Raw genomic sequence first — 56693 nt, 5'->3', positions numbered from 1 at the left:
CGGCGGTGGCGGTTCGACGACGGGTGGTGCCGGTTGCGAGAACTCGATGGTCATCGGCGGAATCTGCGGCGGCACGACAGGCAATACCGTGGTCGGTTGCTGAATGATCCAGAAGATCACCGCGCCGTGTGCCAACAACGCGAGCACCCCGAGCAAGACGCCTTCACGGCGGCTTAACACGTCTTTGGGTGCTCGCTGCAACCGCAGTCGCTCCAACGGCACTCGAGGTGCCCGGCCGAGGTCGACCAGCGCGCCAACCGGCGCCTGGCTCCATAGCGCCTCCGGCACCTCGGCAGTGGTTTGGACTTTGCCCATTACTGACTCCAGTTATGAAAAAGGCTGTACAGAGCAAAAGAGCAATTACTGTGCCCAACCTTTCCAAACGGGCCTGGTGGCTGTCGGCTTTGGGGGAGGAGGCCTCGGTGGTGTTCATTACTCGATGGGGAGCTGCCATTCACGCAGCAACGTTGCTGTCCGACTGCTGCTGTAGCAGCAAGCAGGCTCAGTGTTTAGCGGCCTCCAGGCTGGCGCTGCGCGGCGATTGAGCGAGTACGCCGATCTTTTCCAGACGGGCGCGCACAATGTTGCGACTGATGCCCAAGACTCTCCCGGTCTGCAATTGATTGCCATGGCAAAACCGATACGCCTCACGAAACACCGTTTCTTCGATGTGCTCGTAAAGGTTTGGCAGGTTCTGTTCGAACAGTTTGGCCAGTGCTTCTTCCAGGCTCGCAGGCGACTGGGCGGTAGCAACGGCCAATGGCGAACCGTTCGTGCGAGCGCCGTGGTTGCGCATGTCCACAAGGTGCAAGTCTTCCGGTTGCACACGCTTGTTCAGGCACACGAGCAACGCGTGATGAATGGAGTTTTCCAGCTCGCGGATGTTTCCCGGCCAACTGTGCTCGAGCAGCTTGCGTTCGCATTCCGGGCTCAATGTGGCGCGGTTGTAGCCAAGTCGCTGGCAATGTTCTTCAAGGAAAAATTCTGCCAGGGGAAGGATGTCGCCCGGCCGTTCACGCAGTGCCGGCAGGCGAATCGTTGCGACGTGCAGACGGTAGAACAAGTCCTCGCGAAAGTTGCCGGCGACCACCGCATCGGCCAGGTTGACGTTGGTGGCGGACACCAGACGCACATTGATCGGGATCGGCGTGCGCGAGCCCAGGCGCACCACTTCGCGCTCCTGCAGCACTCGCAGAAGCTTGACTTGCATGTTCAGCGGCAAGTCGCCTATTTCATCGAGAAACAGCGTGCCGCCCTTGGCGGCTTCGAACCATCCGGCCTTGCTGGTGGTGGCGCCGGTGAAAGCGCCTTTCTCGTGACCGAACAATTCGCTTTCCACCAGTGTCTCGGCAAACGCTCCGCAGTTGACCGCGACGAAGGGTTCGTTACGACGATGACTGAGATTGTGAATGTGCCGCGCGACCAGTTCTTTGCCGGTGCCGGTTTCGCCCATGATCAGCGCGTTGGCATCGCTGGGCGCCAGGCGCTCGATGCGATTGAGCAGTTCCAGTGAACGAGGGTCCTTGAACACCAGTACGGTGGCCCGGACCGATTTGGTCAGTTCGCGAGCATGGGGATGTGTAATCAGTGCCATGGTGCTATTCCTGTAGCTAAGACCGCCGAAGAATCATGCACGATATTCATTTAGATTAAAAAATTCTTAATTCGAATTTAGTTATTCGTTTAAGGAATATTGATTTGCTGGATTTCGGTGGCTGTAAAACACCGGGATGCAAGGGGCCGTAACGGCTCAAACCCGCCCTTGAAGGCCCGCTGGCAATCACCGCGGGAGCGACGAAACCACGCGCTAATGACACCTACACGTGCGTAACCTCGACGTGATCGCTGCCGACCAGCTCGGTCAGCAGCTCGTCCTTGAGCTTCTGCAAGCGCGGCGAATGGCGTTCGCGAGGGTGGGGCAGGTTGACGTGGATTTCGTGTTTGATGCGCCCCGGACGAGCGTCCATGACGATCACCCGATCGCCGAGGTACAGCGCTTCTTCGACGTCGTGAGTGACCATGATCATCGTGCTGCGTTGCTGCACCCACAGGCGTTGCAGCTCGCGTTGCAGGTGGACGCGAGTCAGCGCGTCGAGGGCGCCAAACGGTTCGTCGAGCAAGAGGATTTTCGGTTTGTTGATCAACGCGCGGGCAATTGCTGCACGCTGTGCCATGCCACCGGACAACTGATGCGGGTAGGCATTTTCAAACCCTTGCAAATTGACCAGCTGAATGTGTTCAGCCACCAATCGGGTTTTCTCCTTTTTCGTCAGGGGGTGGTTTTTCAGGGCCACCGCGATGTTTTGCTCGACGGTTTTCCACGGGAACAAGCGGTGGTCCTGGAACACGATGCCGCGTTCCAGGCTGGTGGAGTCGATACGTTTTCCATCGAGCAGGATGTCGCCGCTGTACTGGGCTTCAAGGCCGACAATCAAACGCAGCAAGGAAGATTTTCCGCAGCCGCTGGCACCGACGATGCTGACGAATTCACCGGGTTTGACCGACAGGTTGATGTCCTGGAGCACCGTTAACGGTTTGCCTTCGATGGCGTACTGCTTGCCCAGGCCGCGTATGTCCAGGGAACCCGGCAGGTGGGTGGTCTGATCCAGCCAATGTTGCTTGAGTGATGCGTTCATGATTGATCCAGCCTTTAACGAGTGTCGCGCCAGCGCAGCAGGTGCTGGCTCAAGCGCGTGAACAATTGGTTCATTGCGTAGCCGAGCAGGCCGATGCAGAGCACGCCGATGACCACGACTTCCATGCGTGAGCCCGCCTCGGCATTCATCATCAGGTTGCCCAGCCCCGCGCCAGTCGAGAGAAACAACTCGACACCGACGGAACTCACCCAGGCGAATGCCAGGGCATGCAGCGCACCGTTGGCGATGGAGGGCAGGGCGCTCGGCAGTAGCACCTGGGTCAGTTGCTGAACCGGTCCAAATTCGAAAACCCGGCCGACTTCCCGGTATCGCGGTTCGATATGGCTGAAGCCTTCAAAGGTGTTGAGCGTCATGGGGTAGAACGCGGCGAGGCTGACGATCAGTATCTTGGCTCCCTCACCACTGCCGAACCACAGGGCGATCAGCGGGATCAGTCCCAGGATCGGCACTTGTCGCATCATGTGGTAAAGCGGCCCGATGACCCGCTCGACCACGGTCGACATCGCCATGGATGCACCAACGGCAATGCCCAGCGTGACCCCCAGCAGTAACCCGATGCAGGTACGTTGCAGGCTGGCCAGCGTGCTGATCAGCAACGCACCGCTGTCGATCAACTCCACCAGGCCTTGGCCGATCACTTCCAGGGGTACAAACGCATAAGCCTGCGCGGTGCCCTGGCGCGAGGCGATTTCCCACAGGCCGATCAGTACCATCGGCAGCAACAAGCCACGACCTCTACGCAGCAGGTGAACCAGTGAATTCATGTGATTCTCCTAACGGGTTTTCCAGCGGAACAGGCGTTTTTCCAGCAGGCGAAAGCCATGGTCGAGGACGAAGCCGATCAGCCCGATCACGACCACGCCGACCATCACGATGTCGATGCGCATCAACTGTCGCGCCATCTCGATCATCTGCCCCAGGCCGCTGTTGGCCGCCAGCAGTTCGGCGGCCACAAGGACCATCCAGGCCCGGCTCAGGCCGATGCGAACTCCCGTGAGAATCGGCGGTGCGGCGGCCGGAAAAGCAATGTCGAAGATCAGATGCCGCAGCGGTAATCGGTAAATTCGCCCGACCTCAAAGTAGTTGCGCGGGATCGCCTTGATCCCTTCGCTGGTAGCCAGTGCGACCGGGAAAAACACCGCTTTGGTGACGATCAGGATCTTGAACGTCTCTTCCACGCCGAAGGCCAGGATGAACATGGGGATCAAGGCAATAGACGGGATCTGGCGCAGGGTGTGAAACAACGGCGAGCAATACACCTCGACCGTTTTCGACAGGGCCAGGGCGATCCCGAACAGCAATCCGCCGCTGGCGCCGAGTGCGAAACCCAGGCCCAGGCGACTCAGGCTGAAGCGGGTGTGCTCAAGCAGTTCGCCACTGTCCAGCAGGTCGTTGAAGGTGTCCCAGACCACTGCCGGTGGCACCAGCAACTGCTCGGAGTAGAGGCCGGATTGCGCGACCAGCGCCCAGGCCAGCAGCACCAGGAGCGGCGAAACAAACCAGCTGAGCCGATTGGGCCGGAGCCGTCGAATGAACACGCGGGGCTGAGCCGCGACACTGATCAGGCTGCTCATCAGATGGCCAGCCTGGTTTTACCCAGCACCGACTCCAGCGGCCGGGGATCAACCCAATCGCGTACGTTGAAGGCATGGTCGATGAAATGATGCCGATGGAGGAAACGGGTCAGGTCCTGCAGGGCCAGCAGGGACCTTTCCTCGAGGCGGGTGACCAGTCTGCGGTGCGCGTCTTCGCCGTAGGCAGCGGCGACGAAATATTCGCTGGTATTGAGTTCGCGGGCGAGGAAGCGTCGGGTTTCGTCGGCGTGGCTCCAGGCCCACTGTTCGGCCCGCAACACGGTTTCGACGATCAACGCCGCTGCATCGAAATGCTCGTCGAGCATGTGCTGATCCACCGTCAGGGTACGCGGAGTACCGATGTTGCTGCGAATCATCGGGTCCGGGTGCGATCCGGTATCGATCACCACCTGAAGCCCGAACTCTTCAGCCAGTAGTACTCCATGTGCGCCCTTGGCGAAGACCGCATCGATGTCGCCGCGCAACAGGCCGATCAACTCATTGTTGCGCCGTCGATTCTTCAAGGCTATTTGTGCGCCGAACACATGCTGGATCGGTTCGTCGCTGTGAGTACCGCCGTAGGGATAATCCACCAGTTCGACGTCAGCGATACCCAACCCCTCGAGTTGCAGGGCGTTTTCCAGGGAGCGCAGTGCCTGGGCGCGACCAAAATCGATCTGCACGTTGGCCCATTTTGGGATGCCGAAACGCCGGTTGCGCAGATCACGGGTGCTTTTGATCCCGCTTTCCGGGGTGGTCAGGATCAACTGGACTTCGTCGCTCCAGGACAGACCCAGCACGCGGGTGCTCTTGCCGCTGGCTTTGGCCCAGATCGCCGGGGTATTTCCGCCATGACGGACCGAGTTGTCCAGGTGGTGGTCGAAATGCGCCTCGCGCACTTCCCGATCGGAGGATTCGCGCAAGCCTTGAATATTGGTGCCGTAAGGGCGAAATGCTTCGGCAAGACGGCCGGATTCGACAGCGATACCCAGCCCGGTGGGGACCGGGCTATGGGTGTACCAGAGTGTATCGAGAGGTTTTGTCATGCAGGCAGTCCAGACAGGTCATGGCGCTGAAAATCGGAACGGGCAGGGGCCACAGCCGGCTGCCCGAGGCAATGTGTCAACCGGTGCGGGTAGCCACCAGACTGCGCAGCGTTTCCTGAGGACGCGGGTCGATCCAGTCGGCGACGGAGAACGACGCCGGGATGAAGTTCCAGCGATGCAGGAAATCGGTGAAGTCCTGCACGCCGTTGATCGAGCGCTCATCGAGGTTGGTCCGCAGTCGCTGGTGCGCGTCTGTGCCATACGCCGCAGTTACCCAGAACTCGCTGCTGTTGGTTTCATGGGCCAGGAAGCGCCGGGTGTCCTGTGGGTGCGTCCAGGCCCACTCTTCGGCGCGCACCACCGACGACAGAATCGCCACGGCCGTGTCGAAGTGCTGATCCAGCAAATGGCTGTCGACGCTGAGCGTGCGTGGGGTGCCGTTGTTCGAGCGGATCAACGGGTCCGGGTGCGAGCCGGTGTCGATCACGGTGTGCAGGCCAAACTGGTGGGCCAGTTGGGCGGCGTGTGCGCCCTTGAGGAAAATGGCATCGACTTCGCCGCGCAGCAGGCCCACCAGCTCGGCGTTCTGGCCACCATTGCGACGCCCGCCGAAGTTGGCCACGCCGTTGACGACCTGGGTGGCCTCATCGCTGAACGTGCCGCCGTGGACGTAATCCACCAGCTCGACATCCTTGACCTCGAGACCTTCGAGTTTGAGCGCGTTTTCCAGGCCGCGCAGCGCTTGTGCGCGGGTGAAGTCGATTTGCGCATTGACCCAGTGCGGCAGGCCGAACTTGCGTCCCTTGAGGTCCTTGACGGTTTTGATGTCGCTGCCGGGCAGGGTCAGGATCAGCTGGATTTCATCGGCCCATGACAAGCCGATGACCCGTGTGTCGCGACCGCTGGACTTGGCCCAAATGGCGGGGATGTTGCCGCCGTGGCGAACCGAGTTCTGCAGGGTGTGATCAAAGTGGGATTCGCGCACGGCTTGTTCGCTGGACTCACGCAACGACTGGATGCGGGTGCCTTGCTGTTCAAGGGCTTCTTCCAGCCAACCCTTTTGAACGGCGATGCCGAGGCCGGTCGGCACTGGGCAGCGGGTGTACCAGAGTGTTTCGAGGGGATGGGACATTGTGCTTACTCCATAGGTTACGGCAGGTCTTCACGGATGCGGTTGATCACCGATTGCAAAGGGCAATTGCAACGGGCATGCCACGCCGTGACTCGATGGCAAAGCCCCGTGCTTAAGGGGCTTTGCCGGGATGGTTGCGAGTGCTGTCAGGATCCGTTGCTGCTGCAGCAGCAATGGATCAGCAAGGTCGTTGGATGATCAGCAACCCAAAGCGGCATCAGGCGCTCGCAGGCTGTGGCGTGGCGGGCGTGTGTTCGTTGTGTTCGTAGGTGCGATACAACGCGGCGTAGGCCCCGCCCTGATGGAGCAGCGCGGCATGGTTGCCCAACTCGATCAGTTGGCCGTTGCGCACGACGCCAATCCGGTCGGCGTCGCGAATGGTCGCGAGTCGATGGGCAATGATGATGGCCGTGCGTCCTTCACACAGGCGCCGCAAGGCTTTCTGGATGCGTCGTTCGGTATGGATGTCGACAGCCGAGGTGGCCTCGTCGAGGACCAGTACGGCCGGGTCGGCGAGGAACGCACGGGTCAGGCACACCAATTGTCGTTGTCCATGGCTGAGGTGGGCACCCAGTGCACCGACTTCGGTGTGCCAGGCCAGCGGCAGTCGCTCCAGCACTTCGTCGGCGCCCAGTGCCTGTGCCGCCGCGATCAGTTGTTCATCGCTGGCGTCCGGGCGGACCAGTCGCAGGTTGTCGAGGATCGTGCCGCTGAACAGCACATTGTCCTGGAGCACGACGCCTACGTTGCGGCGCAGTTGCTTTTGCGTCAGCTGCCTGATGTCGATGCCGTCGAGTGTCACCGCACCGTGCTGCACTTCATAAAATCGCGTGAGCAGTTGCACCAGGGTGCTCTTGCCATGTCCGGAAGGGCCGACCAGCGCCAGCACTTCACCAGCGGGGATACGCAGGACAAAATCCTCGATCACGGCTTTTGCGCCCGGCTGATAAGCAAACGTCACGTGCTCGAAGTTAACCGCGCCGCGGGCTTTTTCGAGGGGGACCGGGGTGTCGCTGTCGAGGATTTCCGGTTGGGTATCGAGCAGCAGGAAAATCCGCTGGGCCGATGCCGAGCCAGTGGCATAGCGCTCGAGCAGATCGGACAGTTCCTGCAAGGGGCCGAGGAACAGCATCACGTAGAACAGGCTTTCGGCGACTTGCCCGACTGTCAGTTGATGTTGAGCCAGGCCATACGCTCCCAGCATCAACAACATTGCCATGCCAACCGCCGCGAGCAGCCCGGTAAAGGGCGCGAACCAACCGGACCGCAGGTTGCCGCCAATCAAGGCGTCGTTGAAGTCTTCCAGCAAACGTCGATATCGCAAGCGGTTCGGGTCCTGCTGTACGCATTGCTGAATCATGCGTGCTCCGGCCACGGTTTCCACCAGGTGCGCGGTGAAGCGGCTGCGGTTTTCCGCAACCCTGGCCCATGTGCGTTGCGAGATCCTCTTGAAGCTCCAGGTCGCCACGCACAACAACGGCACGATGCCCGCCAGACCGAGGAAAAACACCGGTGAGATCAGCCACAACATGATCGACGCGACGCTGCAACGCAGCAAAGCGCCGAGCAGTTCCGGCGGGCCCTGGATCAGCAGCGCTTCGAGACTGTCGACGTCACGGTCCGCGCGGGAAATGATCCGGCCGGCCTTGGTCCGGTCGAAGTAACCGATGCTCAGCGCCTGTACGTGGCTGAACACTCGCACCCGCAGGTCGTTGAGCACGCGAATGGCCGCGCCACCGGCAATGTATTGCGAGAGGCCGGCCAGCAGGAAACGTGCACCCCAGGTGGCAGCGAGCCCCACGCCCAGCAGGCTGACCAGCGTCAAATCGAGCAGCCATGCATCGCCTTGGCGGACCAGACCGCGGTCGAGCAATTCGCGGACAAACCAGGGACGCAGGAACACGGCGACCACCAGCAGCAACTCAAGCCCGATCACTGCCAGAATGCGTGAGCGCACCGGGCCGAGCAGTGGCAACAGTCGACTGAACATGCTGCGATCCAGCCCCTTTTTGGCCAGTGCCTCCTCAATCTCGATATCGCTGAGTGCTTTACCGGGCAATGGATTAGTCATGTTCGACCCCCAATAGGTCACGGTAGAAAGCGTTGCGTTGGACCAGCTCGGCGTGTGTGCCGCTGTCGGCAATGTGCCCGTCTGCCAGTACCAGCACCCGATCGGCGAGCTGGATGGTTGACAGCTTGCTGGAGACAATCAGCAACGTAGTGGTTTGCCCATCGTGTTGCAGCAGGCCTCGAATGTTGTGGATCACCCGGCGTTCAGTGAGTGAGTCCAGCGCACTCGTGGCGTCGTCGAGGCACAGGATGTCGGGGCGTGCCAGCAGCGCGCGCGCGAGATTGATGCGTTGGCGTTGGCCGCCGGACAGCGTGACGCCGCGGTCGCCCAGTGAGGTGTCCAACCCGTGGGGAAGGCGTTCCAGCACCTCCCCGGCAGCGGCCAGGCTCAAGCCCCGGCGCAGGCTTTCATCACTCGCCCCGGGGGCGGCCAGGCGCAGGTTGGCGGCGAGGGTATCGGAAAACAGAAAGCTTTCCTGGGGCACGACGTGCACGCGCTTGCGCAACTCCTCCAGCTTGAGTGTGCGCACGTCCTGCCAGCCATCACGGCTGGAACCGAGCGACACCGTACCCTCTTGAGGGTCAGTCAGGCGCGGCAACAGGCTTGCCAGCAGACTCTTTCCGGCGCCTGTGGCCCCCACCAGGGCGACGACCTCGCCGGGCTGCAGCGTGAAGGTGCAGTCGCGCAGAATGCTTCGACCGCCACCCGGTGCTTGAACGGTGACATGCTCCAGGCGCAACCCCAGCGGTCGCGTCGACAACGCCTGGGTTCCGCTGTGAATGGTCTGTGGCGCATCGAGCAATTGCCAGATGCGCTCGGCTGACGAGCGTGCATCGGCGAACACCTGCATTACCCTGCCGATGCCTTCGATACGGAAAACCAGCGTGGTGGCAATCAGTAGGGAAGTGACCCATTCACCGATCCCCAGATGGCCGTCGCGAACCAGCAGGGCGCCATAGACAAAAATCCACACATGGCTGAGTGCAACGATCAGTTGCGGCAGCGGAATCCGTGAGCTGGCAAACGCCAGGGCAAGGCGCGCCTGCTCGGCAAAGAAACCGACTTGCTGGCTGAATCGATCGATACGACCGGCCTCCAGCGCGAACGACTTGATCACCCGGACACCGCCGATGCCTTCGCTGAGGTCCTGATTGACCCGGTCGTAGGCGGCGCCCACTTCACGGTCGAGGATCAACAGGCGTTCAGTCTGGCGCACGAAAATCCACAGACCCAGACCGGTCAACAGCAACGGCAACAGCCCCAGCCAGGCGTCGTACCAGGCCAGCAGGCCCACCGTGGCCAACAGGATCAACGGTGTTTCCACCAGTTGCCGCCAGAAGCTGATCAGCGCATCGCGCAACTTGTCCGCGTCACGGGTGGTACGGCTGATCATTTCGCCCATGCCGTGTTCCCAGTGGTAGCCCAGCGGCAGGGTTTGCACTTGCTGCAGGATACGCTCGCGCAGACGGGTGAGCAGGGCCTGGCTGAGGACCAGCGACAACACGCCACTGGCATACTGTGCAACACCGCGCACCAGCGCCACGGCGAGCAACAGCCCTGTCCAGAACCACGCGCGACTGGCATCCAGGCTGCCGTCATCCAGGCGAATGACGGCCTGGCCGTTATTGACTTCGTTCAAGGCATGCCCGACCAGGCATTGTTGTACCGCCAGCCCGACGCTGACCACGAAGAACAGGAGGGCGGTCAGGGCGAAGCGCCGCGGCATTTCTCGATAGATCAGCAGGCTGCGCAGCAAAGGGTAATGCTCGATCATGGGTTCACTTCTTTCAAAACCGATGTCTGGATTGTGAAAACCCCGCAGACACCGGGGTGTGTGCGGGGCAGGGTGCGGGAGTGACGCTTGTTCGGCTGATTAGCCGGCGATTTTCAAGTTGTTTGGCGCAGGTGCTGCGTCTGCGACGGGCCGTTGATGCACCAGTGGCAGCACTTCCTGGCCAATGCGCAGGGCTTCTTCGAGGTGTGGGTTGCCGGCCAGAATGAAGGTCGAGAAACCGGCGTCGCGGTATTCGGCCAGGCGTTCGGCGACGTTCTCGTGGCTGCCGACCAGGCCAATCGTCGGCCCAGGTTTGGCTTTACCGAAGCCGGCCCACAGATTGGGGCCGATGATCAGGTCTTCGAAGCGTTCGGAGTTCTGGTGATAAGCCGTCTGCCGGGCCGCACCGACGGAGTCCGAACCGCTGGCGAAGCTCTTGATGAACTCGCTGGTCCTGGCGTCGATGCGATCGTACTGGCGGCGCAGTTCCGACCATGCCGCTTCTTCGGTCTCACGGGCGAACAGGTCAATACGAATGCCGAAGCGCACTTCCCGACCTTGCTTGTCGGCCAGCTCACGCACACGTTCAATGTGCGGCTTGAGTTTGTCGACCGGCTCTGCCCAGTTCAGGTAGACATCGGCGTGACGGGCTGCAACGTCAAGCGCCGGGTCGGAGAACCCGGAGAAATACACGCTCGGCTTGCGCTCCTGGGTCAGGCCGCGTGGCAGTGAACCATTTTCCAGTTGATAGACATCGCCATGGTAGGAGAACGATTCGTTCTCCCACAGGCCCTTGATGATGTCGAGGAATTCGCCGGTACGCTTGTAGCGCAGGTCATGGCTGAGGAAGTCGCCGTTGGCGCGCTGGGCCGCCGGGTTGCCGCCGGTGATGATGTTCCAGTCGAGACGCCCACGGCTGAGGTTCTGCAAGATGGCCGCTTGCTGGGCCGCGTATGCCGGCAAGGTCCAGGTGGCCTGAAACGCGATCAGGAACTTGATCCGGCGGGTTTCCCGCGCCAGCGCCGCTGCGGCGATCCATGGCTCCGGGCCGGTCGGCAGCAGCGCCCCTTCGAAGCCTGCGAGCTCGGCGGCCTTGGCCACTTGCGCGATGTAGTCGATGTAGGTGAAACCATCCGGCTCACCGTTTGGCAACCGGCCTGGCGCAATGTTGCCCGGACGATGAATCGCGGCGCCACGGGTGTTTTTGTCAGTTGCCAGATAATGCCCGTCACTGCCCAGGGGCAGGCGCCAGAAAAATTCGGTACTCATAAAAAACTCCAGAATCATAAACTCGGGCCGGTCGGTACGAGAGCCGCGGTGTTGCGGTAATTGCAACGGCTGTGCCAAGCCCTCGGAGGCCCGTGGGGCGGGGCTTCTGGCGCTGTTGGTGGGCACAATGGCTGGCGGCTGCTGGCGCAGCAGCAGTTGATCAGCAGGTCGTGCTGGTGATGCAGCAAGAGGGCGGCGGCGTCTGGCCCACATCCTTTTGTGCCGAATAAAAAGCTTTGCAAACAGTGGGTTAGCGATCTGTCGCAAGCTGGCACAGGAAGTGCTCTGCAGGTTGACATGCCTGGACAGCGGTCCGGCATTCTCAATCGATTAGTTGGAGTGTTTTGCCATGACTCACGTGTTGACTGCCGAACAACTGACTTACCTGGATCAGGCCAAGCGCGATTTTGCCAAGGCCTATCGCGTGCTGAAAAATACCCGCACCCTGACTGCCACCAACACCTTTCAGGCTTATCTGCGTGTGCCTGAGAGCCGTCTGGTGATCGCCCTGCACGCACCTGGCCCTTGGGCGGATGACGAAGAAATCCGTGCCGTGGTGGCTGACTATGACGGCGTGTTGTACCTGGACGAATCCACAGCCGGCAGTTCGCCGTTGAGCGGCAGCAAGGCCGGTGGCAACGGCAGGCGTTACGCAAAGGTTTTCGCCGAGCGTGCGGAAATCAATCTGGTGATTCACGTTCACACACCTTGGTTGGGCGGTTGGGCCAGCGCGCATCGGGTATTGCCGATCCGCTACGCGGCTTCGCAACGTGTGACCCTGTCCCGCGAATTGCCGATCTACGTGGACCGTCGTCAACCGGAGCCGGACTTCATCATCGAGAACCTTGAGCGCAATCCACACCTGCAAGCGATCCTCGAGGCCAATGGCGGCGCGACCTTCTGGGGTGCCGGCATTATCTCGGTGTCCAAGCTGATCCTGCTGATCGAAGAGGGCGCCTGGTTCCAGGGCCTGGCCGAAGGACTGGGCGGCTCGAAGGAGTTCGGTCCGGGGGTGTTGGAGCAGCAATGGAACATGACCGGTCTGTGGGAGCAGGGCAAAAAACTCCTGGAAAACGCGGCCTGATGCAGGAATGAGCCTGCTTGCGATAGTCGTCAACGATAACGCGGGCTGTCTGGATGCCCGTGTTGTCCAGACGGTTTTCGCGAGCAGGCTCGCTTCTGCACAAGAATCGCCCCGCCGATGGTCACTTCCACTCTGACGTCAGGTTCAGGTTTTTCAGCCCCTGTTCAACGAAACGGTTGTCAAGAAGGTCATCTACCTTGACGTCCTTGCGTATCAGCCTGGCCTGGAGGCTATAGGCGATACCGTCCTGATAATGCTGGCGCAGGGTTGCGTTGATCAGCGGGCTGAAGTGATCCTTCCAGGACTCGCCTTCCACTTCGCGCAGCAACACGCTCTGCGGCTGGCCCGACTGCGACAACAGCTCGATGTATTCAGCCTTGTGCTGTTGCTGCGAGGCCCATTGCAGCGCCTTCAGATAGGCATCCACCACCAATTGCGTGACTTCCGGCTGCTGCGCGATGAACTCGCTGGCACCGAACAGCTCCGCGCGCATTTTCCAGTCTGCCGGTGCCTCTTTGCTTGACCAGATGATCTTGCCGACCTTTTTATCCTCAAGCAGGTACGCATCGCTCAAGGTAAAAAAACCGTCGATGCGCCCGGCACTCAGTGCGGCGCCGCCCGCCTGGGGGTTGAGATTGAACATACGGAAATCATCGAACCTGAGGTGCCGGGATTCCAGCAGCTTGGCGAACGACAGTTCCCATGGCCGCCCCCGGTGCAAGGCCACGCGCTTGCCTTTGAGGTCATCGATTGACTGTGCAGTGGAGTCGGGCGGCACCACCAGGTACACATTGTTACCGGTGCCGCCGGCCGCGAGCAGCCTGGTCGAGACGCCGGAGGAATTGAGGATGATGCTCGGCAGGTCGCCGTAGAACGCGAAGTCGATGCGCTTGTTGGCGAATTCTTCATTGACGAAGGTGCCCACCGATGCAGTGGCGGCCGGCACCCATTGCAGCTCGACACCGCGTTTGGCCAATTGCTCCTTTAACCACGGATCCTTGTCCATCAGATAGGTCGGGCCGTTGAAGGTGATCTTGCCGGCATTCGAATACGCGACGGTGGCGATGCGCACGGTTTTCAGCGGTTCGGCCGCGAGGCTCAATTGACTGGCGAACAGCCCTAGCACCAACGAAGCGGGCACTAGCAGGCGGGAAGGAAACAAGCGCGAAAGTTTCATAAGGATCTGCCTTGTGTGGCGGTGACCGGCAGACACCGGCCACCGGGATTGATTAGAAGCGGCTGGTCAGCGAAACGCCAAACGTGCGTGGGTCGCCAAACATCACGCCGGCGCTCTGGAAGCCGCCGGGCAGGGTATGGCTGCGATATTCCTTGTCAGTGAGGTTGTGCACGTAGCCGGTGACCTCGGTTTTACCGCCCGGCAGTTCATAGGTGAGCCGTGCATTGCCGAGGGTGTAGCCGCCGCTGCGCATGTTCTGGCTTTGATCGTTGGTGAAGTAGTACTGGCGGCTGCGAGTGTCCCAATCGGTGCCGACGACGATGGCGCCACCGACATTCAATGGAATCCGGTAGTCGGCGCCGATGACCGCAGAGACGTTCGGCGCGCGCACGAATTTGTTGCCCGAGTAATCGTTGGGGCCCGAGGTGTAGTCGGTGAATTCAGTGTGCAGCAGGCCGAGACCGAAGTTGACATGCAGGTTGTCTAGCGGTATCGCTTCCAGTTCGAACTCGGCGCCGTAGGCCTCGCCCTGTGCGCCGTTGGCCAGGCGCGACACGGTCTGGTTGTTGACGGCGGACACGATGTTTAACTGGATGTCTTTGTAGTCGTAGTAGAACAGGTTGGCGTTGGCGTTCAGGCGGCCATCGAACCACTCGGACTTGAGCCCCAGTTCGTAAGCGGTGAGGTATTCCGGATCCACGGTGGCCACTGTCGATTGCGTGGTAACGCCGGCGTTGTAGCCGCCGGAGCGGAAACCCTTGGAGTAGCGGAAGTACACCCGGGCGTTTTCCGACAGTTTGTATTGCGGGGTGAGGTCGTAGGTCCAGTCGCTCCAGGTGTTGCTTTCATCCTGCAGCGCGGTGACGCCCAGGGCCGAGGTGACATTCTCGGGTTTCCACCAGTCGCCACCACCGAAGCTTGCCTGGCCCACGTTGGCCACTCGGTTCAAGTCAATCGACTTGCGCTCGCGGGTCCAGCGCAAGCCACCGGTCAGGCTGAAGTCGTCGGTGAAGTTGTAGGTCACGCTGCCGAACATCGCGTAGCTTTCGGTCTGCTGGTCGTACGCGACTCGGTTGTAGCTGCGGTTGATGTAGGTGTTGTCCAGCGTGCCGTTGGCGCCTTTGGAGTCGAGGTCTTCGTTGAAGTAATGCAGGCCTGCCACCCAGTTCAGCCGATCGGTGCTGGGCGAGGCCAGGCGCAGCTCCTGGGAAAACTGTCGGCTGTTGGCGTAGGCGTAGCTGCGTTGCAATTCCAGCGGCGTGTTGTCGCTGTCGCTCAGCGCATCGCGCTTGAACGATTCGAGCGCGGTGATCGATGTCAGTTGCAGGTCGCCCAACTGCCAGATCAGATTGAGGTTGCCGCCATCCTGTTCGATGCTCGCGCTGTTTTTGGCGTTGTAATACACATCGCCTTGCTTGGGGTCCACGTGATAGCCGAACTGGTTGTTGCCGTTTCGCCCGGTGCCATAGTTGACGCTGCTGGAGCTGCCGGTGTCGTGGTAACGGCGGCTGTGGAAGTTGATGTTGGCTTCCAGGTCATCCGACAGTACGGCGAGGAACTGCAGGCGAATCGCGTCATCCTCAAGGGCGCCACGGTCGTTGTCATTGGCTTTGTTTTCGCTGTAGCCGTCATTGGCCTGATGACGGATCGCAACGCGGGCGGCGAGTTTGTCGTCGACCAACGCGCCGCCAACGGCGCCTTCAACGGCACGATTGGCGTAGGTGCCCGCGTCCAGCTTGTAATAGCCGTCCTCCTTGAAGGACGGTTTTTTCGAGATGAAGTTGATGGCGCCGCCTGTGGTGTTCTTGCCCCACAAGGTACCTTGGGGGCCTCGCAGCACTTCGACACGGTCCAGGTCGAACAACGGAAAGCCGGTGGCGCTGATGTTGGAGATGTAAACGTCGTCCATGTAGATGCCGACCGGGCTCACGGTGTTGGCCCCCTGGTCGCCGGTACCCAGGCCGCGAATCCACCAGCGCGGGCGGCCGTGACCGTCGGTGGTGCCCGCCGAGGTGTTGGGAATGAAGCGGGTGATTTCGTTGGCGGAGTTCAACGACGCCTCGCGGATTTTGTCGCCGCTGAGGACCGAGATCGGTGCGGGTACTTCCTGTACGGTTTCTTCGCGCTTCTGGGCGGTGACCGTGACTTTTTCCAGGGTCGATCCGTTGGAGCCCGACGCTTGTGAATCGAGATTTTCGTCGGCGTAGCTGCTGTTGATGCAGAGACTTCCCAGGCTGACAGCAACCGCGATGGATAAACGTGTGCGTTTGAACATAGTGCTCCCCATTACTGCTTCGAATGAGAGGTTGAATACTCTCGCAAGGCTAATGTCGGGTCTGTGTGTCAGCCCGTTTACAGGGGATATCGCAACAACCGTACCGAAAATGAAAAAGACCGAAATAAAATATATCCACTTGAAATCAAAGGAAAAAAAATATTGAAGGGTGATGGCTTGGTTCATTTTCAGCAAACGGACTGCTGGTCTGGACGCACCTGCTGAGAGGGTGCTGCTGTAGCAGCACCCGGGCTCGAAGGGGGAGGGATGTATCAACCGGTATAGGCGTTGGAACGCTCGAGTAAGCCGGTACGTTTCCATTGCAATTGGAGTGCGCCGGGGGTGTACACCTGTGCACCACCCAACTGTTCGGCAATCGCCTGGTAACGTGCGGCCTCTTCGACAAAGAGGATGAGCTCCGAGGTCTTCAGAATCCCTTGGCCCCAGAAGTTGGCGCCACCGTTGGATTCCAGTAATGCCGGAGGCGGCGCCAGTTCAGGGTGCTTGTCCAGACGTTCGCGAATCACCTCCAGGGCGCTGCGCGTGCGCTCCAGATGGTTGGGGATTTCCCGCGCGAGCAGGTGGCGGGCCGCTGCCACATAGAGGATCGGAAACGGCTTGTGCGCCAATGACCAGGCCGGCAACCAGGCGGTGTGCGCATGGATCACGGTGTCGGCTTGCAAGCGTGTTTCATTGATCAGTGAGTCAGGGTGATCCGCGAACGCCGACAGGCTGATCTTCGGCGTCTGGTCGCGTGCCAGGCCTCCGGGGAAACGAATCCCCAGCAACTGGTCCGTTCCGGGGATTCGATGGGAAATGTGGAACGTCAGGCTCGCCGATAGCGTGCCGTTCGCCCGCAGCGTTTCAAAGGCGTGGAGGGCATCGACCCGGGCCTGATCGACATAGGCGAGCAAGTCGATATCAGTGGTGCGTTCAATAGCGGACATACTGGTTTCTCCTGAAGGGACTGTCGGTGCGATTGCAATCGCACGTCACCCGGGAGAGCACAGCCCGTGCCATCACGTTGTTTTCAGTGATTATGCTGCTGTGATCAAGGACAGGGCGGCCCGATACCTGCCGTGACAGGCGGAATTTGCTTCAGATGTGCTGGATATGCAGCAGCGGATGAACAGTCTGGCATGTTGCCGGAGAGTGCAGACGGTGAAGTCTGCGCCGCAAGTTCGCTTTTCAGATGGGCGTGGGCAAACGCCGAGTTGGGGGCTGCCAGGGATGCCAGCAGCACAAGTGAAGTCGGTACTATTTCGAACCGTGGACAGTCATCCGTATGACCTCGAACGCAGAGAGGTCGTAGCGCCCGCGGTGAGTGTCAGTCGGTACGCGATCGCTGGCCGACCGCGTACCGAATGAATCAGAAGTCCAAAGTCACCCCGGTATACAGCGCTCGCCCGTCACCCGGCGAGTGCAGCGACGCCTTGGCGCCGTCGGGGTCATACCAGACGTATTCATAGTAGCGGTTGGTCAGGTTTTTCAATTGCAGGTCGACACTGACGGACTCGGTCACCTGGTAGATGGCGCCGAGGTTCATCAAGACATAGCCGCCGTAGGTCCCCTTGGTGTTCTCGCGCTCCAGGTAGTAGTTGGTCTGGCCATTCATCCAGGCCGTCAATTGCAGGGCAGGCGTGGCCTGGTAGCTGACACCGGCGTTGTACAGGTGATGAGGAATGTGGTCGATTTCCTGGCCTTTGCTGTTGGGCAAGGTCGAGCTCGGCTGGAGGATTTTCGAATACTGCCAGGAGTAGGCCATCCAGAGGTCGGTGCGCTCGTTCGGGTGCAGGTTCATCTGTGCGTCATAGCCCCAGCGCCGCGTTTCGCCCACGTTATCCGACTCGCCACTTGGGTCGTTGAGTCGACGACTGACTTCGCCACTGGCCTCTTGTTGCCAATAGGCCACGCGGCCGTCGATCCAGTCCGCCGGGGTGAACTTGATGCCGGTTTCCCAGCCATCGTTGATGGACGGGGCCAGGTCGGTATTGCGCGGTGGAATCTTGTAGGCCGCCGCGCCTGTGCCCACCTGGAAGGTGCGCCCCCAGTTGGCATAGAGGCTGGCCACGTCCCACGGTGAGTACACCACGCTGAGCTTGGGTTGTTTGATCAGCCCGTAGTCGTTGATGTCGTAGTCCATGCCGGTCATTTCGTTGGAGAAATCACCCTGGATCTTGTCGACGCGATACGCCGGGACGATCTTGAGCGACTCGAACGGCTTGATCTCGGCCTGCACGTAGGCGCCGTAGGTGTCGAATTCGAATGGCTGATCACGGGTTTGTGCCAGGCGCGCACGCTCCCTGGTGCGGTAGCGCTCGCTCTTGTTCTGTTGCTGCTGCATGTCCGCGCCGCCCTCCAGGGCGAAGTCATGCAACCAGCTGACCTCAGGGCGCCAGGTCAGGGAGGTGAGGGCGCCGTATTGGGTTTCGTAGGTGTCGCGCTCTTGCTGGGCACTGGTGCTCCAGTATTGTGTCCAGCGCCGGTCGTCGAAGGTGTTGACATAGGTTTTTGCCGACCAGGCCAGCGTATCGGCCAGCTCGGTATCGAAGTGCACGCTGACCTGGTTCATCCGCCGCGTGCCTTTGTCGGTGGCGTTGTAGCTATTGGTCATGGTCGGGTGTTGGTGAGCATCCTCTTCACTCAAGTAACCGGGTTCCTGCGCCTCGGTTTCGTAGTGACGGGCGATCAGGCCGATGCGGTAACTATTGTCGTCCGGGGTGTAGAACCATTTGCCGGACATCGAATACCTGTCCGCCTCGGCGTGATCGCGATAACCGTCGGACTTCTGGTAGGCGAAGAAGTAGTTCTGCGTCCAGTTGCTGCCTTCGATGCCCTTGGCCAGTTGAGTTTCCTGGGTGTTGTAACTGCCGTAGCGAATTCGTGCCTTGGTGTAGTCGCCGCCAGTGCGGGTCAGCATATTGACGTTGCCGGCGATGTTATTCAGCCCATAGCGCGCATCGCTGGTGCCGCGTACCACCTCGATGCTGTCCAGTTCCATGGGGAAAATCATGTCCATGTACGGCATGTTGCCGTCGTTACTGTTGCTCGGGATGCCATCGATCAGCAGCTTCACCGCGTTGACCTCGCCTTCACCGTTGAACCCGCGAAAGGAGATCTTGCCGGAAGTGGTGCCCTGGTTGAATTCGGTGAGCATCACTCCGGGGGCGCGACTGAACAGTTCCCAGCTGTAGTTGACCGGCATTTTTTCCAGAATGTCGGCGCCAAGGATATCCACCGAGCTGAGCACGCTGCTGGTGCTCAGAGGTCCACTGCTGCCGGTGGCACCCTGGACCGTCACGGTGCCCAGGGTCAGGGTCGAGTCTTCGACCTTGGGGGTTTCCGCGAGGGCGCAAGGCAACGGTGCCAAGGCGAACAGACCGCACGTCAGCAGAGAGCATTTGAAAGGAGACACGGGCACAGCCTTTGCGCGAAGCAAAGTCGTAAAAGCAGGCATAACTCAGACTTCCTGATGACCAAGAGCTTTCCCGGGGAGCACGTTGGTGTGCACAACGCCCAGGCAATAGAAACCACGCCGAACAGGTGACGGCGGGCAAAGGGTTGGTAATCAGGCGGTGGGGGAGGCGCGAGGTGTCAGGCTTGGCCAGCGTACCCGGGGATGCAGGGTGGGCAGGGGCGGGTTATCGAAGGCGATATCGGCGCTGTAGCGCGGTAAATAATGACGATAGTAATCGCCTGGCACAGCCGCGAGGCCTGCATGCCCACAGCAACAATCGCCATGTTGCATGACGCTTTTGTTCGGGGGCGTCGGCAGCGGGACCAGTCGTTTATCGAATGAAGCCGGCAGCGCCTGGGAGCTGCCGCCCGAGCAAAAACCTCCCCAGAGCATCAACTGCAGATCTGGCGTTTGCATCGCGCGGCTCATGGGCATGGCCAGCATGTTCAGGAGCAGAGCCAGGCAGGCGATCCAGGGGCTTATGCGCTTGAGTGAGAACATCGACGAGTCCAGCGGCGGGGCGGTATTCGATTGCAACGGGCAACGTTCAATGGGGCGCTATCTTGCCTGATTTTTTCGCGCTCCGTGACCGGAAGTTGCGGTCATTCACAAGGCAGGCATGGGACACGTTGACGCAGTTTGACGCGGCGTGGGGGCAATCTCCAGGTACTGGCTCGGAGGGTGAGGGCATCCATCTGGACGAGAGTATTGGGTGTGCAAGCTGTCGCAGTTTCGGCAGTGGAACTCAGAGGGATGCCGCCAGGGACAGTCGCTGGTTTCGCCGCGCGTCAGCTCCTCGATCTTCCGAGCTGGCGACGCTTTTGTTTTTCCAGGAAAAACATCACCTCAAGCTTCATGCCATCGGGGTCAAGGAAATAGACCGCATAGTAGCCCTCGCCATAATCCGGATAATCCGTGGGTGCGTCGACAATCGTAACCCGCTGATCCAGCAGGAACGCGTAGAGCGCATCGACGTCCTCACGCGCGCCCAGCTCGAACGCATAGTGGTGATAGCCGACATCGCCAGTCCGGTGCTTATGTTTGAGACCCTGGGCATCGGCTTCGGCGATCCAGAACATGGTTTCGCCGTTGGTCCAGCCAATAACCCGGTCGAACTCCCATTCGAGGGTGAATCCCAGGAAACCGAGTACCTGATCGTAGAACACCCTTGAGCGTTCCAGATCACTGACACGAATGGCCAAGTGATCGATCCCGATGACGTTCGCCATGTCAGGTCTCCTCGATTTCGATTTCCAGGGACAAAGGGCTGCGTCGGCACTCAGAACGGTGCGTCGAGATCGACCACGACAATCCCAGAACCGTTTCGACTGATGGACCAAACCGTCGCTGAGTGCATGCGCCGGGGTTGACGATGCTCTGCCGAGCAACCTCGCCAGTTGATCTTTGTCATAGAAAGGCGAAGAAGAGGCGTCCTTGCGCGGATTACCTGACTAATAGGCATCCCCCTTTGCTGCGACTTGTGCCATAAGATCGGGAGCATCGGCGACCCGATGGCGGGCATGCGCCAGACTTCGGAACGCTTGAAGAGTTGTGCTGTACGGCTCTGGCACTTGTTGGACCTGCTGTAACGCAAGCTCACTCACGGATACAAGGAGATAAGCATGAAAGCTGCAGTTGTTGCCCCAGGGCAGCGCGTGAACGTGACTGAAAAAACCTTACGGCCTCTGAAGCATGGTGAGGCGCGCCTCAAAATGCAGTGCTGCGGCGTCTGCCACACTGACCTGCATGTCAAGAACGGCGATTTCGGTGATAAAACCGGGGTGATCCTGGGTCATGAAGGCATCGGTATCGTGCAAGAGGTCGGGCCGGGCGTCACCTCGCTGAAACCCGGTGATCGGGCCAGCGTCGCGTGGTTCTTCCAAGGGTGCGGGCATTGTGAGTACTGCAACAGCGGAAACGAGACACTGTGCCGTGAGGTAAAAAACTCCGGTTACACCGTGGATGGCGCCATGGCCGAAGAGTGCATTGTCGTCGCCGATTACTCCGTGAAAGTGCCTGATGGGCTTGATTCTGCTGCAGCGAGCAGCGTGACCTGTGCCGGAGTGACGACTTACAAAGCCGTGAAGGTTTCCAACATTCGCCCTGGGCAATGGATTGCGATCTACGGGCTGGGCGGCTTGGGGAATCTGGCGTTGCAGTATGCAAAAAATGTGTTCAACGCCAGAGTTATTGCCGTGGACATCAATGACGATCAACTTCAATTCGCCAGGGAAATGGGCGCCGATCTGGTCATCAACTCACGCAACGAGGATGCCGCAAAAGTTATTCAGGAGAAGGTCGGCGGCGCTCACGCCGCTGTCGTGACGGCCGTCGCCAAGGTCGCGTTCAACTCTGCGGTGGATGCCCTGCGTGCCGGTGGGCGCCTGGTCGCAGTCGGGCTTCCGCCTGAAGCCATGAGCCTCGATATTCCGCGGTTGGTGCTTGACGGCATCGAGGTGGTTGGCTCACTGGTCGGCACTCGACAAGACCTCGCTGAAGCCTTCGAGTTTGCCGCGCAAGGCAAGGTGGTGCCGAAGGTTACGTTGCGTCCGATCGAAGATATCAATGAGATTTTCGACGAAATGCAGCAGGGCAAAATCAAAGGCCGCATGGTCATTGATTTGAGTCATTAACAGGCCATTGGCAGTCGCTCGGGCGGCTGCCAATGCCGTTGGCTCTTCACACAATCCCGCCCGTTGGCTGCGTTCGGTGGCCTGTTCCACGACCGAACGAATATTGCGCCTCTTCGAGCAGCAACTCGCCTGCGGGGGCCAACTCCATCCCGCGAGGTGTGCGGTTGAACAGTTGCACGCCCAGGTCTTCTTCCCGTTGCTGAATCTGGCGGGTCAGCGGGGGCCGTGAAATATGCAGGCGAATGGCCGCGCGGCTGATAGTTTTTGCCTCGGCAACGACGACGAAATAGCGAAGATGACGAAGGTCCATCAGGCAGGCCTTTTATGGGGGAATCAGGAGCGCAGTGTCCAACGCTGTTGGGCGACGGGATCTGGTGCCGCTCACTTGCCGGCTCGCGCCATGTTCCACTCGCGTGATCGAAATAAGCGATCCCGCTGACCTTATCTGAAAGCTGTCATTTTCCGGCCTTGTCTTGATCCATCGGAGGCGAGCGCACCGTGGCGAAAGGGCCCTGACCTCAATGAGTAATGAAACCAGGCCCCAGAATTTTTTTTGAAATCAAGGGGTTGCAAGCCTCGAGAAATGAGTACATAATTCACGCCATCGAAAGCACTGACCGCTGAAAAAGCTCAATGTTTTCAATGAGATAGCGCAAGTTTGAATCTGTCATATCTCATCAAGGTTGTACGCGTTTGTTGTTGTGCTACTCACAACAAATGTTTTGAGGCCGAGTAGCAAAATGGTTATGCAGCGGATTGCAAATCCGCCTACGCCGGTTCGATTCCGACCTCGGCCTCCACTATTAGAAACCCCGTAGATCAATGATCTACGGGGTTTTTTATTGCCTTCAAAAAAGTGAAGTGTTCCGCATTTTTTTACAAGTGTTCCGCAACTGGCCGATTTCTGCATGTCGTGAAGGGTTGCAGTCGACCCATAGCAGTCTTTCGCGTCGGGCGGTAGTCGGCCAAAAGCACTCATTCGAAATCGGATTTGTTTTGCCGAACCTATTGGGAGCGGCTCAGGTTGGCATGACATTGCGACGCCAGAAAACCCTCCAGCGAAAAACAGAGTCGTGTCCCTCGCCCCTCAACCCTAATGATAGAATCTTGTTTTGAAAAAGGAGTTTCATTTGTGGAGGCTGGAAAAAAGAGTTGTCCCTATTGCGCGGAAGTCATCATGACTGAAGCCATTTTATGCAAACACTGCCAATCTGACCTCAGGCAAAAAATACGAATCTCACCTGGGTGGCCACGACCATCAGAAAGAAGATCTGATCTGGGCAGCAAGATCGTCGCAGGTATCTTTATCGCGATCACCTTGTACGTGGTGTTCGATTTTTATGTCAGCAACACATCGGAAAACAAGGAAAGAACGCAAGCCCGAGAAGCCGCCGAACGATGCCGCGAGGAAGTCGATAGCTACTCAGGTCCGGAAGTCGGGAAAAACATCGTCGCAGACGTGTGTCGAAAGCTCGAGGACGAATTGCGCAAGAGTTTGAGCCACTCGCCATAAGACAAACCGCTCATCATGCCCGCGATTGAGCGGGCTTTTTTGCCTATGGCATCAGGCAGCAGTCGACCCATAGCGGACTATCAGAGATGTCCCGAAGTTAGGGGAAATTCGTCGTGTCAGGAGGTAGTGCCTCGGGGGGCTTCGGACATCAAGAATTTGAATCGGTCAAAGGTGTTCATCCGCCGAACTGACACTGATTTTAGCTTCTTGGGCGAAGCGAAACAGACCTACACCTAGGAAGAATGTGGCGACTATAAAAAGAAGGCCGGCACCATAGGCGTACTTGAAGCCCATGAACTCAGTTAAAAAGATGATAGCGAGCAGCAGGGTGGCGCAAAGTCCGCCGCGCAGAGAAGACAGGATTCCAGCGTTCAATAAGTTAGCCCGCCGCCTCAATCTCTCCAGATCAGCCCTGAGATGCGCACGCCTCGGGTCGTCTTCGGGGATCGCATTGAGTACCCGTGTACGGTCGATGACAGCTGATAATCTCGAAGTCATTAACGAAACGAACGCAGCTATTGCACCGAGGAAAAACGTCGGGGCTGTTGCTTGTGAAAAGATCTGCGACAACCGCACAGCGTCAGGAATGAATTCGTTCAATTTAGGGATCACCCAATAGTAATAGTTTGAGTATTTGCAATTCTCCATTTGACATATTCGCGGTCAAAAGGTGGGGTGCACCCTGTTATCAGCTAGGGGACTCAGTACAGTCTTGGGGGTCGAGTTTTGCTGACAGCAGTGCACCAACGTCAGGCTAGGCCTGCACGTTGGTCGGAGCGCCCTGTCGTACAGCGTAGAGCAGCTCAGGAGACTTTCCACAGCGAGTATGCGGACAGTCTGGAAGAACCGACTTTTTCAACACAATCGGCCGTTTTCTGCCTGTCGTGATCGGCTCAAAACGACCCAAAACTGACGGTCGGCTTGGCTCAGATTCAGATTCACATTGAGCAAGCCGGTCGCTCACCCAACCTCTCTACCAACCTTACGAGATAACCGTCGGGATCCTGGACGATGAATTCGCGCTGGCCTACTTCTACCTTGTCAGCCCGATACCAGGTGTCTTTGCATTCTCGATAGAGTGGACATCCAGCCTGATAAAGTTTTTGGATGATGGGTGCGACAGCCTCAACATCAATCTGTAGGTTGATGCCTCTTCCAAACGGCTTGGTCAACGGCGCAGTCAGCCATTGACCCGCGTCCGAATTAACCTGCTCAAGCATTACTTGAGCACCATTCAAATCAAGGTATGCAAATCCATCTTCCGGGCGTTGATAAGCTACTTTGAACCCCAGACGAGAAACCCAAAAAGCCAGGCTGCTATCCAGGTTGGTGACCATTAACTCCGGAACCAGTTTGTTACGTTCGAACATGAGATGACTTCCATTTCAAAAAGGCTCGTTTTTGCGGACGGGCAGGTTCTGCACTGATGGCTTCGATGCCACGACGGTATCGTGGCGAGCGCGATGATGCACGCTCGGGTGGGAATTATCGAGTCGCGTTGAGTGGCAGCTTCTGGCCGATTGTTGCCTGTCAGCGGAGTTTAGCTAGCCCATAGTTAGGATTCCCGGTTATCAGCGTAACCTCCCGATTCATAGGGCTAGCTCTGCCAGAGGTGGGAAGGATTTAGGGCAAACTCAGGGCCACTGCTGGCCGCAGTACGCCTCTGGCGAAGTACGAAACCGCCGTTTTTAATGGTCTGGAGCGGCCCTCAGAGACGCGCGAAGGGGTTCGAATCCCTATCCATGCCGTCGCCTATTACCAAAAATGCCCATCGAGCGCATCCGTCCCAGGCTGTGTGAAAACGTTTATGAGCAAGTTTGACATTCGGAGTCGGAACGAAAATCACGTTCCTACATAAAGTTTACGTTGCCTGACTAACCAATCGCCGACAGATTTTACGTAGTAACGCTGAACTCAAAACAGCGCATGCGTTTTCACGTAGCCTGGTCCCATTTCGGACACTTTAAGCAGGGCTTTTGAGATTCCCTACGCCAAAGGTTGCACTTAGCATGAACTGAACTAACGTAACTCCGTAGTGCTAGCAACATGCCGCTTACTTCGGAGGGGTTATGTATATGGGCTCGCGCGTTTCGTTGGGATTGAAAGGATGCGCAGTTGGGGTAAGCCTCCTTCTCGCCTCTCGCGGCGCCATCGCTCAGCAAGTACTCAACCTTGGGCCATTGCCCGGTGTGGGGCAAGTTACCGAAATCTTAGAGCCAGGTACCGGACAAGGCTTTTCAGGGTTGGCCACAATCTATATGGGGCAGCCGGTCATCTTTTACGACAACGTCTGGGTACAGTACTTCGGAGGTCTCGGATCACCCGGTTTCCGGTTCATCCGTGCGCATGAGTATGCACACCACTTTCGTGGACATGTCCTTGCTCAGTTGAGTTCACCTCCCCAAATGTTACCAACCCTTGGCTATAACGCTGAACTTGACGCAGATTGCGCCGCTGTCCGATACCTGCGCCGTGCAGGGGACCCAGTTGCTATCCAGGCGGGATATCAGATCTATCAGACCATCGTCCCCCCGCAGGACATGAATGGTCGACCTGGGTCCATTGTACGCATCAACAATATGAAAGGTTGCTAACATGGCCAGACTATTAAGCAGGCTCAACTACGAAAAGGTTGCCGTCTTCGTCTTCGGCGTAGTTTTCCTGACCGCGATCCTGACGCTGGTGGTGAAAAATCCGTACCCTACACCGGCACAGTTCTTTGTTTTTCGTCTTACGTTGGCACTTTCAGCTGCTGGAGTCGGTGCTTTGCTACCTGGCTTTATCAAGGTTGATGTACCACTTCCTCTTAAAGGTGGGCTGAGGGCCGGCGGTGCTTTGGCACTTTTCGCATCGGTCTGGTTCTTCGATCCTGCACATCTGGGGGTCATAGTCAAACCCCCAGAGGAAGACGCAAGCTTACTGATGGACCAGTTTCTGAATCTCACAGATGCTCAAAATCATAGCGACGCCTATGCTCTTTTTGCTTTGCGAGACCGGGAGCGTGTCCGCGAATCTGATTACATTTCAATGGGGGAGCAAGTCAGAGATCCTCTCGGTAAGATCGAAAAACGCATCCTAATAGGAGCCGATACCCCAAATGAGATAATGGGAATTCCAGGTCCATTTGTAAGGCACCTCTATCAAGGGAAATTCAGCGGAACCAAGGACATCTGGGCTGAAGCTGTGACGGCTATTGCTGAGAACGGTGTATGGCGAATAGGCGGCTACAACCTCGCACCGTGCATGGTCCCGACGTGCGCGCCAAGCCAGGCTCTCATGAGCAAATAAGTAGGTTCGAGGCTCTGATGTCTAGGTTAGTACCCGTAGCAGGCTTGTGTGACAGCTTGCTAAAAAAGCTACATCGGGAAGAAATAAAGCAGATTGGGCCAGGCAGGCCGGGGCTTTGGTGGATGGCTACATCCAATCCATCATCGGTATAAATTTGAGGTGCTAGTGACTGCTTTTAGGTGACAGGTGTGTTCCTTGCAGGAGAAAAACAGTTCCGCAACTAAAATATGGGCCTTTGAAAACAGGGGGCTGTAGGATATTCGGTTTCAGCAGCTCTCAAGTGATTGAATTTTAACGACATTCCTGCGGATTGCAAATCCGCCTACGCCGGTTCGATTCCGACCTCGGCCTCCACTATTAGAAACCCCGTAGATTAACGTCTACGGGGTTTTTTATTGGGCTCAGGAAAGTGCAGGAGTTCCGAAACTATTTCATTTTGCCGGCTGGAGGCCGAGCGCCAGGTCGTACTGGTGACCCGCAAACAGGTAACCATGACGGCGGCAGAGAAGGCGGCGAGGGATGTGTTGATCGCCGCAGAGTGGGCTGTTCGCATTGCTGATCGTCGATACGCCGAAGAAACCTCGGGCACAGTTGTCTCAGGCATGCCGATCGCCACCGACGATCGCAGCAAGATACTCATCAATGTTGCTGCGCTCTGGGCGTACCGAAACACCGACTACGTGCTTCGCTGGAAAACCTCTGAAGGCTTCGTCGATCTGCCAGCCGTTCAGGTGCTGGCGATTGCCGACGCGGTGAGCGAACACGTTCAGCTGTGCTTTGGTCGTGAGGATGCGTTTCTGGTGGCGGTGGCCGACGGCTCGATCACCGCTGAGATGGTGGAAGAGGGTTGGCCTTATTAAAAAGTTATGATCCTTGTTGTAAGCAAAAATCTAGTAAGGACTGGGTATTGGCTAGTCTTTTGGATCGCTGCGTCAAGGCTCTCCCGCAGGTTCGGTAGCGGGCTAATATTTATGAGTTCCATTGCTTCGGGTGACTTTACAAAGCCAGTAATTTCTATCGGATTAATCGTGCCTATGTCTGGAAAGAGCTCGTAAGCGTATGCAGCAATTTCCACGCTATCAGGGCTCCACATCCTATTAGTTTTGTAGCGACTAATAGCCCTGTAAAGACAGCCGAGTAGAGCCCCCTGATTGTGACTTAGGTATTCGTCGTTGCTTTCCTTGCTCATATATCCCCCTTAAGTTCGGCCGCACTTTACACGCGTATTGGCCATTTTTGTTAATGGAAAACATGTATGAGCCGCTTCGTCACCACGCTGAAAACCGACTGCAGATCCTCCCGAACGCCGGCGCCAAAGCCGGCGTTTTTGTTCCTGTCCTCAACACGGCCATGGGGCGCTTCCAGATTGTCGGCGCCAAACGAGTGGCCGCATTCATTGCCCAGATCGGACATGAGAGAAGAACGCTTGCTTGTCGGCGGCATGGTTCTGGGCAAGCAATGGGCTCAACACCCTGGCTGATGCTGGTGATAACCAGAACATCGGCAGTGTGATCAATACCGGCAGAATAGGGCGGGTCGCGAATAGTGAGGCCGAGCGCCAAGCCTTTCACTATCAGCAATGCGGCTGCTGATCAGGTGCGCACTGCACTGGCGAAGCAGCAAGTCGCCGAAAAGCCCCGGGACGATATCGACACCAAAGCCACCAAGGGGAAAATGCATGACCTCGCTGAGAATGAAACTCTGCGCCGCGCTGTTGCCGATGGCCCTCGTCGGCTGCGCATCGCGGGAAGTTGTAGTGCCAATAGCGGTAACGTGTCCAGCACCGCCAGCCTGGGTAATGGCGGAGTCATCGAGCTCGCTCCAGCTGCTGGGCAGCGCTGTATTGCCAGTGGCGTTGCCTATGGCAAGGCAAGAACTGCAAAAAAAAACGCCCTCCAATTCAGAGGGCGTTTTTTCAGTGATCGCTAAGTTCTCGATCAATCAACAACGTGTAGTACAGAGGTGGCGTCTACCGTCTGGCCTGGCAGCCACACACCCACCTGCTTGATGGCGGCGGTGGTGTCGGCATCCCAGAGAATGAGCGTGCCTGCGGTCTCGCCCGGCGAGGCAGCCGAAACGACAGTGCCGTGAAGGGTCACATTATTGAGCACTGCGAAGTGCCCGTTCATCACGGCGTTGGTTTCGCCCTGAACCAGCGACAACGCATCCTGCCCCGTCAGCCCGTAAGCATTCAGGTCGATTTTGTCGGTGGCAGCGTTGAAATGGGTAAAGGTGTCCGGCGTGCCGGTAAAGGTGTAGCCGTTGGTAGCGAACGTAAAGGTTGAGGCATCGCTCAGTCCATTGAAGGCCAAAACGATCGAATGGGTACTGATGTCGCCGTCCAGCGCATCAACGCCGGAACTTGTGATCGCGGTAAGGCTGGACGCGTCTTTTGAGAAGTTGGATTGGTAGCTTTTGGCATTGGCGAGGATATTCTCGGTGCTATCCTTGATGCTGTAGGTCCAATAGTCGTCGTCGGTCAGGGTGCCGAGCTCAAGACGCTCACTGAGGTTCAGTACGCCGGCGTCGTCGCCCGTTACTAGGACGGAGGAAGCCTTCTTCAGAAGCGTGACATCGATTTGATTAATCGCCAGCAGGTTGGTCGCGGTGTCTTCGACTTCATAATCGGAAACATTGACGGTGACATATCCAGCAGATATGGCAGCTTGCATGCCCGCAACCGTGTCATGAACGATGGTCTGTTGAGCGCTAGAAATGAACGACGCGTCCGATCCTTGTGGGCTTGAGATATGAGCCCATGTATCGAGCACGATGTAACCACCGGTTGCGTCGTCAATCGCAGTTCCGCCTGCAACACTCTCCAGGTTCACCAAGGTGTCAGCCACCACAACTTGGCTGGCTTTGGACAGAGCATCCATGCCGACCGAGCTGTTGATTTTGGTGGCCGTGTCACGGATATCATGAGTCCAGGTATTGGTACCGGTTAGGGTCACCAAGGAGTTGTACCAATCTACCGACAAGGTGCCGGCGGCGTTGTTCAACACGCTGATCTTTTGAACATCTTTTAAATAGTTGTCAGCCCAGGTGAGGATTGTCCATGCCTTGTCGACGACCTCGAGCGAATCCACGCCAATGTACGTGGGGTTTTTAGCCACAATTTCTTTCACAGTACCCACGGCGGTGACTTTGCCATTAGCGTAAGTGCTGGCATTCACACCAAGGAACGGCCCAGTTCCAGTCACGGTGACAGCTTCGGCACCAATGGTCACTTTCTGAGTATGCACATCGACTAAGACGTCCGAAGTTCCTGTACCGCTCAGCTTCAGGACGCCGTCGACTATGGTTGCCGTCAGTGCTGGTGGTTCTGGTGTTGTAGGCGGGGTGCCGCCACCGGCGCTTGGCGTGGTGGCTGACACGTCGGAAGTGGCGAGGTCAGCTGGATTGTCCAGCGCGGTCGGATCGGTCAGGGCGGCAGCTGTTACATTACCAACCTTGGTCAGCAAGGCGCCGAGGTCAGTAGTGCTGCCGGCGCTGGCGCTGACTGTCGAAAGGTAAGTCGCCAGGTCGTGCAGCTCGGATGGCGCGCCGGTGATCAACGCGGCAACCTTGCCCAGCGTGTCAGACACGCGGGACAACAGGTCTGCGGTTTGCAAGGAAGAATTAGCCGGTACCAGCTTGATCAGCGATAACGTGATGCTCAGCGAGTCGGCATTGGCGGTAACGGTGGTCAGCACCTTGGCGGCCAGGGACGTGTCGTTCAGACCCTTGTCGGCGAATGCCAGGCCAACGTCGGCCTTGTTGGTCAGAAGTTGTGCGTCCAGTAAGCCCTGGGCGGAAGTGTTAGCGTGCGCGCCGCTAATGACTGCAGCCAGGAACACATCACGGCTGATGGCGCCCGAGTCTAGTTGGCCCTGCCAATATTGCAGGCCTGCATCGTCGGCAGTGCGGTTCAGGACGTTGGTGTAGATGGCTTTGATGAAGTCGTTCGACGACAGACCATCCGGGTACTTGGTCTGACCTTCCGGCTGTTGATCCACCCAGTTCTTGGCAATGGCTTCCAGTGTAATCGTGCCGGCATCCAGCTTTGCTACCCAGTAGGCGAGGCCAGCGGCGTCAGGGGCACGATTGAAGAACGCAGTATAAAGCTGTGCGAGGTCCGTTTGATGACTCATGTAATGCTCCTGGTTCAAGTCGATTAGTGCGGCTTTTTTGTTATTCATTAAATGAGCGAGCGCAAGTTGTGGAAATTAAATCTTCCACCCTTGGGTAGCGTGATAGCGATTTAGCATGTCATTGGGTCCCGAAGATTTCTATAAGGTGAGAGCTTGATTGTGAAATATATTTCACAATGTACCGTTCGTCGCCTTTTAGAGGGTGTAAGTGAGTTCGTAAGTGCTGGCGCGTCAAAGAATATTTAACGATTGACGTCAATAAACTAACGAAAAGGTATGCCAAGGGTGGTCGCGAAGGTTGCCGACAAGGACGCTGGGGCAGTCACTAGCGACTTGATCGAAAATGCTGGCTCTTAATCCAGGAACGCTACCAATCGCTAATTTTGGATCGTGGTAAAGAGATGGCTGACCATTAGCGCAATAGGGTGGTTACCGGCATAAAGGTTTATTTCTGCGTTCCTAATCGTCCATGGCAACGGGGAGCGCACGAGATCGCCAACGGACTGTTAAGGTATTATTTCCCGAAAGGTTCTGACCGGGAAGTTCGCTTGAAAGCCATACTTAATGAAGTGGCTAGGCAGCAAAATAGCCGCCGTAGGAAAGTAACAAACTACGAAGCGGCCGCTGATCGATTTAGCAATCTATTGTTTCGACCGGTTGAATCTACAGCGGATTGCCGTCATTCCGGTCGATGGCTTCCAGGGCTCCGCGAACATTGTCGGCGACGGCGATCAAGGACTGATCGCGCTAGCGGCGTGCCAAGCCTATGTCAGGGATGTTTCTCGCTGAAGTTGAAGGGCTGCAATCGACCCTTGGCTCCCTTTCGCGGAAGTTAACCAACGGCAAAAAGCGCTCACTGCATCGTCAAATCGGAGCTCTGAACCTTCTGGGAAAAACACGGATTTCGATCTCAGACGCGTACTTTTCTGCCGTGGAAACCGCAGCCGACTTTTTCAACAGAATCGGCCAGAAGTGGCCTGTCGATAACGCTTGATCAGAACGCCGTCTTCACAACCCTATGCATCTAGACGGCGAGCACGTGTACTGCCTTCAGTTTGTCATTGATACTGCGTTTCACGTACAAACTCGATCAGCGCCTGTAGCGCTGGAGGTACGTGACGCCGGCTGGAGTAATAGATGAAAAACCTGCTTGGCAGGGCTTTCCAGTCTTCGAGAACTTCCTCCAGTTGCCCCCGAGCTATGTATTCCCTTGCCATCTCCTCATACACGTACGCGATCCCGGCACCGTCCTTGGCGGCCTGGATCATCATGGTGTCATCTTCCAGTATCAACGGGCCCGTCACGGCCAGGCGCATGGGCTGCCCCTCGGCAAGATATTCCCATTTGTACAGTTTGCCGCTGGGAAAGCGTCTGCCAATGCAGGCGTGCTCAAGCAGCCTTTGTGGTGTTTCCGGTGTCCCGTGCCCCATGAGATAGCCGGGGGCAGCAACGGTGACAAATCCTTGGGGTGGGCCCACCGGCACGGCGATCATGTCACCAGCGAGGCTCTCGCCGAAGCGCACGCCTGCATCGAACCCTTTGTCGATGATGTCGCTCAACCCATCGTCAGCCACCAGCTCCACGTTGATGCGTGGGTAGGCTGCTGTGAATGGCGCCAGCAGTGGCGCAATTACGAGACGGCCAGCGGGCCGCGATACGTTCAATCGCAGCGTACCGGTGGGAATTTCCTGTTGGAAGGTCAGTTCATGCAACGCTTTGGTGACCTCCGCCAAAGCCGGAACCAATGTGGCGAGCAGTTGATTGCCTGATTCAGTAGGCGTCACGCTGCGAGTGGTGCGGTTGAGGAGCCTGACCCCCAGCTTGCCCTCCAAGGCACGCATGGCGTGGCTCAGGGCCGACGCGGATACCCCTCGCTCGTCGGCTGCTTTACGAAAGCTGTGATGGCGAGCCACTGCGGCGAAGGCGTCGAGTTCGGAGAGGTCGCAAGGGGATTTCATGAATGTAGCTCAGCAGTTCAAACACGATTAGCTATCTTATCGTCGGTAACCTCTCGATGGATACTCTACGCATCAATCGACGTGAGGTTCGCATGCAAAAGAATCGACTAGGTACATCCGAGTTGTTGATTTCACCCATTGGAATGGGCACCTGGGCCATTGCCGGGCAAGGGTGGGAGTTCAGTTGGGGGGCGCAAGATGATGGCGATAGCCTGGCGGCATTGGAGTGCGCGGTAGAGCGCGGCGTGAACTGGATCGACACAGCAGCGGTATATGGACTCGGCCATGCCGAGCTGTTGACTGGACAATTGCTGCGTCAGGTGCCGGCTTCGCGTCGCCCGCTGGTATTCACCAAAGGTAGCCTGGTGTGGGATCCCGAGACCCGTGAGATCTCTCATTCGCTCGCCCCCCAGTCATTGATGAAAGAAATCGAGGATAGCCTGCGTCGCTTACAGGTCGATGTCATCGACCTCTATCAGATTCACTGGCCAGCTTTCCCGGCAAATGCGAACAGCGAAGGTATCGAGGATGCTTTGGCGACGTTGGCCCAAGCCAAGGCGCAGGGCAAGATAAGGGCAATTGGCGTGTCAAACTTCGATGTTTCCCAACTTGAGCGAGCCCGGTCGGTAACCGATATCGCCTCCCTTCAACCGCCGTATTCAGCGTTGATGCGCGATATCGAGAATCAAATCCTGCCTTATTGTGCAACAGCGCAGGTTGGAGTGATTGCATACTCGACTTTACAATCTGGCCTACTGACGGGAAGCATGACCCGCGAGCGGATTGCACAGCTGCCGGACGACGACTGGCGAAAATCGCGTAGCGCCGACTTCCAGGAACCTCGCCTCAGCAAGAACCTCGCCTTGGTAGAAATCATGGCAAATATCGGTGCCAGGCATGGGGTTAGTGCGGCAGCCGTAGCCATCGCTTGGGTACTACGTGATCCGGCGGTCACCGGCGCTATCGTAGGCGCACGCCGGCCCGACCAAGTGAACGGATTGATCGATGCCACCAGAATTCGTCTTAGCCACGCTGAAATAGAAGAAATAAGCCCCTATTTACCTGAAGGTATGGGTACAAATGTACCCAGCAGTGTGGCCTGAACAGCCGATGTCTATCAGTTGAGACCTTGATGACATAGCTTCTATTCCGGGACGCACGGGATGACGGTGAGCAGTAGGGATCGCGGCCGAGTCGCCTTCTCGTCGAACTATGCCCTTTATGGCGACATGAGCGAGCGGGTGATGACGCTGATCGAATCGCTGGTGCCGGCGGTCGAGGTGTACAGCATCGATGAGGCATTCGCCGACCTGACCGGCATTGAAGACCTGGACGCTCTCGGTCGGCAAATTCGCAGACAGGTGTTGCGCTGCACCGGCATCCCGGTAGGCGTCGGGATCGCTCCGACCAAGACCCTGGCCAATGACTGCTCAGTTGGGTGAAGTATCATCTGCTCGGCACGCTCCTTCGGCATGACAGCGTCAAGCCATTCCCGTGTTCCGAGGTTGATGGCTACATGTGGCAATAATGCTCATGGTCTAACGTCCACTCTGATTGAGAGCTCGGTGGGTCAGTGCGAGGCGGGGCTTGCGCTGGTTCTGCGCTTTTATTGCCCGATTCATTGCCCGATAGGCTGATTGTACCGACCCTGGATGCGCTCCAGTTCGCCCGAGCGACGCAGCTGATCCAGAGCATTGGCCCAGGCGCCTACCAGTTCGTCGTCACAGTCGCGACTGAAGGCGATGTACAGCGATGAGCGATAAATCTCGATAGGAATCCGTCGCAGCGTGCCGGGGGCGATCGCTAACTGCCGGCTGTAGTAAGCCACTCCTGCAGAGGTGTCGCCTATGATGATGTCGGTGCGCCCTGCCAGCAGCATGCGATAGAGCTGCAAACTCTCGGTTGCGCTTTTTTCGAGGTTGTTGAAGCCCCGCGACTGCAGAATGTCGGGTATTAAACCGGCATGCCTCGTTGTGATCCGTGGGGCGTGCAGTAACTGCTCTAAGGAATTCACCGGCTGCTGCGCATTGGATAACTGATAGGGGTAAATGGACTCTTCAATGATCGGTCCGACCCACTTGTATAACGGTTCGCGCTCCGTGGTGCGGAATAGGGAATACATGATGGTTTTGGGCCGGGTCTTCAATGTGCGGGCGCTTCGCATACTGGGCAGTAGCACTACCTCAAAGTCATCCCCAGTCAGCGTCATTATGCCCCGAACGATCTCAGTGGCCATGCCGGTGAGCTTATTGTTCTCCTGGTAATTGTACGGCGCCCACTCTTCAGTAACGACCTGATACTGCTCGGCCTTGACGGGAGTGCTGAGTAATAGACAGAACAGCGCGGCAGTGAGCGTCGAATGTTTCACGTGTTCTGCCTTGTGGGCTGTGCGGAGATCAAGGTTGGATCTGATTAAAAGGGCGAATTCATTATAAGCCATGACACACGTCAAATGCCTGATGCAGTTTAGTAAACCGTCAACACGGCGATTGCGAGCAGGTTTTCGTTGATCTTGAAGAGCAGGGAACGGAGCAGGTCTGAATGTGATATGGGAATGCCTCCGTGGAGGAAATCAGCTTAGCGGGGGAGTGTGAGGTCGGCAGAACGCCGGAGGTTGGGGGGGTAAAATCAGTTCCCAAACTCAAAGGCGAGCCGGCATTCTGCGCGGTCTGTAGAGCATCTGTTTCGCCTTGGTTTCGGAACTAAAAAAGGCTATAGGTCGCAGCATGCATGCGTTTCATTATCGGATTGAAAATCCGCCTACGCCGGTTCGATTCCGACCTCGGCCTCCACTATTGAAAGCCCCGCAGATTAACGTCTGCGGGGTTTTTTATTGGGCTAAAAAAGTGAAGCGTTCGTCTACTTCAAGGATGATAGAAAGCCCAGCCCCGGGCTGGGCTTTTTTCATCCAGATCAGTGAGCGAGCCCGGGTCTCTCTACACAATGCAGGCATACATCATTGCGTACGACTTTTCCGCCGATCTGGTGAAGGACGACAGAGATATCTTCAATCTCAAGATGCGTACCCGGAGTTCCCCGATAGTCATCTGTGTCAAGGTCAAGGTGCACACCAATCTTCAGGTGGGGCAGCGGGCCATCTGACTCGATGCTTGCGACCTGGTGGTCGTCGCCAAGAATAAAAAGGTACGTGTGCTTCATAAGAGTCGCCTTGTCTGTAAGGGGTAGGGCTGCCGAATTGGAGGCGTGTCAGCAACCCATTGATTGATGCGCTTGCGTGACCGCTTGCACCTTAATCGCGATGGTGGCGTGCAGCTCAGATTCAAGTCAGCGGATTGTGCATTGACAGGTCGTTGTTCGAGCACGCCCTCAACAGTGCCGAGGTAGCCCGTAGCCTAATTTCGGATCTGTTCTAAAGGATGCCTGTTGGCTTCGTCAAAGCCCAGCCCTCGCACTGGGCTTTTTGAGTCTGGATGCCTGGTCAGGCACGGGGGGGGCATTCACCACCTTCCCGGGATGGACAGCGATGAAAATTTGTTGGCAAGTCATGGCTGCAATGATGCTTACCGGCTGCGCGGCAGCGGACCGAAAAGGGAAGCCCCGGCGAGCTGTAATCACCAGGGCTTCTATTTTCTCCCCCGTTCCTTAGTACTTGGAGAACGTGGCGCGGATCCTGATCCAGATAAACGGTGACGTTCAAAGGAGGCCTGAGTGAAATCATGTTGCTATCTGTTCAGTGGGAAGACAGCTACAACTCAAGGAGTGAGGATGTATCGTTTTTTTGTCATCGTGTTTTCTATGCTGCTTTTGTCTGTATTTTTATTGGCCTCGCACGCTGCACCGCCAGGTTTATTGTTTTTGCCTGGGTGGGCACCCTATCAATAGCCCTTAAAATTTTTTCCTTTAGAAACCCGCCCAGTGCGGGCTTTTTTTCGCTTGGAGAAAAGGATGCCGAAAAACCTGCGGCGCCTGTTTAGCGAGCAGAGAGCAACCATTTCCCGTCAACCAATACAAAAGTGTCTTCTTGATTCATGTTTCCTTGCGGCTTCAGAGTGATGGCCAAGAACATTTCTGACCTTCGAGGCAGCTCTTCGGTCCTTCAGCAAGTCATCGTGATGACTGATCGTTGCGTTGGGGGGCTCACGCACTGCCTTGCCGTAAGTGTCGATAAGGTTGCCAGCCGGTTCGCTGGGTAGACGATGAGGTGCAAATCGCCGTATTGCACAGATACTAAAGTAGGGGCAGGCGTTTACTGCCCCCGTTTTCAGTTACGCTAGCAGCCTACTAGATGAACGACCCGCAATACCTTTGCAAGCAAGGCTGCCGATGTACAAGACGATTGAGAATGAAGTAACGAAACAGGCAACACCCAAAGCCCTCCAATACGAGTTTTATCAATACGACGTCGAGCGTCTGCATAACTTCAGTGGGCTGATTTATATCGGAGGTATCGGCATTTGGGTGTTGTTCGACCTGATTATTGGTTTTATAGGCGATCAACGTCATTACGCGCTTTCGCTGCTGCTCGTCGTGCTACTGCTCATCACCGTCGGTGTACAGCGGGTCGCCCGTAAAGCCCGCCACTTCCACCTGCTAAACCTCGTGTATGTGCTCATGATCTGCCTGGGCATCCGCTTGGGTATCGAGGGCTTGCCGGCCCACCTGCACCCGACCTGGCTGATCCTCTCGGCCTCCAGCATTCTCTATAGTGCCTCGGTATTACCCTTGAGCCGAGAAGCATTTTTCGGCGTGCTGGGCATCGCCTGGGTTGTCCTCAACCCCTTTATGATGACCACACTCTCTCTGTTCGACTTCAGCGGTACCATGGTTCTGCTGTCCGCCGTCTTTATCAGCGCGCTGACCATTTACACCTACCTCAAGCTGCGCCGATCCAAGCTGCACAACTACATCATGGCCAAGCTACTGATAGAGCATGCCTACATTGACACCCTGACCGAGATCCCCAATCGCCGCGCGTTCATGACACGGGCCAACAACCACCTGAGCACCCCACCAGAAAGTGGCGAGTGCTACCTGGCCATGGTCGATGTCGACAACTTCAAAAAAGTCAACGATGTGTATGGCCACGACATCGGTGACGAAGTCCTGAAGCGCATCGCCGCCGACATCAAGCACATCATGGCCGATCACGAATATGCCCGCCTTGGGGGAGAAGAGTTTGGGGTCTACCTGTCCGGTGTCACGCAGGCGGATGCCGAGCGCTTGGTCAACACCCTGTGCCAACGGGTGCGCGAAACGTCCACCCACCACCCGGCAACCGTCAGCGTGGGCGTAACCCGGATCGAAACCGACACCTTGCATGCCGCGCTAATAAAAGCTGACCACGCGATGTACGAGTCAAAGCTCAGCGGTAAGGACCGCTACACCTTCTTCCGGCCCGACTAAAGGCACCTGAAGTCTTCACTGCCTGGCAGCAGCTTTCGCTTCGGCCGGCAGACATGGCGCCGGGCCCTCATCTGCTGCTGGGCCGCACGGACCGAGAAACGTTGAGCCGGTCGAGGAGCCAGCGCCTTTCTTGGGTCCAAAAAAATGGCCCGCGTGCGGGCGGGCCTAGCTGGGATTCTGCAAAGGAGTACAGGTAATTTGCGCTCCATCCTGTGAGCGTTGCGTGAAAAGGATGTCGCAAAAACAAGAAGTCCGGCCCATCGCAAACCGGAGTTCATGTTTCGAGACCCAGCCGCTACCTGATTCGTACCGTTCGACCTGACGCTGCCCGACAGACTGGCTGTCAGCCAAATGCCGCCAGGCGTCATCCAGTGGTGCCCCGGCTGTGCGGTGGTTGATCCAGATCAAACGCTATGGGGCAATCGGCGCCATGCTTCTGGCAAAACCTGGGCGAGAGATCCGGTCATGACGAACAATAAATTCCTCAGCGGGGTTCTCGCGGTCCGGCACTGGGGCAGGGGCACCGTACTCAGGTTGCTGCGCCGGCCGGGCACGAAGTCCTGGAAGCGCGAGGCCAGCATCCTGATGTCGATCGTGCTGGTACTGACGGTGGGATATCTCACGGCGTTTCGCTACGCCTCCTACACGGTGCAGGATTTAGTGGGTACATGCACCGCGCGTTTCGAGATCGAGCTTGAAGGTGCCGACATCGATCCCCTCGAAGAAGCGCTGCCACGGTCCTTGTGCGAATGCCTGGCACAAACACTCCTCGACAAGAACGGTATCGTTCGCCTGGCAATGGTCAATCGGCACTGGTTTGATCCGCAGTCCCTCGAACCGGTGACGGAAGCGGAAGAGGCGTTTTGCATCAATGCCCTGTGGGTGCCCGATTCCGGATTGGCCACGCGCCTGGCCCTCTGAATGAAATTGCCGAATGGAGTCTGGTAGCACACAGGCAGCCCCCCGATCTCGCGCCAATGTATCTTCATTCCCGATGCAAGGCCACCGAAGGGCCGGCTGCCGAAACCGGACTTGAAGAGACACCAGCAGGTGAATGGCAATTGCCGCGTGGCGTGATCGCCCAGGCGCCAGGCTTCAGGAAACCGCGACGCCAGGTTTGATCGCGGCAGGGTCAGAGGCCATCGCGCCCGGTGTTATTCGTCACGTCTCCAAGTGGCGCTCAAGCCATACTCGTTATCGCCATACCGGTAGTCAGAGTCGCCTTTGTACGCGGCTTCCAGCGCATGGCCGATGCGATGGACAAGATGGATGCCGGTGGTGGTGACGATCAGGTCATCCCCTGAGTCAGTCAGGTTGATGATGCGCTCCAGGGCATGCTCGGCTTTTTCCTTTTTCTCGGTGTGTTCGATCAGGTTGACGATTTCAGTGCGATGGTTGAGCAAGAAGCTGCCCGAAAGTTTCAGCGTCCCCGCAGGCATGTTGTCATCGATGCGGCGGCACGCCGGGCACTTCACGGGTTGCGCGTCGTGGATGACCGTGTTTTCAGGGCTTTTCCAGGTCCAGTTGCCGGCTTGGTAAACCGAGTCGCACTGTGGGCAGATGGCCGAACCTTCAAAGCGCTGCGAACGATAGGGGTCGTGGGTGTCTGATTTGAACAGTTGGTTTTTCTGGCTCTGCTGATACTTGTCCATGGTGTTTCTCCGCGCCTGTGAGATTGAAAAAATCCAACCGTTGTGGATTTCACCCCTTCATTGGGACGCGATTTCTGGTCGCCCGGATTGATTTTTATCAACTCGGGGGCGAGTGCTGACAGTCGGTCAACGCACTGCTGTGGTGATTCTCCCGAGGTACCCCAAAAGGGGGATTTCCTAAAAGCTGCAGGAAGGCATTTGTTAGCGCTCTGGCAGGCGTGCAACCTGATGGCCCACAGTAAAATCCTGAGCGGCGCCATACAGTTGGCGGACGCCGTAGGTGTCACGCTGGGGCCCAAATCAAAATCGGTGCTGATGCAGAATAAAGGGGGCAATCCGACGGTGTGCAATGACGGCGTGGCCATTTCCACCCGCATTGCCCCTCTCGCGAGCCCGAGCCGCGCGTATCCAGTGTGCAGTGAGCCAATCGCGTCCTTCTGATGCAGATCAAACGCCTACGACGTCGTGTCACACCGCCGCAGGTGAGACTTCAGACGAAACGAAAGGCTGGTCGGCGTCGATTTGATCTAAATCAACAGCGGGTGCCGGTGGCTGGCCGACTTTATGGAACGCCCCCCATTTTGTGGTACGCATTCATGAACATTGACCAGGCCATTTCCGGACGGCGCTCGACGCGCGAGTACACGACTGAAGCGGTGGATGAAAAAATCATCCGTCGTTTGATCAACGCCGCTATCCAGGCGCCCAGTGCGGTGAACCAGCAGCCATGGACCTTCACGGTGATCCGCGATCAGGAACTGCTGGACCGGATCTCCCGTGAAGCCAAGGCCTACATGCTCGCGACAATGCCGGCAGGCCCGCATTCCGGGCACTTCCATGGGTTGCTGACTGACGAAAACTTTCAGATTTTCTACCACGCGCCAGCACTCATCCTCATTTCAGGCAATGTGCCGGGACAGTGGATTGTCGAAGACTGCTCACTGGCGGCCGAGAACCTGATGCTTGCCGCGTACGCAGAAGGGCTGGGTAGCTGCTGGATCGGTTTCGCCCAGAGTTTTTTCAATACGCCGCAGGGCAAGAAGACCCTCGACCTGCCGGCCGACTGGGCGCCAGTGGCGCCGATCGTCGTCGGCTATCCGGAGACCAACCCGATGCCCGTTGCACACAAGGAACCGGTGATCCGCTGGATGGGTTGATATTCACGCCCAAGGCCGATGCACCAGCCTAAACGCTATCAAAAGCGCCATTTTCAGCGAGCAAGGTGGCGATCAGGGCGGTGCTGTCGACGACGTGCACATGCTGCTTCACACAGTCGGCGGACAGGCGAAACGGCGGTACGCCGTCAGCAATCGCAATGTGCTCGAACAACGGCGGGTCAAACAACTGCTCGCCATTGGTGAACAAACCATGGGTGGCGGCGGCGAATATCCGGGCCGCTCCAGCTCTTTGACAGGCAAGGCCGGCACGTTTGAGCGTTTCCCCGGTGCTGATCAAGTCGTCGAACACAATGGCGGTCTTGCCCGCGACATCGCCGACCAGCAGGGTGCCCGTCAACGTCATGTGAACACGGTGTTTTTCCATCAATGCACTGCCCACCGGACGCCCCAGTTGTCGTTCCAGGGCCTGGCGAAACTGCTCGGCGCGCTTGGCGCCGCCGGAGTCCGGGGACACCGCCACCACATCGGCGTCGCCGACGTGCCCGGCGAAATGCCGGGCGAACAATTCCGCGCAGTGCACGTTCCGCGCGGGAATGCGAAAGGCATTGTCGAACGCCGCCGGGTTATGCACCTCCAGCGCCATCAGGCGATCGATGCCGCAGGATTCAATCAGGGTCGCCACGTAGCGCGTGATCGTTGGGTCCTGTGGTTGGCTGCGACGATCCTTGCGCCCGTAGCAGAGGTAAGGCGTGACCACCTGAACAGGGCGAGCGCCGGCATCCTTGAGCGCGCCGCAAAAAAACAACAGGCGGCACAGCTTGTCGTTTGCGCTCTGCCGGCCATCCCCATACAGGGAATGGAACACCACGACCTCGCGACCGTTGACCGATTCGAGCGGCCGGCATTTATGCTCGCCGTCTTCGTAGTCGCGCTCCTCATGAAGCGCCAGCGGGCAGCCCAGTCGCTGCGCGACACCGGTTGCGTAGTCCTCACTGCCTTGCAGAGCGAAAAGAAGCGGGCGATGGCTGAGCATGGATTGGCTCCTTTGAGGCACATCGAGCGAACAGTCGCGCCGTCATCGGGCGGCGCCATGACGCCAGACTTCAATGCAGAACTCCGTTTCATAGGGCGGGACATTGCATTCGACGATGTCCTGGGCGGCGACTTGCAGATGCACGCCGACAATGTCGGCACGAATCGGCTGCTGGCAGACATGCCGGTCGACCAGAACTGCAGTGTAGACCCGACGGGCACCGATCTGCGCCAGGTACGCGCAGGTGCGCAGGAGCGAATGGCCTTCGAACAGCACATCATCGACCACCAGCAGGGTGGTATTGGCCAGATCCAGTCCGATGAGCACCGGGTTCTCGGTCAATTCGGTGTGAGCATGCAACACCTTGAGATCGTCGGCATAGCGCTTGACCTTCAACGGGTAGATCGGCAGTTCCGGTTGCCCGGTCAGGCGTGATAAATGCTGCTGAAGACGCTGTGCCAGAGGCTCGCCGCGGCGCTGGATACCAATCAGTGCCGCTTGGGTGGGCGGCAACAAGGCCGCCGCCTGGTGCGCCATCGCCTGCAGTACGCCATCGAGTTCGTCGCTGTCATACAAACGCAAGCGCTGACTGGCAATGAGGGGCGACATGCACATCTCCTGTCGAGGACCGATTCCTTTTTAACCTAGTACCGTTCGGTCCGGGCCCTATTGATATTGATCAAGTGCGCTGACATGACGCTCGACGCCATTGCGTGAATACGCGTTTTTGCGCGGGGATTTGATATTAATCAACGCCATGACGACATCAACGGAGGAACCTGAATCAACGCGGGTGCCTGACCCGCGTCTGCGAAGCGCGTGTTGAATGACCGGATCATTCTGCACGCCACCAACCTGGCGTAACGTCACCCCAGGCCTCACCGTCGGTGGAGGTTTTCCATGACTCAAAGTCCCTCATTGCAAACCACCTTGCAGGACCGCGTCGAAGCCGGTCAACGTCTGGTGGAACCGTTGCTCAAATACGCTCAGCGACCCGATGTCATCGTCCTGGCGTTGCCCCGTGGCGGCGTGCCGGTCGCCTATCAAGTGGTCAAGGCCCTGGACGTGCGCCTGGACCTGATGCTGGTGCGCAAGCTGGGCGTACCATCGAACCCGGAGTTCGCCATGGGCGCCATTGCCAGTGGCGGTATCCAGATTCGCAATGAAGACGCGCTGCGGGCTCACCCGATTTCCCCGGCCGCATTCGAGGCCGTGGTGGCGCGCGAAACACAGGAATTGCAGCGGCGCGAACAACTGTACCGGGGCGCCCGGCCACCCTTGCAGCTCAAGGGACAGGTGGTGATTCTGATCGATGACGGCCTGGCGACGGGAGCCTCGATGATGGCGGCTATCCGCGCGGTGCGCCTGCAAGCGCCTGCTCGCATCGTCGTCGCCGTACCGGTTGCACCATCGGAAACCGTGGAGGCGCTGAGCTTCGAAGTCGATGAGGTGATCTGTCCGCTCATGCCTGAATGGATGATGTCGATCGGATATTGGTACTTGAGCTTCCCCCAGACCTCGGATGAAGAGGTCATCGAATTGTTGCATCGGGCCTGGCAGCGAGAAGCCGCGAGTGATGCCTCCTCTCGGGAGCCTTTCGATGATTGAATCTCAATCCCGACAGCTGGACTTGCAGGACGTTGAGCTATCGGCCGATTTACGTCTGCCGCTGAAGGCTGACGGTCTGGTGATCTTCGTACATGGCAGCGGCAGCGGCCGTTTGAGCCCGCGTAACCAGTTTGTCGCAGGGTCGCTGGCCAGGCGGGGACTGGGGTCGCTGTTGTTCGACTTGCTGACGGAGCCGGAGCAACGCCTGGATAACCTCACCGGCGAGCTACGGTTCGATATCGACTTGCTGGCCAGGCGGCTGGTGGAGGTGATCGACTGGGTCGGCCGGGACGCGGATTTGCGCTCGCTGCGCATCGGTCTGTTCGGTGCCAGCACCGGTGCGGCTGCGGCACTGTTGGCTGCTGTGGCGCGCGCGGACGTGGTGCATGCGGTGGTCAGCCGGGGAGGGCGAACCGATCTGGCGGGACCGGTACTGGCGCAAGTCCGGGCGCCGACCTTGCAGATCGTCGGCGCACGGGACCCGGTGGTGCTCGAATTGAATGAGCGAAGCTGCCATGCCTTGCGCTGCGAGCAGCGTCTGGACGTGGTGGCGGGCGCTACGCATCTGTTCGAAGAGCCCGGAACCCTCGAGGAAGTCGCCCGACTGGCGGGCGACTGGTTTGAAACGCATCTGCAAGGTGGCCGCCAGCAGGCACGATGAGCCTTGATCCGCTCAGACGCCAAACGGAAAGGTCTCGTCTTCGGGTTCGAGGGTCTGGCTCTTTGGCAGTGGCAGCGCCGTGACCGGCTGGGTCTGTTCAATCCAGATCATCGCGTCAAACTGTTCGACCAGCATCGCTTCGAAGTAGTGACTGCCACGCTCGGTTTCGGGGCGATAAATCACCCCGATGGCGCGCTCCAGCAATGGTTTGGACAATACCCGACGCAGTGCCGTGCGCTGAGGGTCGCGCCAGTCCGTCAACGACGCTGGCACGCCGGCCTTGAGGAACTGATGTTCCCAACTGTCCGGGCGAGACGGCCGAATGTCCTTGATATGCATCTCGCCGTCCCAGTCGTCGGCCGCGGCGACCTGGCCACGGTCGGTACTCATGCCGATCAGCACCACGTCGCGCCCATAGGCGCTGCGGCATAGCTGGCCGATGTTGAACTGGCCCTTCCAGCCCATTTCCGTGGCCGCCGCATTGCCGATGTGGGAGTTGTGGGCCCAGACCACGGCTTTGGACTGCGGACCGCGATGCTCGAGCAATGCCTGCAAGGTGTCGAACATATGCCGGTCGCGCAGGTTCCAGGAGGCGGTCGAGCCTCGATAGATTGCCCGATAGTACTGTTCGGCCGCCTGCACCACCCGAGCGTTTTGCGCCGCGTTGAAAAACGCCTCGTCGTCCTTGATGAGCCCGGCCAATTGTTCGGCGAGCATGGCGTTGAGCTGGTCCACTACCGATTGTTCACAGGGCATCAGGCCGGCGCGTTCGACGAAGTGACCGTACAGCGCCGGGTCGTCCTGCCAAGGGGTCAGGCAGCTATAGCGGTGCCGCGCTTCGTGGGCCAGTTTCGGGTCCACGCCGTCGAGATAACCCAGCACTTCATGAATCGAATTGCGCAAACTGTAAATGTCCAGGCCGCGGAATTCGACGCGACGTTCCGGGGCCAGTCGATGGTTGTACTGATGCAGCCAGTGGGCGAAGGCCTTGACCTCGGCGTTGCGCCACATCCAGGTCGGGAATCGGCTGAAGATGTGGCGCTTCCAGGCCGAGGACGCCAGTCCCCGGACATAACGATCGACATGGCCGGCATCCGGCCAGTCGGCCTCTACGGCCACGATGTTGAAGCCGTGCTGCTCGATCAGCCTTTGGGTGATGGCGGCGCGGGCTCGATAGAAATCGCTGGTGCCATGACTGGCTTCACCGATCATCACGACTCGCGCATCGGCATAGCGATCGAACATCTCACCAAAGGCAGGCGTGTCCAGTTCCGGCAGAGGCTCGGCGTATTGGCGCAGAAGCGGCGCGATGGCGGCCGTGTCGATGCGCCGGGGCGAGCCCGCAAATGTGTCCAGCAGGTCTTGCGAGGCTGTATTCATGACCGTCACCCCCTAACAGTGGGTTAACCCGCCAGCAGAATCACGCCGGGTGTCCAGGCTCGGCCCTGCGGGGCGCTTCGTCACCTGATTGCTCATTCCTACACCCTGATTCAGAGGGAAAATTGAGTTTCGTCAATAAAGGCTGCAACGGCTTGAGAGAAGGTGTCTGGATCAAGCATTCGCAGACTGCCCGATATGCCCTGACGCGATAGGCAGTGTTCCGAATGGGTTGTGATCAGCTGGACGCAGGGCGTAAACCATGGAGCCACCGCCATGAAGCGTACTTTCAACCAGGCACATTGTGTTGTTGCCCTCTGCGCAGCGATGCTCACGGGCTGTACCCATTCGAACGAGGAGTCAGGGCAACAAACCTCGCCCATGTCCGGTATCGCCATGGCGGACCAGGTGTGTGCCCAGTGCCATGGGCTGACGGGCGAATCGGTCTCGCCGACGTTTCCCAAGTTGGCCGCTCAGCAGAAGGAGTACCTGAAGTTGCAACTGGCTGCGTTCAAGAACCATGGACGCAGCGATAAAACCGGCGCCCAGTACATGTGGGGCTTTACCCGTTTGACGCAAAGCCAGATCGCCGAACTGGCGGACTATTTTTCAACGCAGAGCCCGATGAAGGCTGATGCCGATACCCCGGATGCGCGGGGTGAATTGATCTTTCGCCAGGGCTTGCCAGGAGCCGGCGTCGCGCAGTGCAGTTCTTGTCATGGTGCTCAGGGGCAGGGCAGTGGCCAGGTGCCGCGACTGGCAGGTCAGCATGCTGCCTACCTGGCGGGGCAGATCAAGATTTTTCAACAGACCGAATCGCATCCCCGGGGCGACCTGACCCAGCAGGTTGCCCACGCGATGACGGATGCGGATGCCGAATCGGTCGCTCATTACCTGGCATCGCTGGGGGCGAAGAAATAACGCCTTTTACACCGTCGGCGGTTGTCGAACATCGTCTGGATCAGCACGGGTCACCGCCAGCAGGCTGCCTGGAGCGGTGGCCGTTTTGCATGCTTGTTGCCACCAGCAAAGTGGCAGCCTGACCACGGCTTTAATCATTCAGCCAGTACCTGTGGCGAAACCACCCAGACACTGCATGGCATTTTGTACAGCAGATGTTCCACCGTACTGCCCACCAGATGGCTCATCCCGCGATGACCGACACGGCCCATGACGATCACGTCAATGTCATAGGCATCGGCGTAGCTGGCCAGGACCTTGGCCGGGTCACCCATGATCATGTGCTGGCGCTTCGGCGCAATGCCGTTGCGTTCGGCCAGTTCGTGGAAGGCATCGGCCTGAGCATCGAACAGGGTCTTGGCTTTGCTCGAGGAGAAAAACGTCGTGGCGTTATCGAAGCCGAATTCGTCGGCGCTGATGGAGGAAAGGTCGTGTGCATAGATCACGTCGAGCTCGGCGTTACAGGTAGTCGCCAGTTTTAAAGCCTCGTGCAGTATCCGGTCATTGAAACTTTTGTACTCGCCGTCGCGGTGGAAAGGATCGACGGCGGCGACGATGCGGCGCGGCAAGTCATGCTGTACCTGGCTGACAAAGTGCAATGGCACCGGACATTCACGCAGAAGATGGATGTCCAGGGGGGTGAACATCAGGCGTGACAGCAGTGTCTCGTGTTCCAGTGCCTTGATCAGCAAGGCCATCGGCTGCTCTTTGATATGAATGAGGATTTCCTGCAAGGGTCTTTCCACCCAGACCACTTCGGTGGTGACGGGTATGCCGATTTTGCGCAACGGACGGGCCTGAGCCTCCAGCCATTGGCGATGGCGCTCGACATAGTCGATCCGCATCTGCTCGCGCGACTCGTCATTGACCACGCCAGCACTCGCCAGGCCCTCCAGGTAGTCGAATGCGACGATGTGCAGTGCTGCGCCCGAAGCCTTGGCCAGCGCGGCGGCCCGGTCGAAAGCCGGTGTGTTTTCCAACTGGTGCGAAACGACCAGCATGAAACGTGGTTGATCAGGCATGGCACCTCTCCCGTCGATAATGGTTTGGACGCTAATGCGCAGTGGCGTGATGCACCCGCTCGGTGAACCCAGCCTTTATCCTGCGTCGGTCTCTGGAGCGGGGCTTGATCTTTGTCAATCAGAGGTGGCAAGGACAACGGTGCCCGACATGCGGTGGGCGTGATGTGGCTGGCCGTTTGCTCATCTGACCTGAGCTCAACGAGAACTGACAAAGATCAAGTCGACGGAACGTGGTGCGTTCATTCTGTAGGCCTGTTCCATGCCATTTCCGTGTGCCGAGGTGCCCCATGTCGCAACACCAGCGCTTACTGTTGATTGCCCCCACCACCATGACCCGTACGCCCGCATTCGACCGGGCTGGCGCATTGGCCCATGCCCTGCAGTTGCCCCTGCACATTGTGGCGTTTGATTATGTCCAGGCCTTGGCGGTAGCCGGTTTTTTTGCCCCCGAGCAAATCAGCCAGGCCATTGATGGCTACCTGAAAACCCATCGGCAATGGCTTACCGAACAAGCCGATTCCTTGAGCAAACTCGGCGTTGAGGTCACCAGCGAAGTGGTGTGGGTCCAGCACCCGTACGAAGAGATTGTGCAATTCGTCAATGAAATGCCGGTGGCGATGATCATCAAGGATGCGCAGGAAGAACCTGCCTTGAAACGCGTGTTCTTCGTGCCACTGGATTGGCAGCTGTTACGCGACTGTCCGGTGCCGGTGCATCTGGTGACCCATCCGCTCAACGCGCGCCCGCGCAATGTGTTGGCGATCATCGACGTGCTGCGCGGTGAAGATCAGGATCATGTGTTCAACGATCAGATCATCGACGCCGCCGTGAAGTTGGCCGAGGTGTGCAATGCCCGGCTGGAGCTGTTGCATGTGTTTGACTGGACATCCTTGTACACCCAGGACATGGGTTTTGGCGCATTGCCGCTGGCCACCGGCATTTATGAAGCGTTGGGATCGGTTCAGCACGAGGCGTTTGCGGCGATTGCCGAACGCCATGGCGTGCCACCTGAATGTCGCCACTTCCTGGAGGGCGTGCCAGTGCCGAGCATTTGTGGTTTCGCAGTCGAGCACCACACGGATGTCATTGTCATGGGCACGGTTCAGAACAAAGGATTGGAAAAGTTGCTGGGGGCCACGGCCGAGCAATTGTTGCATCGGGCGCCCTGCGATGTGTTGGCGATCAAGCCAGACCGGATGTTGCAGTCCTGAGCGGGTCGCTGCAATCGAACACTCACCTGATTAGAGGCAGATCATGAGCCAGTACCAAAAGCTGTTATTGATCATCAACCCGGCCTTGCGTCATTCCCCGGCGATCAATCATGCGGCCGCGCTGGCCAAGGCCAGCGGCGCCAGTTTGCATATCGCGGGTTTGATTGGGCCGCTGGACCTTTTGTCCTTTCTTGAACAGGGTGACCGGGAAACGGCGCGGGAAGCCTACCTGCAGGATCACCGCGACTGGGTCAAGGCGCAAACCGACAATTTGCGTACCCGGGGACTCGAGGTGACGATCGAGGTGGCCTGGGCCGATGACCTGCGCGAAGACATCCTGGCGCATGTCGCGGAAATGCAGCCTGACCTGTTGATCAAGGAGGTTCAGCATGAGTCCTTGCTCAAGCGCGCCTTTTTCACCCCCCTGGACTGGTACTTGCTGCGGCACTGTCCGATACCGGTGTACCTGGTGGGCGCCAGCAGCTTCGTCTTGCCGCGCAAGATTGTCGCGGCGGTGGAGGTGTCAGATAAGGAATCGCCGGACAACGAACTCAATGAGCGGATCATTCAGCAAGCGACTTCCCTGGCCCTGCAATGTGGTGCCGACCTGCATCTGCTTTTCGCCTGCGACATTTCGGCGGGTTATCTGGCAGACATGGACGGCCTGGCGCTCGCTGATCTCACCAGGGAGATGCGCAAGGATCTCGAGAAAAACTTCCTCAGGTTGGCGAGCCAGTACGGGGTGGCCGCCGATCATCGACACTTCGTCATGGGTCACCCCGTCTCGGCACTGAGCGAGTTTGCCAACGAGCAGAACGTCGATGTGATCGTGATGGGAAAAGTCCAGTCCGGTGGCGTGGACAAGCTTCTGGGCAGTACGACCGAACACATTCTTTATCAGGTCCCTTGCTGCGTCATGGCGGTCTAGAAGCGTTGAAGGGTGACAGGCCTCAGGATGAGGTCACTGTCACCCGTGCGAATGCCGGAGTGGGCTTTAGCGGCAGGAGCGCAGGAAACTCTTCAGGCGTCAGGGTTTCCTTTTCCAGCAGCAGACGCGCACCGGCGTCCAGATCGGCACGACGACTCTCAAGCAAGGCCTTGGCCCGTCCATAGGCTTCATCGAGCAGGGCGCGAATACCCAGGTCTACCTCCCTGGCCGTTTGTTCCGAGTAATCTTTCTCGCCCATGCCCTGCATACGCTCGCCCAGGTACGTCGCGCTCTGGCGTTCCAGTACCGATTGACCGAGCTCGGGGCTCATGCCGAACCGGGTGATCAATTGCCGGGCGATATCCGTCGCGCGGGCCAGGTCATCGGCCGCGCCGGTGGAAATCTGGCCATAGGCAAGGAATTCGGCCGCACGCCCGGCCATCAGGACCACGATCCGGTCCTTGAGCATCTGGCAACTGATGAGGAAGTGATCTTCGGTCGGCCGCTGCAATGTATAGCCCAGCGAACCGATGGCGCGCGGCACGATCGACACCTTGTGCACCGGGTCCATGGCCGGCAGGCTGCTGGCCGCCAGGGCATGCCCCATCTCGTGATAGGCCACCACCTGGCGCTCTTCGGGGCGCAGCACACTGCTCTTGCGCTCAACCCCGGCGACAATGCGCTCCACGGCGGCGGTGAAATCGTCGAGGCTGACCGCGTCGGCGCCACGGCGGGTGGCCACGATGGCCGCTTCGTTGACCAGGTTGGCCAGGTCGGCACCGGTGAATCCCGTGGTGATGTCGGCTATTCGCTCTTCATTGAGGCCGGGTGCCACGGTGATCTTTTGCAGGTGGACCTTGAGGATCGCCTGGCGGCCCTTTCGGTCAGGGCGATCGACCAGAATCTGCCGGTCGATGCGACCGGCCCTCAGCAGGGCAGGGTCCAGTACCTCCGGCCGGTTGGTCGCGGCCAGCAGCACCACGCCCTCACGCGGGTCGAAACCGTCCAGTTCGGCCAGCAACTGATTGAGGGTCTGCTCCTTTTCGTCATTGCCGCCGAACGCGCCGACGCCGCGCATTTTGCCCAGGGCGTCGAGTTCGTCGATGAAAATGATGCAGGGCGCGGCCTGCCGCGCTTGCTCGAACAAATCGTGCACACGGGCGGCACCGACGCCGACGAACATCTCGACAAACTCCGAACCGGAGATCGAGAAAAACGGCACGCCGGCTTCACCGGCGATGGCCTTGGCGACCAGGGTCTTGCCGGTGCCCGGCGGGCCGACCAGCAACGTGCCCTTGGGAATATGGGCGCCCAGGCGTCCATATTTCTCCTTGTCCTTGAGGAACGACACAATCTCCACCAGTTCGGCCTTGGCTTCATCGATGCCGGCCACGTCGGCGAAGGTGATCCCGGTGTCGCGCTGGACGAACACCTTGGCCCGGGACTTGCCGATGCTCATCAGCCCGCCCATGCCTTGTTTTTCCGCCAGCCCGCGAAACAGGAAGTGCCAGAGCACCATGATCAGGACAAAGGGCAGAACCCAGCCCAGCAGGTTGGCGAGGAAGGTGTTTTCGTTGACCCCGGTGAACCCGACGCCTGACTGGGCGAGGTCGGTGGCCAGTGTCGGGTCGACACGCACGGTCGAGAATTGGTTGTGCCCGTCAATGGGTTCCTGGAGTTTGCCGTTGATCTGGTCTTTCTCGATCTGCAAGTCGCTGACTTTCTGCTCGCTGAGTAACTGCAGGAACTGGCTGTACGGAATGCTCTGCACCGCACGCCGTTCGATAAACAGCATTTGCACCGTGCTGAGCACGACAAACGCGATCAAGAAGTAGGACAGGTTCCACTGGTGATTTTTTTTCATGAACTTGGCTCGCACATGGGCTCAGGCAATCAGCAATTGATCGTCCACCTGACTGACACCTGGTACCGCCCAGGCGGCCCGTTCGGCGATCTGACGCTCACGCCAGAAATGCACCCGGCCTTCGAGTTTCACCACGCCGCCTTCGACCTTGACGCGTATCGCCTTGGCGTCGACTTCGGCATTGCGTTTGAGGGCTTCTTCGATGCTGTGCTGGATATCGACGACCTCTACCTGCGGACGAAGGGTGAGGCGGTTGTCCACGCCCACCACACCGGACAATTTGCGCACCGCACGCTCAGCGGTTTCTTTCTGGTATTGCCAGTGCACCTGGCCTTCGAGGGTAATCCAGCCTTTTTGCACGATGACCTTGATGTCGCCCTCTGGAATATCGGAGCTCCAGGTGATGATGTTCAAGGCGCGGTTCGCGAGGGTGTCATCCGCCGTGCCAGCGCCTTTTTCCAGCCGGACCTGGATTTCTTCGGCCACGGCGCGCACGCCTTTTATGGCCTTTACCGCGTGTTCGGCACTGACTTTCTGGGCGTAGCTACTGACATGGCCGGAGAGGGTGACAATGCCGTTTTCGACGCCCACGCCAATGTGGGCGGCGTCGATGTGGGGCTGGAACTCAAGCTCTTCCAGAATGGTTTTACGTAGGCTCAAGTCACTCATGATCGTGTCCTGTGTCGGATATACGGGATGACGGAGGGTCACATGAACCCGGTCTGTTTTTTTTACGCCTGATCGACACAAACACCTTGAGCTAAATCAACAAGGCTTCAGTGAGCGCAGTGCAGACCGCCAGTCAGCGATCTGTTGACAAAAATCAGATTGCGCAGGCGTTGACACCCGAATACTGAGTCCAGTTGTGCGAGATTTTTCAGATGCATTCAACCGAGGGAATAACCATGAACAAGTATCTGTCCGTTGCTTTGCTGAGTGTTTTGTTGGCCACGACGGCCGGGTGCAGTAACAAGCACGCCAAGGAAATCGACGCCCGGCTGGAGTCCGCCGAAAACAATGCCGCTTCCGCACGGCTCAGGGCCGACGAGGCCTACAACAAGGCCGAACAGGCTGCGCAAGCCGCCAGCCAGGCGCAACGCACGGCCGATGAGGCGAATACGCGCGCCAGCCGGATGCTGGAAAAGGCGACGCGCAAGTGATTGCCCGAAGGGCCGACAGGACGTCGGATGAGCATTACGCCGGTATACAGAGTCAGGGCGAGGTCTGTGATGGTGAAACTTAAACGTATCCTGTTGATAGCGCCCTCCGAGAGGGTTCGCACCCCGGCGTTTGATCGGGCCCATGCCCTGGCCAGTGCAACCGGGGCGTTGCTGCACATCGTTGCATTCGACTATATCCAGTCGCTGGCGGTGGCCGGGCTGTTTGACCACGACGCCATGGCCCAGGCACGGGAAGGCTACTTGCAGGTGCATCGCCAGTGGCTGGAGCAGCAAGCCAGGTTTCACCGTTGCGTCGGGCTACCGGTGACCACGGAGGTGGTCTGGGCGAGGAACAGCCTGGCGCACGTGCTCGCGTATGTGAATGACTTCCATCCGGACCTGGTGATCAAGGATGCCCAGCATGTCCCGGCCCTCGACCGCGCGTTTCACCGTCCCCTGGACTGGCTGTTGCTGCGCGACTGTCCGGCGCAGTTGCACCTGGTGACGGGTGCAAAAAACCCGAAACCGTTGAAGATCCTCGCCGCCGTCGATCTGTCGCACCTGGAGGAAATGACCCAGGGCCTGAATGACCGGATCCTTGATTTTGCAGCGACGCTCTCGGCTTCCTGTGGCGCCGCTTTACACCTGCTTAACGTCAACAGTTGGTCGGTGACGGGCGACTCGGTGGCGAGTCTGCCGACCCCCGCGCTGGATGCCAGTTTGCGAGACGCGATCAACGATGCGCAGCAAGAGGCGTTCGATGAACTGGCCGAGCGCTACGGGATTGAACAAAAACGCCGGCATCTGGAGGCGGGAATCCCTCATCGGGTGATTACGCGGGTCGCCCGAGAGCACGCCTTCGACATCGTGGTGCTCGGCACGGCCTACACCCATGGGATCGACCGGTTCATCGGCAGCACCGCCGAAAGCGTGTTGAACAAGGCCCCGTGCAGCCTGGTGGTCGTCAAACCATTGCCCTGGCTCGACTGACACGTCAGTTGTCGCGGCGATCGTTGATAAAAATCAACTGCACATGGGACGAAAAGAGCGATCACTAGCGCTCCCATGTACCTTCAAGGAGACGGCCATGCGCATGACATTTCTTGGCGCGGCGGGCACGGTTACCGGCAGCAAGTACTTGCTGGAGCATCGTGACCAGCATGTTCTGATCGATTGCGGCTTGTTCCAGGGCTACAAGCAATTGCGCCTGCACAACTGGGAAGCGTTCCAGTTGCCCGTCCACGACCTCGATGCCATCGTCCTGACCCACGCTCATCTCGATCACAGCGGCTACCTGCCGGTGCTGGTGCGCAATGGCTATCGCGGGCCGGTCTACGCCACGCCTGCGACCTGCGAACTGGTGAAGATCCTGCTACTCGACAGTGGCCGCTTGCAGGAAGAGGAAGCCGAGTTTGCCAATCGGCACGGGTTCTCCAAGCACACGCCGGCGTTGCCGCTCTACACCGAAGAGGACGCGCAACGGGCCTTGAGACTTTTGCGGCCGATCGAACTGCGCCACCGGGTGGAAATTGTTCCCGGCATGAGCCTTTTTATGCGCTGCGCCGGGCATATCCTGGGCGCCGCCACCGTGGAGATTGTGGCCGATGGCACCACGCTGGTGTGCTCCGGTGACCTGGGACGGCCGAACGATCCCTTGATGTATGCCCCGGAACTCATCGAACAGACCGACTACTTGCTGGTGGAATCGACCTACGGCGATCGCAAGCACCCGGACGAGGACCCTGAAGCGCAGTTGGCGGACGTCATCACCCGCACCGCGTTGCGCCATGGCATCACCCTGGTGCCATCGTTTGCCGTCGGGCGCGCGCAGTTGTTGATGTATCACCTGTACCGGTTGATGCAGAAACACGCCATCCCGGACTTGCCGATCTACCTGAACAGCCCCATGGCGACCGATGTCACGCTGCTGTACCAACGGTTTCGCAGCGAGCACCGGCTGTCACTGGAGGAGTGCGAAGGCATGTGCCATGTGGCGCAGTTCGTACGCACCACCAAGGACTCCATCGAACTGGACCAGCGAAACACCCCGGCAGTGATAATCGCCGCCAGTGGCATGGCCACGGGAGGACGGGTGATTCACCACCTCAAGACCCTGGCCCCCAACCCGGTCAACACCTTGCTGGTCCCGGGCTTCCAGGCCGGTGGTACCCGAGGCGCGCAGATTGTCGCGGGGGCGTCTTCGGTGCGGATCCATGGCAAGGATGTACCGATCCGGGCCGAGGTGGTCCCGATGCAAACCTTGTCCGCCCATGCGGACGGCGACGAAATCATTCAATGGCTGCGCGGGTTCAAGCGACCGCCCAAACACACCTATGTCGTGCACGGAGAGCCTAACGCTTCGGATGTGCTGCGCCGACGCATCAGCCTGGAACTGGGTTGGTCGGTCTCGGTGCCGGAATATCGCGACAGCGTCGACCTGAGCCCTATCGACCCGCCTTGACATCCGGCACAGGGCAGGAGCACGCATGAGCAACGCCGCAGTCGCCACGGACAATCATCCGGCAATCGTTTCCAGCGGGCTGAGCAAGTGGTTTGGTGAAGGGAATGCGCGGATGAAGGCGGTCGATGAGGTGGCGCTGGCCGCGCAGTTTGGCGATCTGCGTAAACGGCCAAAGCGTGTTTGATTTAGATCAGGAGGAGGGCAAACACTCTTACTCTCCGATAAACGCCATCACCGAGATGGGCCAAGGCCCCGGGAATGAGGCCAGCCAGTGATTTTCGACGGGCTCATCCCTTGAATATCAGTGGCTTGCGCAACTCATCTCGTGCTAGCCTCCTGATCTGCCTGACTTTTTCAGTGCACAAGACATTCGCCTGGGCCGGACGATTCCGACTTTGGCCGCCAAAGTTAAACAAGTTCCGTAGATCCATGATTTACGGAGCTTTTTTATTCGCGTTGGCTTGAAAGATTTAGTCTGCAAAAGTACATTTGCGAACTTGCTTCACCAGGACGGGATGTATATATTCCCTCCTCTGCTGCACAAGGGTCAGCACTGCCAGATCGTAGGGGGCAGGGTTCAGACCGCTTTACCGCGCTACCGCCCGAATGGCGAAACTGGTAGACGCATGGGACTTAAAATCCCCCGCTCGTAAGGGCGTGCCGGTTCGATTCCGGCTTCGGGCACCATCTTAAATCAAGGGTTTGCGGGCGAAAGCTGATGCAAACCCTTGTTTGTTTCCGGTCCGCTATTTTGGAGTGGGTCCGCAATTCACTTGGTGGGAGTGACTTTCTTGCCCATGCGAATCCCTATCGATGCCCCTACCGGTTAACAGCGTTGCCAGCGACCGCAATTGGCCGGCTGATAGCAGTCACTCCGGCGCCAGCGTCATCTTGATGAACTCCTCATTCCGGTCGATCGCCTCCAGGGCTCCGCGCACATTTGCGGAGACATCGTCTGTTGGTTATGTCCCTGGACTGTACTGCACCTGAAAGGTAGTCGGGAGAGCGACCTGGCGCGGTCAGCCAGATTCAATGTGCTTCGCTTCCAGTGCCGGATAACTACACTACGCATGTCGCTGGTGGATGGCGTTCGTCGTCGACGGCATCACTCAATCCAGACGCCGCCCGTCGCAGCACATTGAGGTGTATCAATGGCCGTCAAAAACACTCCCCGCGCGAATGTCTTTCGGGTGCTGTGGGGGCGTCTGAAAGTGCATCCGCTGTCGAAGCTGG

General features: G+C 58.4%; 51 protein-coding genes, 2 tRNA genes and 1 pseudogene (2 of these 54 cut by a window edge). 25 read left to right on the top strand and 29 right to left on the bottom strand.

The genetic code is table 11. The features are described 5' to 3' along the window. From GQ39_RS10745 to GQ39_RS10700, 10 genes are all read right to left on the bottom strand, one after another. On the bottom strand, positions 1-315 hold the 5' portion of the coding sequence (locus tag GQ39_RS10745) for an energy transducer TonB (RefSeq protein WP_047529625.1). It extends 489 nt beyond the left edge of the window; 315 of the gene's 804 nt are visible here — the first part of the coding sequence; the start codon lies at positions 313-315; its stop codon lies off the left edge, out of view. A gap of 187 nt (positions 316-502) precedes the next feature. Next, positions 503-1594, bottom strand: a complete 1092-nt coding sequence (locus GQ39_RS10740) for a sigma-54 interaction domain-containing protein (RefSeq protein ID WP_047529623.1) — start codon at positions 1592-1594, stop codon at positions 503-505. 223 nt (positions 1595-1817) lie between these two features. Next, positions 1818-2636, bottom strand: a complete 819-nt coding sequence (locus GQ39_RS10735; protein ID WP_047529621.1) for an ABC transporter ATP-binding protein — start codon at positions 2634-2636, stop codon at positions 1818-1820. 14 nt (positions 2637-2650) lie between these two features. Next, on the bottom strand, positions 2651-3421 hold the full coding sequence (locus tag GQ39_RS10730; protein ID WP_047529619.1) for an ABC transporter permease: 771 nt from the start codon (positions 3419-3421) through the stop codon (positions 2651-2653). A 9-nt stretch (positions 3422-3430) separates the two neighbouring features. Then, positions 3431-4231: an ABC transporter permease gene (locus tag GQ39_RS10725; RefSeq protein ID WP_081997890.1), complete on the bottom strand. Its 801-nt coding sequence runs from the start codon at positions 4229-4231 to the stop codon at positions 3431-3433. After that, positions 4231-5277 (bottom strand): ABC transporter substrate-binding protein, encoded by a 1047-nt coding sequence (locus GQ39_RS10720; protein WP_047529617.1) that lies wholly within the window; start codon positions 5275-5277, stop codon positions 4231-4233. The genes GQ39_RS10725 and GQ39_RS10720 overlap by 1 nt, the downstream gene beginning before the upstream one ends. 76 nt (positions 5278-5353) lie before the next feature. Beyond that, the gene (locus GQ39_RS10715; RefSeq protein ID WP_047529615.1) at positions 5354-6409 is read right to left on the bottom strand and encodes an ABC transporter substrate-binding protein; all 1056 of its coding nucleotides are present in this window, start codon (positions 6407-6409) and stop codon (positions 5354-5356) included. A 217-nt stretch (positions 6410-6626) separates the two neighbouring features. Then, positions 6627-8480, bottom strand: a complete 1854-nt coding sequence (locus tag GQ39_RS10710; protein WP_047529613.1) for an ABC transporter ATP-binding protein — start codon at positions 8478-8480, stop codon at positions 6627-6629. After that, positions 8473-10254: an ABC transporter ATP-binding protein gene (locus tag GQ39_RS10705; protein ID WP_047529611.1), complete on the bottom strand. Its 1782-nt coding sequence runs from the start codon at positions 10252-10254 to the stop codon at positions 8473-8475. The genes GQ39_RS10710 and GQ39_RS10705 overlap by 8 nt, the downstream gene beginning before the upstream one ends. Before the next feature lie 99 nt (positions 10255-10353). After that, positions 10354-11523 (bottom strand): LLM class flavin-dependent oxidoreductase, encoded by a 1170-nt coding sequence (locus GQ39_RS10700; protein ID WP_047529609.1) that lies wholly within the window; start codon positions 11521-11523, stop codon positions 10354-10356. Between the two features lie 349 nt (positions 11524-11872). On the opposite strand from GQ39_RS10700, the gene GQ39_RS10695 reads away from it, so the two are divergent. Further along, positions 11873-12607 carry a class II aldolase/adducin family protein gene (locus GQ39_RS10695; RefSeq protein ID WP_047529608.1) on the top strand — a complete coding sequence of 245 codons (735 nt, stop codon included), beginning with the start codon at positions 11873-11875 and terminating at the stop codon, positions 12605-12607. 121 nt (positions 12608-12728) lie between these two features. Here GQ39_RS10695 and GQ39_RS10690 read toward each other — a convergent pair whose 3' ends face one another. The 6 genes from GQ39_RS10690 to GQ39_RS10665 form a co-directional block, all read right to left on the bottom strand. After that, on the bottom strand, positions 12729-13784 hold the full coding sequence (locus tag GQ39_RS10690; RefSeq protein ID WP_047529607.1) for an ABC transporter substrate-binding protein: 1056 nt from the start codon (positions 13782-13784) through the stop codon (positions 12729-12731). Positions 13785-13836: 52 nt separating this feature from the next. Beyond that, positions 13837-16059, bottom strand: coding sequence for a TonB-dependent receptor (locus tag GQ39_RS10685; protein WP_047529606.1), 2223 nt, complete (start codon positions 16057-16059; stop codon positions 13837-13839). Between the two features lie 272 nt (positions 16060-16331). Continuing rightward, positions 16332-17006: a class II aldolase/adducin family protein gene (locus GQ39_RS10680; RefSeq protein WP_047529605.1), complete on the bottom strand. Its 675-nt coding sequence runs from the start codon at positions 17004-17006 to the stop codon at positions 16332-16334. A gap of 422 nt (positions 17007-17428) precedes the next feature. Continuing rightward, on the bottom strand, positions 17429-19516 hold the full coding sequence (locus tag GQ39_RS10675) for a TonB-dependent receptor (RefSeq protein WP_152613990.1): 2088 nt from the start codon (positions 19514-19516) through the stop codon (positions 17429-17431). 111 nt (positions 19517-19627) lie between these two features. After that, positions 19628-20017: a DUF2946 family protein gene (locus GQ39_RS10670; RefSeq protein WP_047529603.1), complete on the bottom strand. Its 390-nt coding sequence runs from the start codon at positions 20015-20017 to the stop codon at positions 19628-19630. Positions 20018-20304: 287 nt separating this feature from the next. Then, positions 20305-20745 carry a VOC family protein gene (locus GQ39_RS10665; RefSeq protein ID WP_047529601.1) on the bottom strand — a complete coding sequence of 147 codons (441 nt, stop codon included), beginning with the start codon at positions 20743-20745 and terminating at the stop codon, positions 20305-20307. Positions 20746-21138: 393 nt separating this feature from the next. Between GQ39_RS10665 and adhP the strand changes: the two genes are divergently transcribed. Then, a complete protein-coding gene (adhP, locus tag GQ39_RS10660; protein ID WP_047529599.1) occupies positions 21139-22149 on the top strand; it encodes an alcohol dehydrogenase AdhP in 1011 nt (336 codons plus the stop codon). Between the two features lie 46 nt (positions 22150-22195). On the opposite strand, the gene GQ39_RS33605 is transcribed toward adhP, so the two are convergent. Next, positions 22196-22459 (bottom strand): LysR family transcriptional regulator, encoded by a 264-nt coding sequence (locus GQ39_RS33605; RefSeq protein ID WP_047529597.1) that lies wholly within the window; start codon positions 22457-22459, stop codon positions 22196-22198. A 416-nt stretch (positions 22460-22875) separates the two neighbouring features. Between GQ39_RS33605 and GQ39_RS10650 the strand changes: the two genes are divergently transcribed. Then, a tRNA-Cys gene (locus tag GQ39_RS10650) sits at positions 22876-22949 on the top strand. 377 nt (positions 22950-23326) lie between these two features. Further along, a complete protein-coding gene (locus GQ39_RS10645) occupies positions 23327-23662 on the top strand; it encodes a hypothetical protein (protein ID WP_236693097.1) in 336 nt (111 codons plus the stop codon). 165 nt (positions 23663-23827) lie between these two features. Here the strand turns inward: GQ39_RS10645 and GQ39_RS10640 are convergent, their stop codons facing one another. Further along, the gene (locus tag GQ39_RS10640; protein ID WP_047538726.1) at positions 23828-24262 is read right to left on the bottom strand and encodes a DUF2721 domain-containing protein; all 435 of its coding nucleotides are present in this window, start codon (positions 24260-24262) and stop codon (positions 23828-23830) included. A 338-nt stretch (positions 24263-24600) separates the two neighbouring features. Next, positions 24601-25032 (bottom strand): bleomycin resistance protein, encoded by a 432-nt coding sequence (locus GQ39_RS10635; protein ID WP_047529595.1) that lies wholly within the window; start codon positions 25030-25032, stop codon positions 24601-24603. Positions 25033-26257: 1225 nt separating this feature from the next. Here GQ39_RS10635 and GQ39_RS10625 point away from each other — a divergent pair. The 4 genes from GQ39_RS10625 to GQ39_RS31400 all read left to right on the top strand — a co-directional run bounded on the left by GQ39_RS10625 (position 26258) and on the right by GQ39_RS31400 (position 28879). Next, entirely contained in the window at positions 26258-26950 is a 693-nt protein-coding gene (locus tag GQ39_RS10625) for a DUF4019 domain-containing protein (protein WP_047529590.1), read from the top strand. Between the two features lie 470 nt (positions 26951-27420). Next, positions 27421-27810, top strand: coding sequence for a DUF4376 domain-containing protein (locus GQ39_RS10620; RefSeq protein WP_081997889.1), 390 nt, complete (start codon positions 27421-27423; stop codon positions 27808-27810). Between the two features lie 382 nt (positions 27811-28192). Further along, complete coding sequence (locus GQ39_RS31405; protein ID WP_236693165.1) at positions 28193-28462, top strand: hypothetical protein; 270 nt, start codon at positions 28193-28195, stop codon at positions 28460-28462. Between the two features lie 33 nt (positions 28463-28495). Beyond that, positions 28496-28879, top strand: a complete 384-nt coding sequence (locus GQ39_RS31400; RefSeq protein ID WP_236693096.1) for a lysis system i-spanin subunit Rz — start codon at positions 28496-28498, stop codon at positions 28877-28879. 8 nt (positions 28880-28887) lie between these two features. Here the strand turns inward: GQ39_RS31400 and GQ39_RS10605 are convergent, their stop codons facing one another. After that, the gene (locus tag GQ39_RS10605; protein WP_081997887.1) at positions 28888-31131 is read right to left on the bottom strand and encodes a DUF4214 domain-containing protein; all 2244 of its coding nucleotides are present in this window, start codon (positions 31129-31131) and stop codon (positions 28888-28890) included. Between the two features lie 1010 nt (positions 31132-32141). Beyond that, positions 32142-33041 carry a LysR family transcriptional regulator gene (locus GQ39_RS10595; RefSeq protein WP_047529579.1) on the bottom strand — a complete coding sequence of 300 codons (900 nt, stop codon included), beginning with the start codon at positions 33039-33041 and terminating at the stop codon, positions 32142-32144. A 92-nt stretch (positions 33042-33133) separates the two neighbouring features. Between GQ39_RS10595 and GQ39_RS10590 the strand changes: the two genes are divergently transcribed. Together GQ39_RS10590 and GQ39_RS10585 are read left to right on the top strand one after the other, a co-directional pair. Continuing rightward, positions 33134-34144: an aldo/keto reductase gene (locus GQ39_RS10590; protein WP_047529577.1), complete on the top strand. Its 1011-nt coding sequence runs from the start codon at positions 33134-33136 to the stop codon at positions 34142-34144. 75 nt (positions 34145-34219) lie between these two features. Continuing rightward, a pseudogene (locus tag GQ39_RS10585) lies at positions 34220-34462 on the top strand (Y-family DNA polymerase); the annotation flags it as partial. Positions 34463-34659: 197 nt separating this feature from the next. Here GQ39_RS10585 and GQ39_RS10580 read toward each other — a convergent pair. After that, a complete protein-coding gene (locus GQ39_RS10580; RefSeq protein WP_047538724.1) occupies positions 34660-35409 on the bottom strand; it encodes a substrate-binding periplasmic protein in 750 nt (249 codons plus the stop codon). A 1309-nt stretch (positions 35410-36718) separates the two neighbouring features. On the opposite strand from GQ39_RS10580, the gene GQ39_RS32375 reads away from it, so the two are divergent. The 3 genes from GQ39_RS32375 to GQ39_RS10570 all read left to right on the top strand — a co-directional run bounded on the left by GQ39_RS32375 (position 36719) and on the right by GQ39_RS10570 (position 39326). After that, positions 36719-36976 (top strand): hypothetical protein, encoded by a 258-nt coding sequence (locus tag GQ39_RS32375; RefSeq protein WP_152613989.1) that lies wholly within the window; start codon positions 36719-36721, stop codon positions 36974-36976. A gap of 349 nt (positions 36977-37325) precedes the next feature. After that, positions 37326-38405 (top strand): GGDEF domain-containing protein, encoded by a 1080-nt coding sequence (locus GQ39_RS10575; protein WP_047529573.1) that lies wholly within the window; start codon positions 37326-37328, stop codon positions 38403-38405. Between the two features lie 465 nt (positions 38406-38870). Further along, a complete protein-coding gene (locus GQ39_RS10570) occupies positions 38871-39326 on the top strand; it encodes a hypothetical protein (protein WP_047529571.1) in 456 nt (151 codons plus the stop codon). A 233-nt stretch (positions 39327-39559) separates the two neighbouring features. Here GQ39_RS10570 and GQ39_RS10565 read toward each other — a convergent pair whose 3' ends face one another. Then, the gene (locus tag GQ39_RS10565; RefSeq protein ID WP_047529569.1) at positions 39560-40057 is read right to left on the bottom strand and encodes a BCAM0308 family protein; all 498 of its coding nucleotides are present in this window, start codon (positions 40055-40057) and stop codon (positions 39560-39562) included. A gap of 596 nt (positions 40058-40653) precedes the next feature. Between GQ39_RS10565 and GQ39_RS10555 the strand changes: the two genes are divergently transcribed. Further along, positions 40654-41214, top strand: a complete 561-nt coding sequence (locus GQ39_RS10555) for a nitroreductase family protein (protein WP_047529565.1) — start codon at positions 40654-40656, stop codon at positions 41212-41214. 28 nt (positions 41215-41242) lie between these two features. Here the strand turns inward: GQ39_RS10555 and GQ39_RS10550 are convergent, their stop codons facing one another. Continuing rightward, positions 41243-42208 (bottom strand): ribose-phosphate diphosphokinase, encoded by a 966-nt coding sequence (locus GQ39_RS10550; protein WP_047529563.1) that lies wholly within the window; start codon positions 42206-42208, stop codon positions 41243-41245. A 42-nt stretch (positions 42209-42250) separates the two neighbouring features. After that, positions 42251-42817 carry a bifunctional pyr operon transcriptional regulator/uracil phosphoribosyltransferase PyrR gene (locus GQ39_RS10545; RefSeq protein WP_047529561.1) on the bottom strand — a complete coding sequence of 189 codons (567 nt, stop codon included), beginning with the start codon at positions 42815-42817 and terminating at the stop codon, positions 42251-42253. Positions 42818-43108: 291 nt separating this feature from the next. Between GQ39_RS10545 and GQ39_RS10540 the strand changes: the two genes are divergently transcribed. Then, a complete protein-coding gene (locus GQ39_RS10540) occupies positions 43109-43816 on the top strand; it encodes a phosphoribosyltransferase (protein ID WP_047529559.1) in 708 nt (235 codons plus the stop codon). Further along, entirely contained in the window at positions 43809-44477 is a 669-nt protein-coding gene (locus tag GQ39_RS10535; protein ID WP_047529557.1) for a dienelactone hydrolase family protein, read from the top strand. The genes GQ39_RS10540 and GQ39_RS10535 overlap by 8 nt, the downstream gene beginning before the upstream one ends. Before the next feature lie 12 nt (positions 44478-44489). Here the strand turns inward: GQ39_RS10535 and GQ39_RS10530 are convergent, their stop codons facing one another. Beyond that, on the bottom strand, positions 44490-45857 hold the full coding sequence (locus GQ39_RS10530; protein WP_047529555.1) for an erythromycin esterase family protein: 1368 nt from the start codon (positions 45855-45857) through the stop codon (positions 44490-44492). 273 nt (positions 45858-46130) lie between these two features. Between GQ39_RS10530 and GQ39_RS10525 the strand changes: the two genes are divergently transcribed. Further along, positions 46131-46775: a c-type cytochrome gene (locus tag GQ39_RS10525; protein ID WP_047529553.1), complete on the top strand. Its 645-nt coding sequence runs from the start codon at positions 46131-46133 to the stop codon at positions 46773-46775. A gap of 134 nt (positions 46776-46909) precedes the next feature. Here GQ39_RS10525 and GQ39_RS10520 read toward each other — a convergent pair whose 3' ends face one another. Further along, positions 46910-47836 carry a universal stress protein gene (locus GQ39_RS10520; RefSeq protein WP_047529551.1) on the bottom strand — a complete coding sequence of 309 codons (927 nt, stop codon included), beginning with the start codon at positions 47834-47836 and terminating at the stop codon, positions 46910-46912. Positions 47837-48123: 287 nt separating this feature from the next. On the opposite strand from GQ39_RS10520, the gene GQ39_RS10515 reads away from it, so the two are divergent. Together GQ39_RS10515 and GQ39_RS10510 are read left to right on the top strand one after the other, a co-directional pair. Continuing rightward, on the top strand, positions 48124-49047 hold the full coding sequence (locus GQ39_RS10515) for a universal stress protein (RefSeq protein WP_047529548.1): 924 nt from the start codon (positions 48124-48126) through the stop codon (positions 49045-49047). 43 nt (positions 49048-49090) lie between these two features. Then, positions 49091-49975 (top strand): universal stress protein, encoded by an 885-nt coding sequence (locus tag GQ39_RS10510; protein ID WP_047529546.1) that lies wholly within the window; start codon positions 49091-49093, stop codon positions 49973-49975. 22 nt (positions 49976-49997) lie between these two features. Here GQ39_RS10510 and ftsH read toward each other — a convergent pair whose 3' ends face one another. Together ftsH and GQ39_RS10500 are read right to left on the bottom strand one after the other, a co-directional pair. After that, positions 49998-51839 carry an ATP-dependent zinc metalloprotease FtsH gene (gene ftsH, locus GQ39_RS10505; protein ID WP_047538722.1) on the bottom strand — a complete coding sequence of 614 codons (1842 nt, stop codon included), beginning with the start codon at positions 51837-51839 and terminating at the stop codon, positions 49998-50000. Between the two features lie 21 nt (positions 51840-51860). Then, positions 51861-52508 carry a BON domain-containing protein gene (locus GQ39_RS10500; RefSeq protein ID WP_047529543.1) on the bottom strand — a complete coding sequence of 216 codons (648 nt, stop codon included), beginning with the start codon at positions 52506-52508 and terminating at the stop codon, positions 51861-51863. Between the two features lie 236 nt (positions 52509-52744). On the opposite strand from GQ39_RS10500, the gene GQ39_RS10495 reads away from it, so the two are divergent. From GQ39_RS10495 to GQ39_RS10475, 6 genes are all read left to right on the top strand, one after another. After that, positions 52745-52999, top strand: a complete 255-nt coding sequence (locus GQ39_RS10495) for an Lpp/OprI family alanine-zipper lipoprotein (protein ID WP_047529541.1) — start codon at positions 52745-52747, stop codon at positions 52997-52999. Between the two features lie 69 nt (positions 53000-53068). Further along, entirely contained in the window at positions 53069-53989 is a 921-nt protein-coding gene (locus GQ39_RS10490; protein WP_047529539.1) for a universal stress protein, read from the top strand. Positions 53990-54086: 97 nt separating this feature from the next. After that, positions 54087-55460, top strand: coding sequence for an MBL fold metallo-hydrolase RNA specificity domain-containing protein (locus tag GQ39_RS10485; RefSeq protein ID WP_047529536.1), 1374 nt, complete (start codon positions 54087-54089; stop codon positions 55458-55460). A gap of 25 nt (positions 55461-55485) precedes the next feature. After that, positions 55486-55644: a hypothetical protein gene (locus GQ39_RS32855; protein ID WP_161793927.1), complete on the top strand. Its 159-nt coding sequence runs from the start codon at positions 55486-55488 to the stop codon at positions 55642-55644. A gap of 416 nt (positions 55645-56060) precedes the next feature. After that, positions 56061-56147 (top strand) — tRNA-Leu (locus GQ39_RS10480). A 464-nt stretch (positions 56148-56611) separates the two neighbouring features. Next, positions 56612-56693: the beginning of an NRAMP family divalent metal transporter gene (locus GQ39_RS10475; RefSeq protein WP_047529534.1), read on the top strand. The gene runs 1220 nt beyond the window's last position; the window shows 82 of its 1302 coding nt (coding positions 1-82); its start codon is at positions 56612-56614; its stop codon lies off the right edge, out of view.

This window comes from Pseudomonas sp. 11/12A, assembly GCF_000800055.1.
GTDB lineage: Bacteria > Pseudomonadota > Gammaproteobacteria > Pseudomonadales > Pseudomonadaceae > Aquipseudomonas > Aquipseudomonas mohnii.
Note: the sequence above shows the minus strand (reverse complement) of the source record. Positions and strands in the feature narration are given on the sequence as shown.

What these genes read in the sequence shown, in the direction of transcription:
- GQ39_RS10740 (WP_047529623.1), bottom strand. Translation starts at nt 1,594, where the DNA reads ATGGCACTGATTACACATCCCCATGCTCGCGAACTGACCAAATCGGTC.
- GQ39_RS10735 (WP_047529621.1), bottom strand. Translation starts at nt 2,636, where the DNA reads ATGAACGCATCACTCAAGCAACATTGGCTGGATCAGACCACCCACCTG.
- GQ39_RS10730 (WP_047529619.1), bottom strand. Translation starts at nt 3,421, where the DNA reads ATGAATTCACTGGTTCACCTGCTGCGTAGAGGTCGTGGCTTGTTGCTG.
- GQ39_RS10725 (WP_081997890.1), bottom strand. Translation starts at nt 4,231, where the DNA reads ATGAGCAGCCTGATCAGTGTCGCGGCTCAGCCCCGCGTGTTCATTCGA.
- GQ39_RS10720 (WP_047529617.1), bottom strand. Translation starts at nt 5,277, where the DNA reads ATGACAAAACCTCTCGATACACTCTGGTACACCCATAGCCCGGTCCCC.
- GQ39_RS10715 (WP_047529615.1), bottom strand. Translation starts at nt 6,409, where the DNA reads ATGTCCCATCCCCTCGAAACACTCTGGTACACCCGCTGCCCAGTGCCG.
- GQ39_RS10710 (WP_047529613.1), bottom strand. Translation starts at nt 8,480, where the DNA reads ATGACTAATCCATTGCCCGGTAAAGCACTCAGCGATATCGAGATTGAG.
- GQ39_RS10705 (WP_047529611.1), bottom strand. Translation starts at nt 10,254, where the DNA reads ATGATCGAGCATTACCCTTTGCTGCGCAGCCTGCTGATCTATCGAGAA.
- GQ39_RS10700 (WP_047529609.1), bottom strand. Translation starts at nt 11,523, where the DNA reads ATGAGTACCGAATTTTTCTGGCGCCTGCCCCTGGGCAGTGACGGGCAT.
- GQ39_RS10695 (WP_047529608.1), top strand. Translation starts at nt 11,873, where the DNA reads ATGACTCACGTGTTGACTGCCGAACAACTGACTTACCTGGATCAGGCC.
- GQ39_RS10690 (WP_047529607.1), bottom strand. Translation starts at nt 13,784, where the DNA reads ATGAAACTTTCGCGCTTGTTTCCTTCCCGCCTGCTAGTGCCCGCTTCG.
- GQ39_RS10685 (WP_047529606.1), bottom strand. Translation starts at nt 16,059, where the DNA reads ATGTTCAAACGCACACGTTTATCCATCGCGGTTGCTGTCAGCCTGGGA.
- GQ39_RS10680 (WP_047529605.1), bottom strand. Translation starts at nt 17,006, where the DNA reads ATGTCCGCTATTGAACGCACCACTGATATCGACTTGCTCGCCTATGTC.
- GQ39_RS10675 (WP_152613990.1), bottom strand. Translation starts at nt 19,516, where the DNA reads ATGCCTGCTTTTACGACTTTGCTTCGCGCAAAGGCTGTGCCCGTGTCT.
- GQ39_RS10670 (WP_047529603.1), bottom strand. Translation starts at nt 20,017, where the DNA reads ATGTTCTCACTCAAGCGCATAAGCCCCTGGATCGCCTGCCTGGCTCTG.
- GQ39_RS10665 (WP_047529601.1), bottom strand. Translation starts at nt 20,745, where the DNA reads ATGGCGAACGTCATCGGGATCGATCACTTGGCCATTCGTGTCAGTGAT.
- adhP (WP_047529599.1), top strand. Translation starts at nt 21,139, where the DNA reads ATGAAAGCTGCAGTTGTTGCCCCAGGGCAGCGCGTGAACGTGACTGAA.
- GQ39_RS33605 (WP_047529597.1), bottom strand. Translation starts at nt 22,459, where the DNA reads ATGGACCTTCGTCATCTTCGCTATTTCGTCGTCGTTGCCGAGGCAAAA.
- GQ39_RS10645 (WP_236693097.1), top strand. Translation starts at nt 23,327, where the DNA reads ATGACTGAAGCCATTTTATGCAAACACTGCCAATCTGACCTCAGGCAA.
- GQ39_RS10635 (WP_047529595.1), bottom strand. Translation starts at nt 25,032, where the DNA reads ATGTTCGAACGTAACAAACTGGTTCCGGAGTTAATGGTCACCAACCTG.
- GQ39_RS10625 (WP_047529590.1), top strand. Translation starts at nt 26,258, where the DNA reads ATGGCCAGACTATTAAGCAGGCTCAACTACGAAAAGGTTGCCGTCTTC.
- GQ39_RS31405 (WP_236693165.1), top strand. Translation starts at nt 28,193, where the DNA reads ATGGAAAACATGTATGAGCCGCTTCGTCACCACGCTGAAAACCGACTG.
- GQ39_RS10605 (WP_081997887.1), bottom strand. Translation starts at nt 31,131, where the DNA reads ATGAATAACAAAAAAGCCGCACTAATCGACTTGAACCAGGAGCATTAC.
- GQ39_RS10595 (WP_047529579.1), bottom strand. Translation starts at nt 33,041, where the DNA reads ATGAAATCCCCTTGCGACCTCTCCGAACTCGACGCCTTCGCCGCAGTG.
- GQ39_RS10590 (WP_047529577.1), top strand. Translation starts at nt 33,134, where the DNA reads ATGCAAAAGAATCGACTAGGTACATCCGAGTTGTTGATTTCACCCATT.
- GQ39_RS32375 (WP_152613989.1), top strand. Translation starts at nt 36,719, where the DNA reads ATGTTGCTATCTGTTCAGTGGGAAGACAGCTACAACTCAAGGAGTGAG.
- GQ39_RS10575 (WP_047529573.1), top strand. Translation starts at nt 37,326, where the DNA reads ATGTACAAGACGATTGAGAATGAAGTAACGAAACAGGCAACACCCAAA.
- GQ39_RS10570 (WP_047529571.1), top strand. Translation starts at nt 38,871, where the DNA reads ATGACGAACAATAAATTCCTCAGCGGGGTTCTCGCGGTCCGGCACTGG.
- GQ39_RS10565 (WP_047529569.1), bottom strand. Translation starts at nt 40,057, where the DNA reads ATGGACAAGTATCAGCAGAGCCAGAAAAACCAACTGTTCAAATCAGAC.
- GQ39_RS10555 (WP_047529565.1), top strand. Translation starts at nt 40,654, where the DNA reads ATGAACATTGACCAGGCCATTTCCGGACGGCGCTCGACGCGCGAGTAC.
- GQ39_RS10550 (WP_047529563.1), bottom strand. Translation starts at nt 42,208, where the DNA reads ATGCTCAGCCATCGCCCGCTTCTTTTCGCTCTGCAAGGCAGTGAGGAC.
- GQ39_RS10545 (WP_047529561.1), bottom strand. Translation starts at nt 42,817, where the DNA reads ATGTCGCCCCTCATTGCCAGTCAGCGCTTGCGTTTGTATGACAGCGAC.
- GQ39_RS10540 (WP_047529559.1), top strand. Translation starts at nt 43,109, where the DNA reads ATGACTCAAAGTCCCTCATTGCAAACCACCTTGCAGGACCGCGTCGAA.
- GQ39_RS10535 (WP_047529557.1), top strand. Translation starts at nt 43,809, where the DNA reads ATGATTGAATCTCAATCCCGACAGCTGGACTTGCAGGACGTTGAGCTA.
- GQ39_RS10530 (WP_047529555.1), bottom strand. Translation starts at nt 45,857, where the DNA reads ATGAATACAGCCTCGCAAGACCTGCTGGACACATTTGCGGGCTCGCCC.
- GQ39_RS10525 (WP_047529553.1), top strand. Translation starts at nt 46,131, where the DNA reads ATGAAGCGTACTTTCAACCAGGCACATTGTGTTGTTGCCCTCTGCGCA.
- GQ39_RS10520 (WP_047529551.1), bottom strand. Translation starts at nt 47,836, where the DNA reads ATGCCTGATCAACCACGTTTCATGCTGGTCGTTTCGCACCAGTTGGAA.
- GQ39_RS10515 (WP_047529548.1), top strand. Translation starts at nt 48,124, where the DNA reads ATGTCGCAACACCAGCGCTTACTGTTGATTGCCCCCACCACCATGACC.
- GQ39_RS10510 (WP_047529546.1), top strand. Translation starts at nt 49,091, where the DNA reads ATGAGCCAGTACCAAAAGCTGTTATTGATCATCAACCCGGCCTTGCGT.
- ftsH (WP_047538722.1), bottom strand. Translation starts at nt 51,839, where the DNA reads ATGAAAAAAAATCACCAGTGGAACCTGTCCTACTTCTTGATCGCGTTT.
- GQ39_RS10500 (WP_047529543.1), bottom strand. Translation starts at nt 52,508, where the DNA reads ATGAGTGACTTGAGCCTACGTAAAACCATTCTGGAAGAGCTTGAGTTC.
- GQ39_RS10495 (WP_047529541.1), top strand. Translation starts at nt 52,745, where the DNA reads ATGAACAAGTATCTGTCCGTTGCTTTGCTGAGTGTTTTGTTGGCCACG.
- GQ39_RS10490 (WP_047529539.1), top strand. Translation starts at nt 53,069, where the DNA reads ATGGTGAAACTTAAACGTATCCTGTTGATAGCGCCCTCCGAGAGGGTT.
- GQ39_RS10485 (WP_047529536.1), top strand. Translation starts at nt 54,087, where the DNA reads ATGCGCATGACATTTCTTGGCGCGGCGGGCACGGTTACCGGCAGCAAG.
- GQ39_RS32855 (WP_161793927.1), top strand. Translation starts at nt 55,486, where the DNA reads ATGAGCAACGCCGCAGTCGCCACGGACAATCATCCGGCAATCGTTTCC.